At 59.3% G+C, this 57,671-nt stretch carries 43 protein-coding genes (2 of these 43 running past the window's edge); 20 read left to right on the top strand and 23 right to left on the bottom strand.

The features are described 5' to 3' along the window. The 11 genes from rfbB to gyrA form a co-directional block, all read right to left on the bottom strand. Nucleotides 1-415: the start of a dTDP-glucose 4,6-dehydratase gene (rfbB, locus tag PDR5_RS20430; protein WP_064598420.1), read on the bottom strand. 662 nt of this gene lie to the left of the window's left edge; 415 of the gene's 1,077 nt are visible here — the first part of the coding sequence; it begins with the start codon at nucleotides 413-415; its stop codon lies off the left edge, out of view. Between the two features lie 230 nt (nucleotides 416-645). Then, a complete protein-coding gene (locus PDR5_RS20435) occupies nucleotides 646-885 on the bottom strand; it encodes a LapA family protein (protein WP_064598422.1) in 240 nt (79 codons plus the stop codon). A gap of 27 nt (nucleotides 886-912) precedes the next feature. Beyond that, a complete protein-coding gene (gene ihfB / locus PDR5_RS20440) occupies nucleotides 913-1,209 on the bottom strand; it encodes an integration host factor subunit beta (RefSeq protein WP_003189779.1) in 297 nt (98 codons plus the stop codon). Between the two features lie 151 nt (nucleotides 1,210-1,360). After that, a complete protein-coding gene (locus tag PDR5_RS20445) occupies nucleotides 1,361-1,639 on the bottom strand; it encodes a hypothetical protein (RefSeq protein ID WP_064598424.1) in 279 nt (92 codons plus the stop codon). Nucleotides 1,640-1,842: 203 nt separating this feature from the next. Next, on the bottom strand, nucleotides 1,843-3,528 hold the full coding sequence (rpsA, locus tag PDR5_RS20450) for a 30S ribosomal protein S1 (RefSeq protein WP_064598426.1): 1,686 nt from the start codon (nucleotides 3,526-3,528) through the stop codon (nucleotides 1,843-1,845). A gap of 119 nt (nucleotides 3,529-3,647) precedes the next feature. Further along, nucleotides 3,648-4,337, bottom strand: coding sequence for a (d)CMP kinase (cmk, locus tag PDR5_RS20455; protein ID WP_064598429.1), 690 nt, complete (start codon nucleotides 4,335-4,337; stop codon nucleotides 3,648-3,650). Further along, the gene (locus PDR5_RS20460; RefSeq protein ID WP_064600913.1) at nucleotides 4,334-6,541 is read right to left on the bottom strand and encodes a bifunctional prephenate dehydrogenase/3-phosphoshikimate 1-carboxyvinyltransferase; all 2,208 of its coding nucleotides are present in this window, start codon (nucleotides 6,539-6,541) and stop codon (nucleotides 4,334-4,336) included. The genes cmk and PDR5_RS20460 overlap by 4 nt, the downstream gene beginning before the upstream one ends. 28 nt (nucleotides 6,542-6,569) lie before the next feature. Then, on the bottom strand, nucleotides 6,570-7,682 hold the full coding sequence (gene hisC / locus PDR5_RS20465) for a histidinol-phosphate transaminase (protein ID WP_064598431.1): 1,113 nt from the start codon (nucleotides 7,680-7,682) through the stop codon (nucleotides 6,570-6,572). A gap of 13 nt (nucleotides 7,683-7,695) precedes the next feature. After that, nucleotides 7,696-8,790, bottom strand: a complete 1,095-nt coding sequence (gene pheA, locus PDR5_RS20470) for a prephenate dehydratase (protein ID WP_007950913.1) — start codon at nucleotides 8,788-8,790, stop codon at nucleotides 7,696-7,698. Further along, nucleotides 8,790-9,875, bottom strand: coding sequence for a 3-phosphoserine/phosphohydroxythreonine transaminase (gene serC, locus PDR5_RS20475; protein ID WP_064598432.1), 1,086 nt, complete (start codon nucleotides 9,873-9,875; stop codon nucleotides 8,790-8,792). Before serC ends, pheA begins: the two co-directional genes overlap by 1 nt. Before the next feature lie 64 nt (nucleotides 9,876-9,939). Continuing rightward, nucleotides 9,940-12,603 carry a DNA gyrase subunit A gene (gene gyrA / locus PDR5_RS20480; protein WP_064598434.1) on the bottom strand — a complete coding sequence of 888 codons (2,664 nt, stop codon included), beginning with the start codon at nucleotides 12,601-12,603 and terminating at the stop codon, nucleotides 9,940-9,942. Between the two features lie 536 nt (nucleotides 12,604-13,139). Between gyrA and PDR5_RS20485 the strand changes: the two genes are divergently transcribed. Genes PDR5_RS20485 through PDR5_RS20515 form a run of 7 tightly spaced genes read left to right on the top strand, consistent with a single transcriptional unit; the run spans nucleotide 13,140 to nucleotide 21,212 of the window. Next, complete coding sequence (locus PDR5_RS20485) at nucleotides 13,140-14,570, top strand: UbiA family prenyltransferase (protein WP_064598436.1); 1,431 nt, start codon at nucleotides 13,140-13,142, stop codon at nucleotides 14,568-14,570. Next, nucleotides 14,567-15,877, top strand: coding sequence for an FAD-binding oxidoreductase (locus PDR5_RS20490; protein ID WP_064598438.1), 1,311 nt, complete (start codon nucleotides 14,567-14,569; stop codon nucleotides 15,875-15,877). The genes PDR5_RS20485 and PDR5_RS20490 overlap by 4 nt, the downstream gene beginning before the upstream one ends. Then, nucleotides 15,874-16,614 (top strand): SDR family oxidoreductase, encoded by a 741-nt coding sequence (locus PDR5_RS20495; protein ID WP_064598440.1) that lies wholly within the window; start codon nucleotides 15,874-15,876, stop codon nucleotides 16,612-16,614. Before PDR5_RS20490 ends, PDR5_RS20495 begins: the two co-directional genes overlap by 4 nt. A gap of 32 nt (nucleotides 16,615-16,646) precedes the next feature. Further along, a complete protein-coding gene (locus PDR5_RS20500) occupies nucleotides 16,647-18,575 on the top strand; it encodes a glycosyltransferase family 39 protein (protein WP_156669350.1) in 1,929 nt (642 codons plus the stop codon). After that, entirely contained in the window at nucleotides 18,575-19,525 is a 951-nt protein-coding gene (locus PDR5_RS20505) for an NAD-dependent epimerase/dehydratase family protein (RefSeq protein WP_064598444.1), read from the top strand. Before PDR5_RS20500 ends, PDR5_RS20505 begins: the two co-directional genes overlap by 1 nt. Nucleotides 19,526-19,527: 2 nt before the next feature. Beyond that, nucleotides 19,528-20,814 carry an NAD(P)/FAD-dependent oxidoreductase gene (locus tag PDR5_RS20510; RefSeq protein WP_064598446.1) on the top strand — a complete coding sequence of 429 codons (1,287 nt, stop codon included), beginning with the start codon at nucleotides 19,528-19,530 and terminating at the stop codon, nucleotides 20,812-20,814. Next, nucleotides 20,811-21,212 (top strand): GtrA family protein, encoded by a 402-nt coding sequence (locus tag PDR5_RS20515; protein WP_236189929.1) that lies wholly within the window; start codon nucleotides 20,811-20,813, stop codon nucleotides 21,210-21,212. Before PDR5_RS20510 ends, PDR5_RS20515 begins: the two co-directional genes overlap by 4 nt. 134 nt (nucleotides 21,213-21,346) lie before the next feature. Here PDR5_RS20515 and mtnA read toward each other — a convergent pair whose 3' ends face one another. After that, nucleotides 21,347-22,423, bottom strand: a complete 1,077-nt coding sequence (gene mtnA / locus PDR5_RS20520) for an S-methyl-5-thioribose-1-phosphate isomerase (protein WP_039770560.1) — start codon at nucleotides 22,421-22,423, stop codon at nucleotides 21,347-21,349. A gap of 108 nt (nucleotides 22,424-22,531) precedes the next feature. On the opposite strand from mtnA, the gene PDR5_RS20525 reads away from it, so the two are divergent. The 5 genes from PDR5_RS20525 to PDR5_RS20545 all read left to right on the top strand — a co-directional run bounded on the left by PDR5_RS20525 (nucleotide 22,532) and on the right by PDR5_RS20545 (nucleotide 27,403). Continuing rightward, nucleotides 22,532-23,866: a TRZ/ATZ family hydrolase gene (locus PDR5_RS20525; protein ID WP_064598449.1), complete on the top strand. Its 1,335-nt coding sequence runs from the start codon at nucleotides 22,532-22,534 to the stop codon at nucleotides 23,864-23,866. Between the two features lie 57 nt (nucleotides 23,867-23,923). Then, on the top strand, nucleotides 23,924-24,622 hold the full coding sequence (gene ubiG / locus PDR5_RS20530; protein WP_039770564.1) for a bifunctional 2-polyprenyl-6-hydroxyphenol methylase/3-demethylubiquinol 3-O-methyltransferase UbiG: 699 nt from the start codon (nucleotides 23,924-23,926) through the stop codon (nucleotides 24,620-24,622). Nucleotides 24,623-24,626: 4 nt separating this feature from the next. After that, nucleotides 24,627-25,298 carry an N-acetylmuramic acid 6-phosphate phosphatase MupP gene (mupP, locus tag PDR5_RS20535; protein ID WP_064598451.1) on the top strand — a complete coding sequence of 224 codons (672 nt, stop codon included), beginning with the start codon at nucleotides 24,627-24,629 and terminating at the stop codon, nucleotides 25,296-25,298. Nucleotides 25,299-25,373: 75 nt separating this feature from the next. Continuing rightward, nucleotides 25,374-26,114 (top strand): YciK family oxidoreductase, encoded by a 741-nt coding sequence (locus PDR5_RS20540; protein ID WP_039770568.1) that lies wholly within the window; start codon nucleotides 25,374-25,376, stop codon nucleotides 26,112-26,114. Nucleotides 26,115-26,476: 362 nt separating this feature from the next. Further along, entirely contained in the window at nucleotides 26,477-27,403 is a 927-nt protein-coding gene (locus tag PDR5_RS20545; RefSeq protein WP_064598454.1) for a GGDEF domain-containing protein, read from the top strand. 62 nt (nucleotides 27,404-27,465) lie between these two features. On the opposite strand, the gene PDR5_RS20550 is transcribed toward PDR5_RS20545, so the two are convergent. Next, complete coding sequence (locus tag PDR5_RS20550; RefSeq protein WP_064598456.1) at nucleotides 27,466-28,260, bottom strand: TenA family transcriptional regulator; 795 nt, start codon at nucleotides 28,258-28,260, stop codon at nucleotides 27,466-27,468. A 46-nt stretch (nucleotides 28,261-28,306) separates the two neighbouring features. Then, nucleotides 28,307-30,769 (bottom strand): EAL domain-containing protein, encoded by a 2,463-nt coding sequence (locus PDR5_RS20555; protein WP_064598459.1) that lies wholly within the window; start codon nucleotides 30,767-30,769, stop codon nucleotides 28,307-28,309. 219 nt (nucleotides 30,770-30,988) lie between these two features. Between PDR5_RS20555 and PDR5_RS20560 the strand changes: the two genes are divergently transcribed. Beyond that, the gene (locus PDR5_RS20560; RefSeq protein WP_064598461.1) at nucleotides 30,989-35,143 is read left to right on the top strand and encodes a hypothetical protein; all 4,155 of its coding nucleotides are present in this window, start codon (nucleotides 30,989-30,991) and stop codon (nucleotides 35,141-35,143) included. Nucleotide 35,144: 1 nt separating this feature from the next. Here the strand turns inward: PDR5_RS20560 and PDR5_RS20565 are convergent, their stop codons facing one another. The 5 genes from PDR5_RS20565 to PDR5_RS20585 form a co-directional block, all read right to left on the bottom strand. Beyond that, on the bottom strand, nucleotides 35,145-36,962 hold the full coding sequence (locus PDR5_RS20565; protein WP_064598463.1) for an ABC transporter ATP-binding protein: 1,818 nt from the start codon (nucleotides 36,960-36,962) through the stop codon (nucleotides 35,145-35,147). Continuing rightward, the gene (locus PDR5_RS20570) at nucleotides 36,955-37,557 is read right to left on the bottom strand and encodes a DsbA family protein (RefSeq protein ID WP_172829544.1); all 603 of its coding nucleotides are present in this window, start codon (nucleotides 37,555-37,557) and stop codon (nucleotides 36,955-36,957) included. The genes PDR5_RS20565 and PDR5_RS20570 overlap by 8 nt, the downstream gene beginning before the upstream one ends. 35 nt (nucleotides 37,558-37,592) lie before the next feature. Then, nucleotides 37,593-38,534 carry an oxygen-dependent tRNA uridine(34) hydroxylase TrhO gene (gene trhO, locus PDR5_RS20575; RefSeq protein ID WP_064383409.1) on the bottom strand — a complete coding sequence of 314 codons (942 nt, stop codon included), beginning with the start codon at nucleotides 38,532-38,534 and terminating at the stop codon, nucleotides 37,593-37,595. A 117-nt stretch (nucleotides 38,535-38,651) separates the two neighbouring features. Continuing rightward, a complete protein-coding gene (locus PDR5_RS20580; RefSeq protein WP_007950896.1) occupies nucleotides 38,652-38,951 on the bottom strand; it encodes a BolA family protein in 300 nt (99 codons plus the stop codon). Nucleotides 38,952-38,963: 12 nt separating this feature from the next. Then, complete coding sequence (locus tag PDR5_RS20585; RefSeq protein WP_007950895.1) at nucleotides 38,964-39,482, bottom strand: DUF2059 domain-containing protein; 519 nt, start codon at nucleotides 39,480-39,482, stop codon at nucleotides 38,964-38,966. Nucleotides 39,483-39,675: 193 nt separating this feature from the next. On the opposite strand from PDR5_RS20585, the gene PDR5_RS20590 reads away from it, so the two are divergent. Next, nucleotides 39,676-41,070 carry a class II fumarate hydratase gene (locus tag PDR5_RS20590; RefSeq protein ID WP_064598467.1) on the top strand — a complete coding sequence of 465 codons (1,395 nt, stop codon included), beginning with the start codon at nucleotides 39,676-39,678 and terminating at the stop codon, nucleotides 41,068-41,070. A gap of 36 nt (nucleotides 41,071-41,106) precedes the next feature. On the opposite strand, the gene PDR5_RS20595 is transcribed toward PDR5_RS20590, so the two are convergent. Further along, entirely contained in the window at nucleotides 41,107-42,066 is a 960-nt protein-coding gene (locus tag PDR5_RS20595) for a DMT family transporter (protein ID WP_039770584.1), read from the bottom strand. Between the two features lie 213 nt (nucleotides 42,067-42,279). Here PDR5_RS20595 and PDR5_RS20600 point away from each other — a divergent pair, with 213 nt between their 5' ends. Further along, nucleotides 42,280-42,474: a DUF6316 family protein gene (locus tag PDR5_RS20600; protein WP_064598468.1), complete on the top strand. Its 195-nt coding sequence runs from the start codon at nucleotides 42,280-42,282 to the stop codon at nucleotides 42,472-42,474. A gap of 137 nt (nucleotides 42,475-42,611) precedes the next feature. Here the strand turns inward: PDR5_RS20600 and PDR5_RS20605 are convergent, their stop codons facing one another. Further along, entirely contained in the window at nucleotides 42,612-43,796 is a 1,185-nt protein-coding gene (locus PDR5_RS20605) for a thiolase family protein (RefSeq protein ID WP_064598470.1), read from the bottom strand. Nucleotides 43,797-43,897: 101 nt separating this feature from the next. Continuing rightward, nucleotides 43,898-45,412 carry a polyphosphate:AMP phosphotransferase gene (gene pap, locus PDR5_RS20610; RefSeq protein ID WP_064598472.1) on the bottom strand — a complete coding sequence of 505 codons (1,515 nt, stop codon included), beginning with the start codon at nucleotides 45,410-45,412 and terminating at the stop codon, nucleotides 43,898-43,900. A gap of 172 nt (nucleotides 45,413-45,584) precedes the next feature. Here pap and mnmC point away from each other — a divergent pair, with 172 nt between their 5' ends. Then, complete coding sequence (gene mnmC, locus PDR5_RS20615; protein WP_064598475.1) at nucleotides 45,585-47,564, top strand: bifunctional tRNA (5-methylaminomethyl-2-thiouridine)(34)-methyltransferase MnmD/FAD-dependent 5-carboxymethylaminomethyl-2-thiouridine(34) oxidoreductase MnmC; 1,980 nt, start codon at nucleotides 45,585-45,587, stop codon at nucleotides 47,562-47,564. 18 nt (nucleotides 47,565-47,582) lie between these two features. Here mnmC and PDR5_RS20620 read toward each other — a convergent pair whose 3' ends face one another. Continuing rightward, entirely contained in the window at nucleotides 47,583-52,409 is a 4,827-nt protein-coding gene (locus PDR5_RS20620; RefSeq protein ID WP_064598477.1) for an NEL-type E3 ubiquitin ligase domain-containing protein, read from the bottom strand. A gap of 296 nt (nucleotides 52,410-52,705) precedes the next feature. On the opposite strand from PDR5_RS20620, the gene PDR5_RS20625 reads away from it, so the two are divergent. The 4 genes from PDR5_RS20625 to PDR5_RS20640 all read left to right on the top strand — a co-directional run. After that, the gene (locus tag PDR5_RS20625) at nucleotides 52,706-54,478 is read left to right on the top strand and encodes an N-acetylglutaminylglutamine amidotransferase (RefSeq protein WP_064598478.1); all 1,773 of its coding nucleotides are present in this window, start codon (nucleotides 52,706-52,708) and stop codon (nucleotides 54,476-54,478) included. A gap of 3 nt (nucleotides 54,479-54,481) precedes the next feature. After that, nucleotides 54,482-56,227, top strand: a complete 1,746-nt coding sequence (ngg, locus tag PDR5_RS20630; protein ID WP_064598480.1) for an N-acetylglutaminylglutamine synthetase — start codon at nucleotides 54,482-54,484, stop codon at nucleotides 56,225-56,227. A 61-nt stretch (nucleotides 56,228-56,288) separates the two neighbouring features. Continuing rightward, nucleotides 56,289-57,479: an osmoprotectant NAGGN system M42 family peptidase gene (locus tag PDR5_RS20635; RefSeq protein ID WP_007950879.1), complete on the top strand. Its 1,191-nt coding sequence runs from the start codon at nucleotides 56,289-56,291 to the stop codon at nucleotides 57,477-57,479. Nucleotides 57,480-57,538: 59 nt separating this feature from the next. Then, a protein-coding gene (locus PDR5_RS20640; RefSeq protein WP_003192759.1) for a YheU family protein crosses the window boundary here: on the top strand, nucleotides 57,539-57,671 show its 5' portion. It continues 95 nt past the right edge of the window; the window shows 133 of its 228 coding nt (coding positions 1-133); it begins with the start codon at nucleotides 57,539-57,541; its stop codon lies beyond the right edge, outside the window.

Here is a 57,671-nt window from a genome sequence, read left to right on the forward strand (position 1 = left end):
CACCGTAAACTTCATCCGTTGAAATATGGTGGAAGCGAAAAGCTGCCTTGCGGGCATCATCCAGCGCAGCCCAATAATGACGCGCAGCTTCCAGCAAAGTGTAAGTGCCGATGATGTTGGTCTGAACGAATTCGGAAGGACCGGAGATCGAGCGATCGACGTGGGACTCTGCGGCCAGGTGCATGATCGCATCCGGTTGGTGTTCACGCAGTACACGATCGATCTGCTCACGGTCGCAGATATCGACGCGCTCAAACGCATAACGCGAGCTTCCGCTGACTTCGGCCAACGACTCAAGGTTACCTGCATACGTCAACTTATCGACGTTGATCACTGCGTCGGTAGTATTGGAAATGATATGACGGATGACCGCCGAGCCGATAAACCCGGCGCCGCCGGTTACTAGAATTTTCACGCGAAACCATACCCTTGAGTTACTGACAGGGCCGCCAACCGAGCGCTGTCTAATCCATGAATGCAAAAGCCATCATTTCAGCCGTGGCTTCTGACGATGTCAGTCTGAACCGACGTGGGAATATGCCACTATCGGACGAGCGCAGCATTTTACAGCTTAATGAACGTTTTACTAATGGATATAGACAAGCTGTGGCTAAAGTTTAGTTCGCCTTTACTTCCATGTAGCAATCAGACCAGACGCTTGCGTGAAGCTCTGGACGAACGTCCCAGAAACCAGCCAAAAACCGGCCCTATCAGCATACCCGCGAGCAATGCACCCACAGTAATCACCGACACTGGAAGTTGCGGCCCCTCCCAACCAAGAAACAACAGGGAGACCGATTGCTGATTTTCGAGAACGAACGCAAGGATCGCCAACACAACCAATAGAATCAGAACGGAAAGCAGAATGCGCTTGAGATTATTCATGAGCAACTCCTTGCGTAACGGTGACCGTCAAACCCCCTCCTCCTCTTCTTCATTCACGCGATCGCGCAACTCCTTGCCAGGCTTGAAATGCGGAACGAATTTTCCATCAAGGCTGACGGACTGACCGGTCTTTGGATTACGACCGACACGCGGCGCACGATAGTGCAAGGAAAAGCTGCCAAAACCACGGATCTCGATACGATCCCCCGTGGCCAGACACTGGGACATTTGCTCAAGCATAGTCTTGATGGCCAACTCCACATCTTTGGATGAAAGCAGCCCTTGATGGGTGACAATTCGTTCGATCAACTCCGACTTCGTCATATTTTTCCCTTCTTTTTCAAGCAGCTAGGTCAGCGCTTGAAAGGTTTTAGCACGCCCGGAAGATTTTGAACAGCCCAGGGCTTGACATATCTTTCAACTCGCCAGAACGCCCATTTTCAGGGCATAGGATTGCAAGCCCATGAACGCTCACTCACCGACAAATCACCAGCATGGTTCGAGTGACGTAGCCAGCAGGATTGAAGCCGAAGGGAAACTCATCTTCATCCCGAGCATCATCAGAACGCGTGATCACCTTGTAACCTGCCCCCTTGCATTCCTTGGCGGCGCGTTTCTGACACCGTTCCCAGCCTGAACCCAAGCCGGAGCAGTCAACCTCGATGCCACTTACTCCGCGCACCGCATGGGTCTTGGCGCTGGTAGTGCACCCCGCCAACACCAACATGCCCACCAGAACTATAAACTTGTTCATTCACTTCCTTATGCCAGGCGCCAGCCCGACTACTGCGATCTTCAGCCTAAGCCTAGACGCGAATAGGCGATTGATCCGATTAAAGAAACAGACCGCCCGGCGAAGGGAATGGTTTCACTGATTGACCGGAAAGCAGCTCCCCACCAAATCGCAGGCACAAAAAAGGGCGACCGAAGTCGCCCTTTTTTATGATCAGACAGAACTCAGTTCTGTTTGGCCATTGCCTGGCGCAGCAGTGCCGCCATGGTGGTGTCGCCGGTAGCAGCTTCTGGAGTCTCTTTCAGGCTCTGGATAGCTTCTTTCTCTTCAGCATCGTCTTTCGATTTGATCGACAGCTGAATTACGCGGCTCTTACGATCAACGCTGATGATCTTGGCTTCTACTTGCTGGCCTTCTTTCAGAACGTTGCGCGCGTCTTCAACGCGGTCACGGCTGATTTCGGAGGCTTTCAGAGTCGCTTCGATATCGTCGGCCAGAACGATGATGGCGCCTTTGGCGTCAACTTCTTTCACGGTGCCAGTAACGATTGCGCCTTTGTCGTTAACCGAGACGTACTCGGAGAACGGATCGCTTTCCAGTTGCTTGATACCCAGGGAGATACGCTCACGCTCCGGGTCAACCGACAGGATAACGGTGTCCAGCTCGTCGCCCTTCTTGAAACGACGTACGGCTTCTTCGCCCACTTCGTTCCAGGAGATGTCGGACAGGTGAACCAGACCGTCGATGCCGCCGTCCAGACCAATGAAGATACCGAAATCGGTGATCGACTTGATGGTGCCGGAGATCTTGTCGCCCTTGTTGAACTGGCCAGAGAAGTCTTCCCATGGGTTCGACTTGCACTGCTTGATGCCCAGGGAGATACGACGACGCTCTTCGTCGATGTCCAGAACCATGACTTCCACTTCGTCGCCGACTTGTACGACTTTCGAAGGGTGGATGTTCTTGTTGGTCCAGTCCATTTCCGAAACGTGTACCAGACCTTCAACGCCTTCTTCCAGCTCAGCGAAGCAGCCGTAGTCGGTCAGGTTGGTTACACGAGCGGTAACGCGAGTGCCTTCTGGGTAACGGGCTTTGATAGCAACCCATGGATCTTCGCCCAGTTGTTTCAGGCCCAGGGAAACACGGTTGCGTTCGCGATCGTATTTCAGAACCTTGACGTCGATTTCGTCACCAACGTTGACGATCTCGGAAGGATGCTTGATGCGCTTCCAGGCCATGTCGGTGATGTGCAGCAGGCCGTCCACGCCACCCAGATCGACGAATGCGCCGTAATCGGTGAGGTTTTTGACGATACCTTTGACTTGCTGGCCTTCCTGCAGGGATTCCAGCAGAGCTTCACGCTCGGCGGAGTTCTCGGCTTCCAGGACGCTGCGACGGGAAACGACAACGTTGTTGCGCTTCTGGTCCAGCTTGATGACCTTGAATTCCAGCTCTTTGCCTTCCAGGTGCGTGGTGTCGCGCACTGGACGGACGTCAACCAGGGAACCTGGCAGGAACGCACGGATGCCGTTAACGTCGACAGTGAAGCCGCCTTTAACCTTACCGTTGATAACGCCCTTGACCACTTCCTCAGCTGCGAAGGCTGCTTCCAGAACGATCCAGCATTCAGCGCGCTTGGCTTTTTCACGGGACAGCTTGGTTTCACCGAAACCGTCTTCAACCGAGTCCAGCGCAACGTGAACTTCGTCACCGACGTTGATGTTCAGTTCGCCAGCGTCGTTGTAGAACTGCTCCAGAGGGATCAGTGCTTCGGACTTCAAGCCAGCGTGAACGGTTACCCAGCGAGCCTGGTAATCGATATCAACGATAACACCGGTGATGATGGAGCCTGCCTGAAGGTTCAGGGTCTTTAGGCTTTCTTCAAAGAGTTCCGCAAAGCTTTCGCTCATTTTAATTCCTGTTGATTAGGGCGAAAAATACGCCCATCTCCACATCCCAGACAATGTGGGTTAGTTTCATTTAAAAGAAGCGCCACAGGACTATGACTGGTCCCCTGCGGCCTTCTTGGTCACCCGGCGATATCGCGAATGGCGATCTCGCTCATGATGCGTTCCAGCACCTGATCGATGGACAACTCCGTGGAATCCAGCTGTATGGCGTCAGCCGCCGGCTTGAGCGGGGCCACCGCTCGCTGGGTATCACGCTCGTCGCGCGCACGGATCTCATCTAGCAGACTCGACAGACTAACACCCTCGACTTTGCCCTTCAACTGCAAATATCGGCGGCGCGCCCGCTCCTCGGCGCTGGCGGTCAGGAAAATCTTCAATGGCGCGTTCGGAAATACCACCGTACCCATGTCGCGACCGTCAGCCACCAGACCCGGAAATTCCTGGAAAGCACGCTGGCGCTGCAGCAGCGCCTCGCGCACGGCGGGCAACGCTGCCACCTGGGAAGCGCCGGATCCGACACTTTCAGTGCGGATGACATCGCTGACTTCGTCACCTTCCAGAATGATGCGCTGCAGCTGACCGTCAGTCGCCGCGATGAACTGCACATCCAGATGAGCCGCCAGTTTCTTCAGCAGCTCTTCATTGGTCAGGTCGACACCATGGTTGTGCGCAGCAAATGCCAGCAGGCGATACAGCGCACCGGAGTCCAGCAGGTTCCAGCCCAGACGCTTGGCCAGAATCCCGGCTACGGTGCCTTTGCCCGAGCCACTTGGCCCATCGATGGTGATGACCGGTGCAATGTTGTTCACGACTGAGCCTCTTGCGCCACACGAATGCCGACCTGCGCGCACAGCGCCAGGAAGTTCGGGAACGAAGTCGCGACGTTGGCGCAGTCATGGATGCGGATCGGTGCAGTGGCGCGCAGCGAGGCCACGCTGAAAGCCATCGCGATGCGGTGATCGCCATGACCATGCACTTCGCCGCCGCCGATCTGGCCGCCGTCGATGATGATGCCGTCCGGGGTCGGTTCGCACTTGACGCCCAGCGCCAGCAAACCGTCCGCCATGACCTGGATACGGTCCGATTCCTTGACCCGCAGCTCCTCGGCGCCGGTAAGCACGGTGCGCCCTTCGGCACAGGCCGCCGCCACGAACAGCACCGGGAATTCGTCGATGGCCAGCGGAACCAGCGCTTCCGGAATCTCGATACCCTTGAGTTTAGCTGCTCGCACACGCAGGTCGGCAACCGGCTCGCCACCCACTTCACGCTGGTTTTCCAGAGTGATGTCGGCGCCCATCAGACGCAGGATGTCGATCACGCCGGTGCGGGTCGGGTTGATGCCGACGTGCTCGAGCACTAGCTCCGAGCCTTCAGCGATCGATGCGGCCACCAGGAAGAACGCCGACGACGAGATGTCGCCAGGCACTTCGATGTGGGTCGCGGTCAGCTTGCCACCAGACTCAACCGATGCCGTGGCACCGTTGACGCTCACCGGATAGCCAAAGCCGCGCAGCATACGCTCGGTGTGATCGCGGGTCGGTGCCGGCTCGGTCACGGTGGTCTTGCCTTCGGCGTACAGACCCGCCAGCAGCAGGCAGGATTTAACCTGAGCACTGGCCATCGGCATGGTGTAGGTCAGGCCTTTAAGCTTGTGACCGCCACGAATGGTCATCGGTGGACGACCCTCGGCAGCGGTTTCGATCACGGCGCCCATTTCCCGCAGCGGGTTGGCGACGCGATTCATCGGGCGCTTGGACAACGAAGCGTCACCGGTCAGGGTGCTGTCGAAATCCTGCGCGGCCAGCAGGCCGGACAGCAGGCGCATCGAAGTGCCGGAGTTGCCCAGATAGATCGGGCCCGGCGCAGGCTTCAGGCCATGCAGGCCGACACCGTGGATGGTCACGCGGCCGTGATGCGGGCCTTCGATGACCACGCCCATGTCGCGGAACGCCTGCAAGGTCGCCAGGGCGTCTTCGCCCTCGAGGAAGCCTTCGACTTCGGTGACGCCTTCAGCCAGGGAACCGAGCATGATCGAACGGTGGGAAATCGATTTGTCACCCGGTACGCGAATCCGACCGGACAGGCGGCCACCAGGTTGAGCCAGGAAAATCAGATCGTTGGAATTCATAGCGTCCACATAGGCCCTGCGGGCCAGGATTTTACTGAAATGCTCGCGGGCAACCCGGGCGCGCGTGAAGACGCCCAACAATTGGTGCCCATCCCCTGCATCGACCGCGTCGCGCAAGGCGTCGAGGTCGCTGCGAAATGTATCGAGAGTGCGCAGGACAGCCTCGCGGTTGGCGAGAAAGATGTCATGCCACATGACCGGGTCGCTTCCGGCGATTCTTGTGAAATCACGGAAACCGCCCGCAGCGTAACGGAAGATCTCAAGGTTTTCATTGCGCTTGGCCAGCGAATCGACCAGACCGAAGGCCAGCAGGTGCGGCAAATGACTGGTCGCGGCCAGCACTTCATCGTGACGCTCGACCTGCATGTGCTCGACGTCGGCGCCCAGCTCGCGCCACAAGCGATCCACCACCGCCAGCGCATCCGGATCGGTCTGCTCCAGCGGGGTCAGAATCACTTTATGACGGCGGAACAGCTCTGAGTTGGAGGCTTCCACCCCGCTCTGCTCGGAGCCGGCAATCGGATGCCCCGGCACGAAACGCGCCGGCATGCCGCCGAACGCCTCGGTCGCAGCACGCACCACATTGCCCTTGGCGCTGCCGACATCCGTGAGAATCGCCTGCCCCAGGTCCATGCTGGCCAGACGGGCCAGCACTTTTTCCATGGCCAGGATCGGCACCGCCAACTGGATCACGTCCGCGCCCTGGCAAGCCTTGACCAGATCGTCTTCGCAGCGATCCACCACACCCAACTCGACCGCCAGCTTGCGCGATTGCGGGTCGAGGTCGACCCCGACCACTTCGCGGCACACGCCACTTTCACGCAAGCCTTTGGCAAACGAACCACCGATCAACCCCAGACCGACCACCACCAAGCGCCCGATCATAGGTGCAGCAGATTGCAGCGCAGTGACATCACCCACGAGCCAGAACCTTACGCAGCGCTTCGAGGAAGCGGCTGTTTTCCGCCGGCAGACCGATGGTCACCCGCAGATGGTTCGGCATGCCGTAGTTGGCCACCGGACGCACGATCACGCCTTCGCGCAGCAGGCCCTGAAATACAGGAGCCGCCACCTGACCGAGGTCGACGCAGATAAAGTTGCCCTTGGATGGAATCCAGCTCAGACCCAGCTCACGAAAACCTGCTTCCAGCTGTTGCATGCCGGACTCGTTGAGCTGCCGGCTCTGCGCCAGATATTCCTCGTCCTTCAGCGCCGCACACGCCGCCGCCAAGGCCAGGCTGTTGACGTTGAATGGCTGACGTACCCGGTTCAGCACGTCCGCCACCACCGGGGTAGACAGACCATAGCCAACGCGCAGCGCCGCCAGACCGTAAGCCTTGGAGAACGTGCGCGAGACCAGCAGATTCGGGTAAGCGGCGAGGAAATCCAGACCATCCGGCAGATCGCTGCCTTCGGCATATTCGATGTAGGCCTCGTCCAGCACCACCAGCACATGCTCCGGCACATCCTGCAGGAACTCGTCCAGCGCTTCGGCGCCGAACCAGGTACCGGTCGGGTTGTTCGGGTTGGCGATGAACACCACGCGAGTGTTGGCGTCGATCGCGGCCAGCATCGCCGGCAGGTCATGCCCCCAATCCTTGGCCGGAACAACCTTGGCCTGAGCGCCGACCGCCTGGGTCGCAATCGGGTAGACCGCGAACGCGTGCTCGCTGAACACCGCATTCAGGCCCGGCGCCAGATAGGCGCGCGCCACCAGCTCGAGAATGTCGTTGGAGCCATTGCCCAAAGTCACCTGGTTCAGCTCGACACGGCACTGCTCGGCCAGCAGGGATTTCAAGGCAAAACCGTTGCCGTCCGGATAACGGGTCAGCTCGTCCAGCGCTTCGCGGATTGCGGCCAGCGCTTTCGGACTCGCGCCCAACGGATTTTCGTTGCTCGCCAGTTTGATAATGCTCGCCGGATCCAGGTCCAGTTCGCGAGCCAGCTCGTCCACGGGCTTGCCCGGTACGTATGGCGAAAGTTGTTGCACGCCCGGCTGTGCCAGAGCGAGGAAGTTGCCACTCATTTGCTACCGCCCCTTAGAGAACTGCTTTCGGGTAGGAACCCAGCACCTTGAGTGCTACTGCTTCCTGACTGATCTTTTCCAGTACACCCTTGATCAGCGGATCACGGTGATGGCCGACGAAGTCGATGAAGAACACGTAGGTCCATTTACCACTGCGCGACGGACGGGTTTCGATCCGGGTCAGGTCGATCCCGTTGTCATGGAACGGCACCAGCAGCTCATGGAGCGCGCCGGGCTTGTTGCTCATGGACACGATGATCGAAGTTTTGTCGTCGCCAGTCGGCGGCACTTCCTGGTTACCGATCATCAGGAAGCGCGTGGAGTTGTCCGGACGATCTTCGATCTTCTCGGCCAGACGGGTCAGGCCGTACAGCCCGGCCGCCATGTCACCGGCGATCGCTGCCGAGTTCCACTCGCCCTTGACCCGCTTGGCCGCTTCGGCGTTGCTGGACACCGCCACGCGCTCGACATTCGGGTAATGGGCGTCCAGCCACTTGCGGCACTGCGCCAACGACTGGGCATGGGAATAGATGCGGCTGATGCTGTCGGTCTTGGTGTTTTCACCGACCAGCAGGTGGTGGTGAATCCGCAGCTCGACTTCGCCGCAGATCACCATGTCGTGCTCGAGGAAGCTGTCGAGGGTGTGGTTGACCGCGCCTTCGGTGGAGTTTTCCACCGGCACCACGCCAAAATTCACCGCACCGGCCGCCACTTCACGGAACACTTCGTCGATCGCCGCCATCGGCTTGCTGATCACTGCGTGCCCAAAGTGTTTCATGGCCGCCGCCTGGGTGAAGGTGCCTTCCGGACCGAGATAAGCCACTTTCAGCGGATTCTCGAGGGCCAGGCACGAAGACATGATTTCACGGAACAAGCGCGCCATCTCTTCGTTGCCCAGCGGTCCCTTGTTGCGCTCCATCACGCGTTTGAGGACCTGCGCCTCACGCTCGGGACGGTAGAACACCGGCTGCTCGCCTTCGGCCAGACTGGCCATCTTGACCCGGGCAACTTCTTCTGCGCAGCGCGCGCGATCACTGATCAGCTGGAGAATCTTCTCATCCAGATTATCGATGCGAACGCGCAGCGCCTTGAGCTCCTGCTCGGACATCAGGAATGCTCCTTCTCGAATTCGGCCATGTAGCCGACCAGCGCTTCGACGGCGTCCAGACCCAGGGCGTTGTAGATCGAGGCACGCATGCCGCCGACCGAACGATGGCCCTTGAGGTTGAGCAGGCCGCGGGCGTCGGCGCCGGCCAGGAACGCCTTGTCCAGACGCTCGTCAGCCAGGCGGAACGGCACGTTCATCCACGAGCGGGCGTTGGTGCTGATCGGGTTGGTATAGAAATCGCTGTTGTCGATGAAGCCGTACAGGCGATCTTTCTTTGCCTTGTTGCGCTGCTCCATCGCGGCGACGCCGCCCTGCTCCTTCAGCCACTCGAACACCAGGCCCGAGAGGTACCAGGAATAGGTGGCCGGGGTGTTGTACATCGAGCCGTTATCGGCGGAGATCTTGTAGTCGAGCATGGTCGGGCATGAACTGCGAGCGCGGCCCAGCAGGTCTTCACGGACGATCACGACAACCAGACCGCTCGGACCAATGTTCTTCTGCGCGCCGGCGTAGATCAGGCCGTACTGCGATACATCGATCGGACGCGAGAGGATATCGGAGGACATGTCGACCACCAGCGGAACGTCACCGGCCTCGGGAACCCAGTCGAACTGCAGGCCGCCGATGGTTTCGTTGGACGCGTAGTGCAGATACGCCGCACCCTGGGTCAGCTTCCACTCGTTCTGGCCAGGGATGGCCAGGTAGTCATAAGGCTTGGCGCTGGCGGCAACGTTGATATTGCCGAAGCGACGCGCTTCCTCGATGGCTTTCTTCGACCAGATGCCGGTTTCGACATAGTCGGCAGTACCGTTCTCGGGCAGCAGGTTCAGCGGAATCTCGGCGAACTGTTGGCTCGCACCGCCCTGCAGGAACAGCACTTTGTAATTGGAGGGGATGGACAGCAGGTCGCGCAGGTCTTGTTCGGCCTTCTCGGCGATGGCTACGTAGTCATCACTGCGATGGCTCATTTCCATGACCGACAGACCCTTGCCGTGCCAGTCGAGCATCTCGGACTGGGCACGCAACAGGACAGCTTCAGGCAGCGCAGCGGGACCTGCGCAGAAGTTATAGGCTCGTTTGCTCACATCCACTCTCGCTATGCAATCACGGTAGCGGACAGAGCAAACACTCTGCCCTGCTACGATTTGGTTAGTCTTGCGACTCTTCTTCGTCTGCGGCGTCCGCCTGCAGGTTGTCGACCGCATCGTCCGGTTCGGCGCCGATCACGCCTTCTTCCAGCTCAACACCTTTTTCGCCTTCAAGCTCGTCACCTTCCACTTCCGAAGGCTCCTGAACCCGCTCCAGACCGACCAGGGTTTCATCCTTGGCCAGCTTGATCAGGGTCACGCCCTGGGTGTTGCGACCCAGGCTGGAGACTTCGTCGACACGGGTACGCACCAGCGTGCCCTGGTCGGAAATCAGCATGATCTCCTCGCCGTCGAGCACCTGAACCGCACCGACCAGACGGCCGTTACGCTCGTTGCTGACCATGGCGATCACGCCCTGGCCACCACGCTTGTACTCAGGGAACTCGGTGATCGCGGTGCGCTTGCCATAACCACGCTCGGAAGCGGTGAGGATCTGGCTGCCTTCTTCCGGGATCAGCATCGAAATCAGCTTCTGCCCTTCCGGCAGACGCATGCCGCGCACACCGCGGGCGGTACGGCCCATCGCGCGAACGTCGGATTCCTTGAAGCGGGTCACCTTGCCGCCGTCGGAGAACAGCATCACTTCACGTTCGCCATCGGTGATGGCCGCGGAAATCAGCACGTCGCCTTCGTCCAGCTCCAGCGCGATCAGACCGACGCTGCGTTGACGGCTGAAGGATTCCAGCGGCGTCTTCTTCACGGTGCCGTTTGCGGTCGCCATGAAGATGTAGTGACCCTCGGTGTATTCCTCGACCGGCAGCATGGTGGTGATGTATTCACCGTCATCCAGCGGCAGCAGGTTGACCAGCGGACGACCACGGGCGGCGCGGGATGCTTCCGGGATTTCGTAGGTCTTCAGCCAGTACACCTTGCCCTTGCTGGAGAACAGCAGCAGCGTGGTGTGGCTGTTGGCGACCAGCAGGTGAGCGATGTAGTCCTCATCCTTCACGCCGGTCGCCGATTTGCCTTTACCGCCACGACGCTGGGCCTGGTACGCAGCCAGCGGCTGGGTCTTGGCATAGCCACCGTGGGAGATGGTCACAACGCGCTCTTCTTCCGGGATCATGTCGCCCAGGGTCAGGTCGAGACGGGCATCGAGAATTTCGGTGCGGCGCACGTCGCCGTATTCGGCGCGGATCACTTCCAGCTCTTCGCGGATCACTTCCATCAGGCGCACGGCGCTGTTGAGGATGCGGATCAGCTCGCCGATCTGGTTGAGGATCTCTTGATACTCGGCCAGCAGCTTTTCGTGCTCCAGACCGGTCAGACGGTGCAGACGCAGTTCCAGAATGGCTTGCGCCTGCTCTGGCGACAGGAAGTACTTGCCGTCGCGCAGACCATATTGCGGATCGAGGTTTTCCGGACGGCACGAATCGGCACCGGCACGCTCAACCATCGCCACCACGGCAGTGGATTCCCACGGCGTGCTGACCAGCGCTTCCTTGGCTTCCGACGGGGTCGGCGAAGCCTTGATCAGGGCGATGACCGGGTCGATGTTCGACAAGGCAACGGCCTGACCTTCGAGGATGTGACCACGCTCGCGCGCCTTGCGCAGTTCGAACACGGTACGGCGGGTAACCACTTCGCGGCGGTGACGGACGAAGGCTTCCAGCAGGTCCTTGAGGTTGAGGATCCGTGGACGGCCGTCGATCAGGGCAACGATGTTGATGCCGAATACCGATTGCAGCTGGGTCTGGGCGTAGAGGTTGTTGAGGATCACCTCTGGCACTTCGCCGCGACGCAGTTCGATCACGACGCGCATACCGTCCTTGTCGGACTCGTCGCGCAGTTCAGTGATGCCTTCGAGTTTCTTCTCTTTTACCAGCTCGGCGATCTTCTCGATCAGACGTGCCTTGTTCAACTGGTAAGGGAGTTCGGTGATGACGATCTGCTGACGGCCGCCGACCTTGTCGATGTCTTCGATGATCGAACGGGCGCGCATGTAAATGCGGCCACGGCCGGTGCGGTAGGCTTCGATGATGCCGGCGCGACCGTTGATGATCGCGGCAGTCGGGAAGTCCGGACCGGGAATGTATTGCATCAGCTCATCGACGGTCAGTTCGGGGTTGTCGATGAGCGCCAGGCAACCGTCGATGACTTCACCGAGGTTGTGCGGCGGAATGTTGGTCGCCATGCCCACGGCGATGCCGCTGGAACCGTTGACCAGCAGGTTCGGTACGCGGGTCGGCATGACCGCCGGGATCAGTTCGGTGCCGTCGTAGTTCGGCACCCAGTCCACGGTTTCCTTGTGCAGGTCGGCCAGCAGCTCGTGCGCCAGCTTGGTCATGCGCACTTCGGTGTATCGCATGGCCGCGGCGTTGTCGCCGTCCACCGAACCGAAGTTGCCCTGGCCGTCGACCAGCAGGTAACGCAGGGAGAATGGCTGCGCCATGCGGACGATGGTGTCGTACACCGCGGTATCACCGTGCGGGTGATACTTACCGATCACGTCACCGACGACACGGGCAGATTTCTTGTACGGCTTGTTGAAGTCGTTGCCCAGCTCGCTCATCGCGAACAGCACGCGACGGTGCACGGGCTTCAAGCCATCGCGCGCATCCGGCAGTGCACGGCCGACGATCACGCTCATCGCGTAGTCGAGATAGGACTGTTTCAGCTCGTCTTCGATATTGACCGGGAGGATTTCTTTGGCCAGTTCGCCCATGAGAAGCCTGATTCCTTTTTCTGGTGAAACTTCGCCATATCCATAGGGGACGCACGAAGCTCGTCGATGCAGGCCGAGTGCCATGCACCGACTTACGACAAATCGACAAGTTGACCCTGGATTTGCGCAGTGAAGACAACCCCGTGGGGCCGCCTCGGAAAACGCCGGATGTTATCACAAGAGCCGCCACGCACCTATCCCCGCATAGCCTGCTAACACCATTAATCTGACACAAAATCGCCTCAGAGCGCCTTCAGCGCCCGTTTCGAGCGCCCAACGGGTCATCCCCCCCTCAAAACTCACCTCGCCGTCACACTTCCAAGCCTCCAGCGGGAGGAATAAACGCTGACCGACTCTCCCACGAGTGTCACAACGCCATAAAAAGGTGTGACGGTGAGGTCTTTTTTTGCTCAAATGCGCAGCTCGATTTTATGCGCCGAAGAATATACCGAACCGAAAAGCCCACGCTGACGGTGTCGGCCTATTCGCCATACGGCAAAAAAAGCGCATGGTTTATTTCTTAGGGACAAGCTTTCGTGACATTCAATGCCCCCCCACTTGTTGTAGACCTCGACGGCACACTCCTTCGTTCGGATCTTTTGCTTGAGACGGGCATTGCTTTTGTTAGAAGCAATCCGCTTCAACTATTCATGCCTCTCACTTGGCTGTTCAAAGGGAAAGCCTCGCTGAAAGAGGGTCTGGCGAACGGAAGCCATATCGATGTAACGGTGCTGCCATACGACCCGACCGTGATCAAGCTTATTGAGCTGGAGCGAGCGAACGGACGCCATATCGTGCTTGCTACCGCAAGTCATGTCAGCCTGGCGCAGAAAATTGCCGACCATCTGCAACTTTTCGACACGGTAGAAGCTACCAATGGCAGCCTGAACCTCTCGTCACACCGCAAGCGCGACCTGCTGGTCGAGCACTATGGAAACGAAGGGTTCGATTACGTCGGCAACTCTCATGACGATATCGCCGTATGGGCCAGCGCGCGCAAAGCGTACGTGGTCAATCCAGAGCGCGGTGTAGAAAAGCGCGCAGCGGCTCATGGCAATGTCGAGGAGGTCATCCACTCCAACACCAGCTCTGCAAAGGACTGGGTAAAAGCCTTGCGCTTGCATCAATGGATGAAAAACATACTCATCTTCGTCCCCTTGCTGACCGCCCATCAACTGACAAACATGTCATTGGTGCTGCAGGGCCTGCTCGCGTTCTTGTTTTTTGGCTTGTGCGCTTCGAGTGTGTATCTGCTCAACGACTTGCTCGATCTCAATGACGATCGCCATCACAAGTCCAAACGCTTCCGACCGTTTGCGTCGGGCAGGCTCGGCATTCTGGCCGGATTGCTGGCGTTCCCGCTGTTATTGGGCATTGCCTTCGCAGGCTCGGCACTGCTTCTGCCCTGGGAGTTCACCGCTACCCTGGTTGGTTATTACATCTTGACCCTCGCTTATTCGCTCTCAATGAAGCGAAAAATGGTCGTGGATGTCATTTCCCTCGCACTGCTTTACACCATTCGCATCATTGCGGGTGCCTTCGCTCTGGGCCTGGATCTCACGTTCTGGATTCTCGCATTCTCGATGTTCATGTTCCTGAGTCTGGCACTGGTCAAACGTTATGCCGAACTGCGCGAAGCCAAGCACAGCGGGCGCACGGAAAAAACCCGGGGCCGCGGCTACTATCCTGACGATCTGGAAATGATTTCATCGCTGGGAGCCTCTTCCGGCTATTTGGCTGTAATGGTGCTGGCAATGTACATTCACGACCCTGCCACTACCCGCCTCTATGCCCACCCACAAATCATCTGGCTCGCCTGCCCGATTCTGCTGTTCTGGATTTCTCGAATCTGGATGCTGACCCATCGCGGGAAAATGCACGACGATCCGGTCATGTTCGCCGTCTCTGACCGCACCAGCATCGTCGCCGGGGCTCTGATGGGCGTTGTTTTCTGGGTGGCCGCGTGACTGCCAACCTGTTGTCTTGGGGACGATATCCCAATCTGCCGCAAACCGGACACAGCGCCAACTGGCGAACGGATTTGCCTGCCCTCGTGGAAAGCCTCAGCCAGACACATGGCAGCACACTTGCGTACGGCAACGGACGCAGCTACGGCGACAGCTGTCTGGCCGCCAGTGATCAAGTGCTGAACATGCGCGGGCTTGATCGCTTCATCGAAGTCGACTGGCAAAACGGCAGGATCACTGCCGAAGCAGGCGTGACACTGGCAGAAATCCTCGAGTTGTCCATTCCTAACGGCTGGTTCCTCGCAGTGACGCCAGGCACGCAATTCGTGACGCTGGGAGGCGCGATAGGCAACGATGTTCATGGCAAAAACCACCATGTACGCGGCACTTTCGGCAACCACGTTACCCAATTCGGTCTATTGCACAGAAACGAGCTGCTTATCTGCAGCCCTACACAAAACCAGGCACTGTTTCGTGCCACGATCGGCGGCCTGGGTCTCACCGGCGTAGTCAGCTGGGCGCAGATACAACTAATCCCGATTCAGTCGAGCCAGATCGATAGCACTCTCGTGCGCTTCAACAATCTTGGGGAGTTCTTCGAACTTTCCAGCCAGTTGGATGAACTGCACGAATACAGCGTGGCCTGGATCGATTGCCTTGCCAAAGGCGAGCAACTGGGACGCGGGATCTACATAGTCGGCGACCATGCGCCCTATGGCTCATTATCCCTGAACAAGCGAAACAAGCTTGTGGTGCCGCTGACACCTCCGGTTTCGCTCATCAACAATGTGTCTTTGCGCGGGTTCAACGAACTCTACTGGCGCAAGGGCCCGATCAAGCGAACTCGCGTTCGCAGCGAGTACGAGCCCTTCTTCTACCCACTGGACAGGGTGCTGTACTGGAATCGCATTTACGGCAACGCCGGCTTTCAGCAATTTCAATGCGTCATTCCCGACGCCAATGCTCAGGCTGCAATGGCGCAATTGCTCAAGACCATTGCCGACTCAGGGAACGGCTCCTTTTTGGCCGTACTCAAACGCTGCGGCGACTGTAACTCACCCGGCCTTCTTTCTTTTCCGCTGCCTGGCGCCTCTCTCGCACTAGATTTCCCGCAGTCAACAAGCCTGCATCAGCTGTTCTCGCGCCTGGACGTGATTGTTAGAGAGGCCGGCGGCAGGATCTACCCGGCCAAGGATGCACACATGAGCGGCAGCGACTTCCGTGCCGCGTATCCGGAGTGGGAGCAGGTTGAAGCCTTGCGTGACCCGTCTTTGAATTCCCGCTTTTGGAAAAGGGTAACTGAATGAAACGAGTTTTGATCATTGGCGCAACTTCGGCGATTGCCACGGCTTGCGCACGGCGCTGGGCTACGCAGGGTAGTGAGTTTTTCCTGGTGGGTCGAAACCTCGAAAAACTTCAGCAAACCGCTGCCGACCTGGAAGGACGCGGAGCCAAGGCAACAACCTTGCACGCCATGGATGCTACCGACACCGGCGCCCATGCCGCAATGCTCGAAAGCTGCGTTGGCGCCATGCGCCAGGTCGATATCGCCTTGATTGCACACGGCACACTGCCCGACCAACAGCAATGCGAACAAGACCCGGCAGTAGCACTCCAGGAGTTCAGCAACAACGGAACATCCGTGATTGCGTTGCTGACACTGTTGTCTAACCACTTCGAAACCCAGCGCTGTGGCACCCTTGCGGTGATCTCTTCAGTGGCCGGGGATCGCGGTCGCCCTTCAAACTACCTTTACGGTGCTGCCAAGGCGGCTGTTTCGACATTCTGCGAAGGATTGCGCGCCCGCATGTTCAAAGTCGGCGTCCATGTGATCACCATCAAACCTGGCTTTGTCGATACGCCGATGACTCAGGGTCTGAAATTGCCAAAAGCACTGGTCGCCCAACCCGAGCAGGTCGCGAAGAGAATTGCAGAGGGCATAGATCGCAAAAAAGACGTGCTCTACGCTCCCGGTTTCTGGTCGCTGATCATGTTGATCATCCGCTCCATACCAAGATCTGTATTCAAAAGAATAAATCTCTAAATTCAGTAAATATTTTTCGAATGGGGTGAACCTTGAAGTTTAATAAACTTTCAAGTCAGTACTTATCGCCGATGCGCGGCATACAAATAATTAGCCTGCTGACGCTTGTCTATGCATTTTACATAGCCCTGCATTACGCAGGCCAGCCGTTGATTGAGTTGTTCGGATTTCGCCAAACACAAACTGCACTGACCTCTTTCTGGTTTATCCAGGAAGGTTACAAACTTGCATATGAAACTCCGGTTTCCGGAGCGCCCTGGTCGATCCCTTTCGAATTCCCGCTGTACCAGGCGATCGTCGCGTTCATTTCTCAGCTTTTCCACAGCGACCTGGGTAAAACCGGAAGAATTGTATCTTTCGCATTCCTGGTGTTCTGCCTGTACCCCGCGAATGAAATCTGCAAGTCGCTCAAGCTGAGCCGAAGCAGTTTCTACCTCTTTGCAGGCCTGCTGTTTTCCAGCCCGGTGTACCTGTTCTGGGGCAGAACATTCATGATCGAAACAATGGCGCTATTCTTTGCCATTCTCGCGATCAAGTTCTTCCTGGACTTCCTGAATAACAAAGGTAAATGGGCTGCCGCAGGCTTTTTCGCGTCCATTTCGCTGGCCATTCTTCAGAAAGCAACAACCGGTCTTCCCGTGCTGGCAGTATTGGCCGTCGTCTTCTTGTTTCACGAAATCAACAGAAACAAGAGCATCGTCGGCGCAATCTCCATCAAAAACATCTTTTGGGCCATGACGCTGTTCGCACTGCCGATCGTCATCGGCTACGGCTGGACGCTATATACCGACATCATCAAATCCAAAAATGAATTCGGCATGAGCATCACGTCCCAGAGTCTGTCAGCCTGGAATTGGGGAACCCTGACCCAGCGACTGTCGCTGCCACTCTACACCGACGTTATCTGGTCGCGAATCATCAAGGGCAATCTGTCGGGTATCTTCGGCGTTGCAATCATCCTTGGCGCGATGCTGCTGACCAAAAGCAATAAACTGCGACTCATTATTGCTGCTGCCTGCGCATTGGGCATTTTGCCGCTGTTCATCTTCACCAATCTTCACCTGGTCCATACCTACTACCAGTCGGCCAATGTCATCTTCCTGATCTTCGCTCTGGCAGTCGCCGTCGGGGAAAGTCTGGACGGTGCCCGCCGGACAGCGATCTCGGTGATCGTTTTCCTAGCCCTGGTACTGAATAACTACGGCGCGTTTGCCAGTGACTACTTCCTCAAGGTGCGCGAAGACCTCAATATCGGTAACTCGCGGGACCTGATGGTTGGCGATGCGCTTAATATGAACATGTCCCGTGGCGAAGCGGTTGTGGTGTATGGCAATGACTGGAGTTCCTCTATCGCCTACTACGCCGAACATAAATCGTTCACCGTACCTGATCGATTCCGCAACCTGGACAAAGTCATCAACACCCCGGAGGCCTACCTCGGTGGTCTGCCTCTAGGCGCAATTGCCGCGTGCCCGGAGTCTCCAGTACCGACCGTACGCCAATTGGTTGACTGGAAGCACAATGGCAACCCATGGAAAGCTGCCGAAGTCTGGAACTGCATTGTCGCCTTCCCCGATAAATCCATCGGCCTGGATTTGCCGAAGGTGAAGACCGACTGCCAAGGCAATCTGGACTATGTAGGCGACACGACGAGCAAGACGCCCGGCACTGTCCAGTTCAAGGGCTGGACAACGGTTGATGGTGCGCAGAACACAATCCCGTCGCAAGTCTACATAACCCTGACCGACGCGACTGGCGCGGTGAGATATTACGGCGCTGTTCAATCCTACTATTACGGCGTGGGCGACTTGTTCAAACGGCCAGACATGGCCAGCGCAGGCTTTGGAAGAATCATCGACACGTCGACCCTTTCTGGAAAATACACCGTAGGTGTCGAACGGGTCGTCGGGCAAAGCATGCAGGTTTGCCAATTCAGCAAAGAACTACAGGTTAATAAATAATGGCCAGCATCAATCTCAAAGACCGCATAGTCCTTCCGGGCGGCGCCGGCCTCGTCGGCCAAAACCTGGTCGCACGCCTCAAGGCTAAAGGCTACGAAAACATCGTGGTCATCGACAAGCATTCCAAGAACCTGGAAATCCTCAAGCAGGTTCAACCTGATGTCACGACGGTGCTTGCCGACCTCTCCAAGCCAGGAGAGTGGCAACAGCATTTCGTTGGGGCAGACGTCGTAGTAATGCTCCAGGCGCAGATCGGCGGCAATGACTACAGCGAATTCGTCCACAACAACGTGGACGCCACGCGGCTGATCCTTGACGCGATCAAGCTCAATAATATTCAGTACCTGGTTCATATCAGTTCGTCGGTCGTCGAGTCGGTTGCTGATGATTTTTATACCAATACAAAGAAAGACCAAGAACAAATGGTCTTGGCCAGCGGCATTCCGTGTCCGATTCTGCGACCGACCCTGATGTTTGGCTGGTTTGACCGCAAGCACCTGGGCTGGCTGTCTCGCTTCATGAAAAAAGTGCCGGTATTTCCGATCCCGGGTCACGGCCGTTACATGCGTCAGCCGCTGTATGTAGGTGACTTCTGTAATGTAATCATCAGCTGCATAGAGCAGCGTATTCATGACGGTATCTTCAATATTTCCGGACATGAAAAAATTGACTACATCGACATCATTCGCGAAATAAAACGCACCACACACGCCAGGACCATCATCGCCAAAGTGCCTTACAGCATTTTCTATAGCCTGATCTGGACCTGGAGCCTGTTTGACAAAAACCCGCCATTCACCACTCAACAGCTGGCCTCCCTGAGTGCCAAGGACGAGTTCGAGGTCAATGATTGGCCCGGCACATTCAACGTTCCATATACGTCTTTCGCGGCAGCGGTGAACGAAACGTTCAACGACCCGAAATACAGCAAAGTTGTTTTGGAGTTTTAAGCATGACACAACGAATTGCTGTCTTAGGGGCCGGCCCGATGGGGCTGGCTGTGGCCTATCAACTGGCACGTGACGGACACACTCCGGTGATCTTCGAGGCCGATGATCGCGTGGGGGGCATGACTGCACCCTTCGATTTCTCGGGGTTGAGCATCGAGCGCTATTACCACTTCCACTGCATCTCCGACCATGCATTTCTGAAGATGCTGGACGAACTTGGCCTGGCTGAAGAAATGCGCTGGGTCGAGACCAAGATGGGTTACTGGTATCAGAACCGACTCCAGGCCTGGGGCAATCCGTTCGCGCTTCTAAAGTTCAAGGGACTGAGCCTGACCGCCAAATTCCGCTATGGCCTTCACGCCTTTCTTTCGACCAAGCGCAATGACTGGAAGCCGCTGGACAATGTCGAGGCGACTGGCTGGATCAAGCGCTGGGTAGGCGATGAAGCGTGGGAAGTGCTCTGGCGTCGCCTGTTTGACTACAAGTTCTACGACCACACCGGCAATCTGTCCGCCGCCTGGATCTGGAGCCGTATTCGGCGTATCGGCAGATCTCGGTACAACCTGTTCAAAGAAAAGCTGGGCTACCTGGAAGGTGGCTCGGAAACGCTGCTCAATGCGATGGCAGGGAGTATTCGTGAGCACGGTGGCGAGATCCGGTTGAAGGCTCCGGTTACTCGAGTATTGATTGAAGGCGGCGAGGTAAAAGGCGTGGAAGTTGATGGCAAGGTCGAGCAATTCGACAAAGTCATCAGCACCATTCCGCTACCTTACGTGCCAAAAGTGATGCCCGACCTTCCTGACGAGATCCTGCAGCGTTTCAAAGCGCTGAAGAACATCGCCGTCGTGTGTGTCATTGTAAAGTTGCGCAAGGCACTGACAGAGAACTTCTGGCTCAACACCAATGACCCGGAAATGGACATTCCAGGCCTGGTTGAATACAGCAACTTACGCCCAATGAAAGAGCACATTGTCTACGTGCCTTTCTATGTACCGGGCGAGCATCCAAAGTTTCAGGAGCCTAACGAGGTATTCCTCAACAAAGTTCGTCATTACCTGAAGAAAATCAACCCGGAACTGACGGATGACGACTTCATTGATATTTACGCCAGTCGTTATCGTTATGCCCAACCAATTTGCGATCCAGGCTATCTTGACCGGTTGCCACCTGTATCGCTGCCAGTCAAAGGCCTTTGGGTGGCCGACACTTCCTATTACTACCCCGAAGATCGAGGCATCTCTGAAAGCATCGATTTCGGACGAAAGATGGCGAAGGATGCTGCTGAGTGAAGGACACGATGATGAGCCGGCAGTTTTTGGCATTTCTACTGACCGGCGGCACAGCTGCCGCCGTCAACTTTTGCTCGAGACTGCTCTATAGCATTTGGTTCGACTTTTCCACGGCAGTCATTCTGGCTTACATCACCGGTATGGTAACGGCGTTTATACTGGCCAAGCTTTTTGTATTCACAGAAAGCAGCCAGTCAACGCACCGATCCGCATTTTTTTTCATACTGGTGAATCTGGTCGCGGTGGCTCAGACCTGGCTGATCAGCCTGGGGCTTGCACACTATGTGTTTCCGGCGATCGGCATCACGCTGTTTGCCAACGAGATGGCTCATGCCGTCGGCATCGTTGTCCCAGTGTTTACCAGTTATCTGGGGCACAAGCGCTGGTCGTTCAAATAGTCCGTTGACGGTTGCCACTACTGTCAGAGCCCACACCATCCAGCCTCGTTCGTGACTGTGCAGACTTCTACAGCGAAGTCCGCACTGTCATGACCGGGCTGCTACGCCCTGTCATCCAGCGCTTCTTGCGACTGTCAATGCAAGCGCTTGCGGCACATCAACTGCGCCATTTTCGCGGTGTCCGGGCGCTCGACGATGCCTTTTTCGGTGACGATCGCATCGATCAGGTCTGCCGGGGTCACGTCAAACACCGGGTTGAACGCCTCAACGTCAGCCCCGACACGTTTGCCGCCAACCTCCAGCAACTCGGCGCCGTCGCGTTCTTCGATCGGAATGTCATCACCGCTGGCCAGATTCATGTCGATGGTCGAGCTCGGCGCCACCACCATGAAACGCACGCCGTGGTGCATGGCGTTGACCGCCAGTTGATAGGTGCCGATCTTGTTCGCCACGTCGCCGTTGGCGGTGATCCGGTCAGCGCCGACGATCACCCAGGTCACGCCTTTGGTTTTCATGATGTGCGCAGCGGCGGAGTCAGCATTCAGGGTCACCGGAATGCCTTCGTTGGCCAGTTCCCACGCGGTCAGGCGCGAGCCTTGCAGCCACGGCCGGGTCTCGTCGGCGTAGACGCGCTCGACCATGCCTTCGATGAATGCGGCACGAATCACCCCGAGCGCCGTGCCGAAACCGCCGGTAGCCAAGGCGCCGGTGTTGCAGTGCGTCAGAATCGCCTGGGCATTGCCCTGATGCTTGCGGATCAGGTCGACGCCGAGCTGAGCCATGGTCAGGTTGGCCTCGCGATCGCTTTCATGAATGGCGATGGCCTCGGCTTCCAGCGCCACCAGTGGATCGGCGTTTTCCTTCAAACGGTCCAGCCGGTCATGCATGCGATTCAACGCCCAGAACAGGTTGACCGCTGTCGGCCGGGAATCGGCCAGCAGCATGAAATCCTCTTCCAGCGCCGCGTACCAGTCGCCCCCCTCGGCAATCCGGGCACGGGCCGCCAGTACGATGCCGTAGGCGGCACTGATGCCGATGGCCGGCGCACCGCGCACCACCATCGAACGAATCGCTTCGGCCACGCCGGCGGCGCTGGTGTAGGCGATCCAGTTTTCCTCGAACGGCAAAACGCGCTGATCCAGCAGGTGGAGCGCGCCATCACGCCAATCGATGGCCTTTACTTTCTCCGCAGCCAACAGTCGATCGCGCATCCCTCACCCCGCACTCATGAACAAAAGCCGCCGATTATAGCGATCCCCCCGCGAAGACGCTCGGGTATACTTCGCCATCCTTCACAAAAGCACTGGAACCGACCCTCGATGCCGAAACCTGCCATTGCGCTCGACTTATTATTGCTGCCGACCTGGCTGGTACCCGTCGAACCCGCAGGCGTTGTGCTCAAGGAGCACGGCCTGGGCATCCGCGACGGCCGCATCGTGTTCATCGGCCCGCGTGCCGAAGCGCTGAAGTGTAACGCCGCCGAAGTCCGCGAACTGCCGGACGTGCTGCTCAGCCCCGGCCTGATCAACGCCCACGGCCACGCCGCAATGACGCTGTTCCGTGGCCTGGCCGACGATTTGCCGCTGATGACCTGGCTGGAAAACCACATCTGGCCGGCCGAGGGCAAATGGGTCGATGAAGATTTTGTGCGTGACGGCACCGATCTGGCCATCGCCGAGCAGATAAAAGGTGGCATCACCTGTTTCTCGGACATGTACTTCTTCCCCAAGGTTGCCAGCGAGCGCGTGCACAACAGCGGAATCCGTGCGCAGATCGCGATTCCGATCCTCGACTTCCCGATTCCGGGTGCCGCCAGCGCCGATGAAGCCATTCGTCAGGGCGTCGAACTGTTCGGCGACCTGAAACATCACGAGCGCATCAAGATCACCTTCGGCCCTCATGCACCCTACACCGTGGGCGACGAGAACCTGGAAAAAATCCGCGTGATCGCCGAAGAACTGGACGCCTCGATCCACATGCACGTCCACGAAACCGCTTTCGAGGTGCAGCAAGCGCTCGAACAGCACGGCGAACGCCCGCTGGCCCGCCTCGGTCGTCTCGGCCTGCTCGGCCCGCGCTTCCAGGCCGTGCACATGACCCAGATCAGCGATGACGACCTGGCGTTGCTGGTAGAAAGCAACACCAGCGTGATCCATTGCCCGGAGTCGAACCTGAAACTGGCCAGCGGCTTCTGCCCGGTGGAGCGTCTGTGGCAGGCCGGGGTCAACGTCGCGGTCGGCACCGATGGCGCGGCGAGCAACAATGACCTGGACCTGCTGGGTGAAACCCGCACCGCCGCGCTGCTGGCCAAAGCTGTCGCCGGCTCGGCCACCGCGCTGGACGCCCACCGGGCCCTGCGCATGGCCACGTTGAACGGCGCGCGAGCCCTGGGAATCGAAGCCGAGACCGGCTCGCTGGAGCTCGGCAAGGCCGCAGACATCGTCGCTTTCGATCTGTCCGGCCTGGCGCAACAACCGGTCTATGACCCGGTCTCGCAACTGATATACGCCACCGGTCGCGACTGCGTGAAACACCTGTGGGTCGCCGGCAAGCAGTTGCTTGACGACCGGCGTCTGACCCGACTGGACGAACAACAGCTCGGCGAAACCGCCCGGGCCTGGGGCCGACGCATCAGCGGCCACACCGAATCGTAAACACCCCGGCGCAAACTTCGGGGCTACAGCCTTTTTCAAGTTTTAGAGGATTGAATCATGAGCAACGTCGACCACGCCGAAATCGCCAAATTCGAAGCCCTGGCCCATCGCTGGTGGGACCGCGAAAGCGAGTTCAAACCGCTGCACGACATCAACCCGCTGCGGGTCAACTGGATTGACGAGCGCGTCAACCTGGCCGGCAAGAAGGTCCTCGACGTCGGTTGCGGTGGCGGCATTCTCAGCGAAGCCATGGCCCAGCGCGGCGCGACCGTGACCGGCATCGACATGGGCGAAGCGCCGCTGGCAGTCGCGCAACTGCATCAGCTGGAATCCGGCGTGAACGTCGAATACCGCCAGATCACCGCCGAAGCCCTGGCCGAAGAAATGCCCGAGCAGTTCGACGTCGTCACCTGCCTGGAAATGCTCGAGCACGTACCGGATCCGTCCTCGGTGATCCGCGCCTGCTTCCGCATGGTCAAGCCCGGCGGCCAGGTGTTCTTCTCCACCATCAACCGCAACCCGAAGGCCTACCTGTTCGCCATCATCGGTGCCGAATACATCATGAAGCTGCTGCCGCGCGGCACTCACGATTTCAAGAAATTCATTCGCCCGTCCGAGCTCGGCGCCTGGAGCCGCATGGCCGGCCTGACCGTCAAGGACATCATCGGTCTGACGTACAACCCGCTGACCAAACACTACAAGCTGGCGGCGGACGTTGACGTCAACTACATGATCCAGACCCTGCGCGAGGAATAAGCCGATGGCCATCAGAGCAGTCCTTTTCGACATGGACGGCACGCTGCTCGACACCGCGCCGGACTTCATCGCCATTTGCCAGGCGATGCGTGCGGATCGCGGTTTGCCGCCTATGAACGACAAACACATCCGCGACGAAATTTCCGGCGGCGCCAAGGCCATGGTCGCGGTGACGTTCTCGATGGATCCGGAGTCGCCGGGCTTCGAGGAGTTGCGCCTGGAGTTCCTCGAGCGCTATCTGGTGGGCTGCGCCGTGCACAGCAAGCTGTTCGACGGCATGGGCGAATTGCTGGCCGACATCGAGAAAGCCAATCTGGTCTGGGGCGTGGTCACCAACAAGCCGCTGCGCTTCGCCGAGCCGATCATGCAGCAGCTGGGGCTGGCCGAGCGCTCGGCCCTGCTGATCTGCCCGGATCACGTGAAGAACAGCAAGCCGGATCCCGAGATGCTGACCCTGGCCTGCAAGATGCTAGATCTGGATCCGTCGACCGTCCTGTTCATCGGCGATGATTTGCGCGATATCGAATCCGGTCGTGACGCCGGTACCAGGACCGCTGCCGTGACCTACGGCTATATTCACCCCGACGACAACCCTCGTCACTGGGGCGCGGACGTGGTGGTGGATCATCCGCTGGAATTGCGCAAGGTGCTGGATAACGCACTCTGCAGCTGCTGAGACCTGACGCGGAGCGTCATTGGCTGCATTCCTTTGCTGCGCAGGGGAACGATCTGACTCTTGATGAGGTTTTTTATGTTTGATTACACCGCTCGCCCCGAATTGCTCAAGGATCGGGTCATTCTGGTCACCGGTGCCGGTCGTGGCATCGGTGCGGCGGCCGCCAGGACATACGCCGCCCACGGCGCGACCGTGCTGCTGCTGGGCAAGACCGAAGCCAACCTGACCCAGGTCTATGACGAGATCGAAGCGGCCGGTCATCCGCAACCGGCCGTGATCCCGTTTAACCTCGAAACCGCCTTGCCCCATCAATACGATGAGCTGGCGGCGATGATCGAGACCGAGTTCGGCCACCTCGACGGCCTGCTGCACAACGCCTCGATCATTGGCCCGCGCACGCCGATCGAGCAGTTGTCCGGTGAAAACTTCATGCGTGTCATGCAGGTCAACGTCAACGCGATGTTCATGCTGACCAGCACCCTGCTGCCGCTGCTCAAGCTTTCACAGGATGCTTCGGTGGTGTTCACCTCCAGCAGCGTCGGGCGCAAGGGCCGTGCTTACTGGGGCGCCTATGGCGTGTCGAAGTTCGCCACTGAAGGGCTGATGCAGACTCTGGCCGATGAAATCGACGGCGTGGCGCCGGTACGCTCAAACAGCATCAATCCGGGCGGCACCCGCACGAGCATGCGCGCACAGGCGTACCCCGGTGAGAACCCGCTGAACAACCCGACACCGGAAGAGATCATGCCGGTCTATTTGTACCTGATGGGCCCGGATAGCACGGGTATCAATGGCCAGGCCTTCAACGCCCAGTAATGCCATACGTCGCAATTGTTGCCGTGGCGGAATCCCGTCGCGGCATGCAATTGCCGCTTTGAGTAGCGCCAACTCAGTCAAATAACCACCACCCCGCTTTACTGAAAAATCTCAAGCTATTGATTCATAACAATTTTCAAAAAATATGAACCGTGTGGCACGACTTTCGCTCTACATGTCCTCAAAGCACGCCGTGTGAAAGCAGTCGGGCAAGGCCTGATTCGATAGCTGACTAATCGTCATTGGGCAGACTAAACTTACCCCAAATGTCCTACGGGACTGATGGACCAGTATGACGCGCAGCCCATAGCCGCTCTCACCCAGCCTGTAAGACAGACTTACTGCTTAGGGGCTCACGCCATATGAAATCACCCTCCCAGACCACTGCAATTGACTTCGACAGTGCCAAATTGCAACGCCTGGGCTTTGGTCAGCAGCCTCCCCTGCTGGCGCGACCTGTCAGCCTGGCGCAATTGCGCCAGCACATGAGCCTGCAACTGCAAACCAGCCTTGAGCCTCAACGCATCCTCGGTCTGTTTTTCCGCGAAGTTCAGCGCCTGGTGCCGCTGGACGCCCTGACCTACGTGCACGACGGCAGCGACTTGCGCCTGGAGTTCGGTGCTCGCGGGCACCATTCGGCGAGCTATAGCCTCAGCCACGAAGGCGAGCATATGGGTGAGTTGGTGTTCCGCCGCAACCAGCGCTTCAACGAACAGGAACTGGGTTATCTCGAGTCACTGCTGTCGGCCCTGCTGTACCCGATGCGCAATGCATTGCTTTACCGCGCCGCCACTCAGAGCGCCCTGCGTGATCCGTTGACCGGAGCCGGTAACCGCATTGCGATGGAGCAGACGTTGCTGCGAGAAATCGAAATGTCGCGCCGGCACCTGCAACCACTGTCGGTGCTGATGCTGGATATCGACCACTTCAAACAGGTCAACGACCTTCATGGTCACAGCGCCGGCGATGACGTCCTCAAAGCCGTGGCCGCGTCAATCAAGGGCCAGTTGCGCAATGTCGACATGGTGTTCCGTTATGGCGGGGAAGAATTTCTAATCCTGCTGTCCAACACCGGTCGCGATGCGGCCGCCATGGTCGGCGAGCGCCTGCGTCAGGCGGCGCAGGCCCAGGATTACTTCGCCAATAATCAATTGATCGAACTGACCGTGAGCCTCGGCTGCTCGACCCTGTTGCCGGGCGAATCCGCCGACAGCCTGTTGCGTCGCGCCGACAGCGCGCTCTATGTCGCCAAGCGCGAAGGCCGCAATCGCCTGACCATGGCAGGCTAGATTTTCTGCGCCAACAAAAAACGGGAGCCAAGGCTCCCGTTTTTTTATGGGTGTCGCCCAAATCAGCTCTCGACCAGCGCCCGACGCTCACGCCCGACCAACACCCGCTCCGACAGCTCAAGCTGCATGCAGCGCTCAAGGAACAGGTACATGTAGTCGTAACTCTTGCAGATGGCCTGTCGCAGTTCCGCCTGCAAGGCTTTGCTCGGGTTTAGCCCGGCGAGAGTGCAGATGATCTCCAGCGCTTCCCACGGGTGGGCGTCATCGTACTGGGCGTGCATCTTCAGCCACTTCATGGCCCGTTTGCGATCTTCTTCAGGGAAAGCGGCGGCATAGACCCCCGTCGAACACACCAGCGCCGACCACTCCCCGGTCGCGCCTTCGATGGCGTAGTTGGTGGCCGCGATGGCCACGATCAGCGAATCCGCCGAACTGGTGTGCCAGCACCAGTGGCTCAGGGCGTGCAATTCCGGTGGCACTTGCTGTGCCTGCAGATCTTCCAGGCTCACCCCATGGGCCCGGCTCCAGTGCAGCCAGTAATCGGCATGATTGAGTTCGACGCGAATGTTGCGCATCAACCAGCGCCGCGCCATGTCCTCGCCCGGGTGGCGGGCGAATTTGGTTTTGGTCAGGTTCTGCGCCATGTACAACGCGAATTGCTCAACGACGGGCCAGCCCCCGATCAGGTACTGGCGCATGGTTCTGGCGCTGAGCTTGTTATCACGCATGCGCAGATAAAGTTCATGTTCGACAACCCGGCGTTTGCTCTCGCTGCAATCCTGGATCAACTGTTGCGCCCAGGCGGGATAACTTGCAGCTTCCATGAGTGGTCCGGTTCGGTTGAATGTGTCGATCACTGTTCGGCTCCTTTTGATTTGTGATTGTAAGGATCGGCAAGAGACTTCAACGGAATGTGCCAGGCGCCTTGAACAACAACGGCTGCGGTCTGGCGGGCCGACTTTGCAAACTGTCACAGGTAAACAACTGCGGGCGTTCAATAACATAACCCTGAGCGTAATCCACGCCGATTTCAAGCAATGCCTGCTCGATCTGCGCTGTCTCGACAAACTCGGCAATTGTCTGCTTACCCATGACATGCCCGATGTGATTGATCACTTCGACCATAGCGCGGTTAATCGGGTCGTCCAGCATATCCTTTACGAAACTCCCGTCGATCTTCAGGAAGTCTACAGGCAAATGTTTCAGATAAGCGAATGAAGACATTCCGGCGCAAAAATCATCCAGAGAAAAGTAACAACCCAAGCCTTTGAGTTCATTGATAAATCTGATTGCACTACCCAGATTTGCAATGGCACTGGTTTCTGTAATTTCAAAACAAATCATTTCAGGCGGTATGCCGTAGTTATCAAACTGTTCCCGCAGAAAGTGCAAGAACGCGTCATCTCCGATAGTAATGCCTGAAAGATTAATCGCACACATTGCCAGAGGACCCTGACACTTATCGTTAATACATTGGGCAATAACCTTAAATACATTCTGCACAACCCAGCGATCCAGCGATGTCATCAATCCGTAACGCTCGGCCGCCGGTATGAAACTGTCCGGGAGAATCATCCGGCCCGCTTCGTCATGCAGACGCAGCAGAATCTCGATGTGTCCGCCCGTACCACCGGCAATCGAACTCAGCGGAGCAATCTCCTGGGCGTAAAGACAGAAACGGTTTTCTTCCAGGGCCATGTGCAGTCGCTGTACCCAGGCCATCTCGCCAAACCGCAGGGACAGCTCCGAGTCGTCGGCATGGTAGACCTGCACCCGGTTGCGGCCTTTTTCCTTGGCCATGTAGCAGGCCATGTCAGCGGCCCGCAGCGAGGCTTCGAGGGTGGTCGGCGTTTGCGCGACATGCACCAGGCCAATGCTCACCGTGGTCAGGAACGGCCGACCCTTCCAGACGAAATGCAGGTTCTGTACGGTCTGGCGCAAACTCTCTGCGATCTTCTCGGCGGCCTCCGGGGCACAGTTCTCCAGCAGGATGCCGAACTCGTCCCCCCCCAGCCGCGCCAGGGTGTCGCCCTCGCGCAAGCCGGATTGCAGCAACGCGCAGATATGCCGCAGCAATTCATCGCCGGCCGCGTGCCCGCAGGTGTCATTGACCAGTTTGAACTGGTCGAGGTCGAGGAACATCAGCGCATGGCGTCCAGCTTGCCGGGTCAGGTTATGCAGGGCCTGTTCGAGGCGGTATTCGAACTCGCGGCGGTTGGCCAGGCCGGTCAGTGCATCATGAGTGGCCTGCCACGACAGATTGGCGATGTATTGCCGCTCCTGGGTCATGTCATGCAGCACCAGCACGGTGCCGCTGACCTTGTCGGAATTACGAATCGGTGCCCCGACCAGGGTCACCGACACCGTACTGCCATCGAGCCGCTGGATCAGCTTGGAGTGTTCACTGCCTCCGCTGAGCTGGCCGCTGAGAATATGCTCGATCAGGGTCAGTCCTTCGGTCTGGGCGTTGTCGTCCAGCAGATTGAACAGTGCCGCGAGTGGCAACCCGGCCGCCTGCTCGGCTTTCCAGTGGGTCAGGGCTTCGGCGGCCGGGTTCATGTATTCGATGGCCCCGCTCACGTCGGTGGTGATCACCCCGTCGCCAATCGATTGCAACGTGATATGAGCCCGATCCTTTTCCAGCTGCAAGGCCTCGGCGAAGGCATGTCGCTGCTTGAGCAGTTTGCGGGTACGCAGCAATGCCAGCACGATCAGGCCCAGCGCCGTGGCGAGGTTGGTGAACAGCAACAGACGCAGGATCACCCGCGACCCTTCACCCAAGGCATCACTGAAGGCCTTGGCGGCGGGCGTCACGCCGTCGTTGATCGCAAAGATCCGGTCCTTCCAGCGCCGGATATCCGCCTCGGTGGCAGCATTGGCAATGATGGACCGATGCATCTCCCGGGCGACATCATCGAGTTCCACCAGATAGGCGTCACCCAGCGTCCAGCGGTCGATGGCGATTTCCAGATAACTGAAGTGACGAAAATTCAGGTACAGCCAGATCAGGCTGGAAACATCGTCCGGGTGGTTGCCGCCCTTGAGGATGCCCTCGCGCGCCGATTGCAGATCGGGCGGTTGTCTGTCCAGTGCCAGACGCAACTGATGACCGCCCTGAGGCACGGCGATTGCGTTCTGATATTTGAGGTAAATCGCCTCGTCACGACTATCGGCATACAAATTGAGGTAATAGATGGCGTCTTTCTGGCCCTTGGACCAGAGACTCTCGCCCGCCACATAACCACGAACGGCCGACAGGACATAGAGGCTCACCCCCCCCAGCAAGGCTTGAAACAATACGACGGCGATAAATGGCCAGACGATGCCCAGCAACCGAGGCGTTCCGAGAGTCCGCTTTTGCTTCATGGGATTCCTTGCGTGGTCACTGCCTGATTGTCCGTCTCTATCAGACCAACCTCCAAAGACTAGGAGGCGAACCCGTTTCCGGCAAGCGGCGGATCAGCCTCAGTGCAGTACAGGCTTGCTCTGCATATATATGTATAGCCAGCACGGTTTCAGGACTCGATTTAATGGCCACTTCAGGTTTCACGCTCTGAGCGTGGAAACTTACACAAGGAGTGCGATATGACATCGACATTTTTAGCTGCACCCGAAACTGAAGAACTGCGCGCCTGGCAAGCCCTGGGACTGGGAGAAAGCCCGGACATCGAAGCGTTGACTTCCCTACCGACCGCCCGGGATCGAAGACGGTTCAACTCACTTCTGCGCGCCAAGCCCGAACTTGCCCAATCCATGACCATCGACATGTACAAGGCAACGCGTGTCAACGATCGCATTTACGGCACCGTAAAGGACTTCTTGGGTGCCAGCTCAATGCTGATCCGTCGCCTGGCTGGCGACGTATTGCATGAGCCCACCATCGAGGAAGTACGCGCGACACCCTCAGTGTTTCTTCAACGAATACTCAATTCTGTCAACTCACAGGATCTGACAGTCCGCTTGCTGAAAAAGCTCAAGTGGTATGGCGCGCAGCCTGGCGAACAGACACCGGACAGCGTCCGACATCAACTGATGTGCAAAGCCATCTGTCTATACCTGAATGCTGCGCCTTCATCCGAAGCACCGGAAGAACTGGCCGGTTTCAGTTGGCGGGCTCCTGCCCTCTGGGGCAAAAGCTACCAGGCCCTGCGCCGTGATTTTGAACAGCACTTGCTGGACACTCGCCGGGTGGGCAGTACCAAAGAGGCGATAATACTGGCGCAAATCTTCCAGACCCGACTCTCGAAAGATTTCTCTGTGCCCGACATCCCTCCCGAGTTGCGTTACAAGAGCTCGGCCGTATGGGTCAATTTCATGCATGGTGTGCTACTGGCCGAAGCGCTTGACTTGAACCGGTCGCAATTGCTGTCTTTTCAACAGCTCGTCGACCTGCCTCTGGTACGGAGTGCCAGCGCCACTCCCGAGCAACTTGAGCAAATAACAAAACTGAGGATGGGTCCCGCGCTGGAGTGGGCGGTTTGCATGGGCATTGTCCAATCGCGAACGGAGTCCGACTACGACGAAGAGGACATCAAACGGGCAATGGCAGCGTTGGACAGCCAGAACGAGAGCCTGAACAAAGCGGTGATGAATCTGAACATCCCGCTTCCCGAACGGCTGAAAATGGCCCGAGAGTTCAAAAACATCGTACTTGGCAGTCATTTTTTCGAGCAGGACGGACGCAAGCTGCTGCCAGAGGACACACGTTATATAGGATCCCGATCCACACCGACATTGAAGCTGCCGGGACACGATTTCCTCGACCTCTATGCGGATGGTCAGATCAAAGAAGGAAAAAGATGGGTCGTCACCCAGTCCGATGGCAAGACACGAAGCGTTATAACGCTCAGGATTGACGATCGGCGAGTGCTCTATTCCGAACGCATGAATTCAGAAGGCGATTATCAACGGACCTCACACCACGCTCCCGAATGGGCGGGCGGGACACTACCCGACATCAACGCCAAATTCGAAACGGCCTTCAAGGACTACCTGACGATCATCAGGCAGGCTTTCGAAACCCTGATTGCCAGCATGCTGGCCTCTCTGACACTTCCTGAACGCCGGATTCTGGCCCAGGGTGACATTGACGTGCTGAGGTTACGCCAGCGCATCAAGCAAGGCGAAGAGTGGGCAGACCTCAAGGCTCGCAAGGGTTACGTTCTGAAGGTGACCCACGGCGATGACATCGTCTATTACGAACTCATCCCGAGCGCCGGCATCATTCGCCCCAGAACCACTCTGAGATTTTCGACGATCAACGGCGTTCGCGAAGAATACCCGCTACATGCCTCGATCCCCGGACAAACCTATTCACCCGAACGCGACATCAGTACCTCGTTGCTTCTCGACAGTACCGCCCATGTCCACGGCAGGGCACCCGCTGACAAGCAGTCCTGCATAGGAATCCTCGATACAGTGGGTCGGGTGAAAGCTGCGGTACTCCCCGACTCAACGCCCGCCAGTGAAGCGACAGACCTTGCAAGCAGACTGAAAGAAGTGGCTCACCTCATCGCAACCAATCATTTGTACGTCGATGAAAAAGAACTGCGCCTCCAGGCCCGGGGTATGACCGCGTTCGACAAAATCAGGGCCAAAATAGAGAAACGACTGGAGGTGCTTGAAAATATCGTCAAAGGATTCGTGCCTTTCTGGGGCAGCATCGACGATCTCATGTCGGGTGATATCACGAAAAAAATCATGGGCGGCGTAGGGCTCCTGGTGGATCTGGCATCCTTTCTCTTCCCTATGGGTAAATTTCTGTCCGGCTCGGTACGACTGGCCAGAGCCGCGAGCGGCGCTTCGAATATAGTCGTCAAGGCCAGCCTGCCTTCTTTCTCGGCACTGACCGGCAAGCTCCTGACCTCCTCAATAAAAAACCTGAACCCACTGGATGGCATACCGACGCTACTCAAAGGACTGTTGAGCGGCGCAGGGAAAGGATTGCTCGCCGGTGGTCGGGCAACGCTTGGAGGTATCAAAAAGTTGACGGGAAAGGCCGACGGCTATCAACTGGCCGACCAGTTGCCACAGGCTATCGACCCCGGGCGCTGGAAGCCGCTGACAAGTACTGACGAGCTGGCAACGGTCAACGGCATCGATGACGTACTCGTTCGCCCTGCAAGTCCTTCGGATCCGAAACGACTGCATCTGGTCGACCCGGTGACCTCGCTGCCCTATGGCCCGCGCCTGCGCAATGACAGCAGAAACCTCATCCAGGGCAGATCCAGTTACCAGTTGCTGCCGCCAACCGAATCCCATGCCCTGACGCAAGTGCCGGAGAACGCCCGTATCCATGAAATGCTAGAAGTCGATGGACGAACCACGCTGCTGATTGATGACATCCCTTATCGCCTGGACGGGGGTCATCTGCGACGCGCTGACCTGATCGATGATCAATCGATGTTCAAAACCATACCTTGCCGAGTGCGGCGCATGCCGGGTTCAGATGCATGCAAAACGAGCTATGTCACCCGCGATCCGGCGTCCACGCCAGCCAGCGGGACTTACGACACCGATAAAGACTGGGCACCCTGGTTCGGGGACTGCATTTATACCCCGGCCGTTCCGGATCGAGCGATGCTGCTCAAAACCCTGAAAAAGAAAAGCAGACTCCCGGCGACGATAGCGTTTCAAAAAGGGATTTACGGAAGAATCAGAGTGGATATTCCCGTCGGCACCCGGAATCGGTTCGACACCTTCGAGGCCGGCGCAATCATCGTCCCCGCCATCGACGACTCAAGGCACTATGTGTTCACCCGACTGGGCGCCGGAGCCTTCTACATTGCGGAATTACCCAAGGGACAAGGCATCTCCAGCTCTTTGACGCTGCGCAAGGCCACCAGCCTGCCTGCCGATCTGAAGGCTGAACTGATGAAGGTCTACACCGGATCGCTCCATGCCAACAACATGGCGAGAATCTACGGTATTTCAACCGTAGAACGCGCCCTCGCAACCATGAAGAATATTGCCATTCGCATTGGCGGCCATGAGAACCCGCCCGACACGCTCAAACTGCTTAAAGTCGATACCTCTCCCGCAGAGGCGGTGTTGTTCGATCATTCCACGCGCATGATCGTCAGCCGGCTTCCGGATGGTGCTGCATCCTGGTCACGCAGCCGAGACGCTTCGGATACGTTTCGCCAACGAGCCGCCGACATCTTCGATACGCTGTTTACCGAGAAAACCATCAATGTCCAACAGAGCGCCGACCTGAAAATCAATCGGACAATGGACAAGCTTCAAGCGATGCTCCCGCCTCATTTCCAGGGCCAGAACCCGCGCAACATCGCCTACGCCGACATCGTGACATCCACCGGCAAGCGGGAGGTGTATGTCAGCGTTTCCGGCGCGCAAGGACTGACTGGTGAACTGCCGCTGTTCAAGCCTCCATTCGCTCCGGATCAAATGATTGTCGGCGACACCACCTACTTCAACATCGACTTCGGCCAGACCTTCAACAGAACCTCGCTGGAAGTCTCAAGCGAAGGTCGATTGGTGGCGATCCCCCATACGATAAAGGACATCGACACCTACACGCCTGAATTGACCCGAAGGCCGACTTCTCTGGACAGCGAGGCCAAATTGATCAGTGTGCTTCGCCAGAAATATCCCGAAAACCACATGATCGCTTCGGTCGATGTGGCCACGACCATGCCCCCATGCACCAGTTGCTCGGTGATCGTCAAAGAGTTTGGCTACGACGGCACGGCCAACGCACTGGAAGTGCTATGGAATTGACCTACAGTCGCTGCAAATGCCCATACAGCTTGGCGTACAACCCACCATCGGCAATCAGTTGCTGATGGTCGCCATCCTCGGCTACCTGCCCGCCGTCGAACACCAGCACCCGGTCTGCCTGCTTCACTGCTGACAGGCGGTGGGCGATGATCAGCGTGGTGCGGCCATGGAGAAAACGCGCCATGGCCTGGTGCAGGTTGTATTCGGTGGCGGCGTCGAGGGCTGACGTCGCCTCGTCGAGGATTACCACTTTCGGCTCGGCGAGGATCATCCGCGCGATGGCCAGCCGTTGCCGCTGACCACCGGACAGGCGCACGCCGGAGCGGCCGACGATGCTGTCCAGGCCGTCCGGCAAGGCGCGGATGGTGGGTTCGAGCTGGGCAACTTCCAGCGCCTGCCAGCAGGCTTCGTCGCTGCGTGTGCGGCCCATGGTCAAATTGGCGCGTACGGTGTCGTTGAACAGCGCCGGATGCTGCAGCACCACCGCGACGTTCTCCCGAACCGTTTCCAGGCCGATTTCCTGCTGGGTCGATCCACCGAAACGAATTGTCCCGGCCAGTGGTGTGTACAGGCCCAGGAGCAATTGCACGAGGGTACTCTTGCCTCCGCCGCTGGCGCCGACAATCGCCACTTTCTCGCCCGGCGCGATGGACAGGTTCAACTGATCCAGCACCAGTTCGTCACCGTAACCGAAGCTCAAACCCTGCACCTGAATCCCTACGGTATCGCGGCCCTTGAACGGATCGACGCCGCCGGGGTATTGCGGTTCGTCGGCGCGGGCCAGCAGTTCGTTGATCCGCGACAGCGCACCGCCCGCCGCGTAATAGGCGTATTGCAGGTTCAGCAGCTGCTCGACCGGGCCGATCATGAACCACAGGTAGCTGAACACCGCGAGCATCTGACCGATCGACAAGTCGGAGAACAACACCGTCAACATGGCCGCTGCGCGGAAGATGTCGATACCGAACTGGAACAGCAGGCCACTGGCGCGGTTCGAAGCGTCAGTCTTCCACTGCGAATTGACCGCGTAGTTGCGCACTTCCTGCGCGCGCAATCCAAGGCGCCCAAGGAAGAAGCCCTGCCGGTTGCCAGCGCGCACTTCCTGGATCGCATCGAGGGTTTCGCTCAGCGCCTGAGTGAAGCGCGAGGTACTGTCGTTCTCCAGTTTCTTCAGATGCTTGACCCGTTTGCCCAACTGCACCGTGGCGTAGATCACCAGCGGGTTGAACAGCAGGATCAGCAGCGCCAGTTTCCAGTGCATCCACATCAGGATGCTGGCGGTGCCGACCAGGGTCAGCATCGCCACCAGAAAACGGCTGAGGGTTTCGCCGACAAACTTGTCGAGGGTGTCTAGGTCGGTGACCAGGTGCGTGGTAACGGTGCCGCTGCCCAGGCTTTCGTATTCGCCGAGGGAGATCCGTTTGAGTCGTTCAATCAAACGCACGCGAATGCGATAAACGATGTCCTTGGCCAGCCGCGCAAACAATCGCGCCTGCAACACGCCAAAACACAGGGCGCTGCAGCGCAGGGTCAGCGTCACCACCAGCATCAGGCCGATGTAGCCCGCCGCCTGCTGCCACATCGAGGGCAGCACATGGTTCATGACTTTCAATGCGGCATCGCCGTGGCCGAGCAGGACTTCGTCCACCAGCAACGGCAGCAGCAACGGAATCGGCACGCTGCACAGCGTCGCCAGTACGGCCACGCCGTTGGCAATCCACAGGGATTTTTTGTGATGAAGTGCCAGTCGCCGGACTTCAGCCCAGCTCAGCCGGTCGACACGCTTGACGGCTGGCGTGTCATCGGCCGGGTCAGACACAGGCCGCGCGCTCCAGCCATCGGCCGAGCAACGGTGACAGTTCACTGAGCGGCTGGTAGCCGTTGGTCAGCAACGCCAGTTGGCCGTTGCGCTCGGCGAGCAGGGTCGGGAATCCGGCGATGCCCAGATCCTGAACCCAACTGAAATCGGCCTGGGTCGCCTTGTGCTGATCGGCATGATCAAACAGGGCAGCAAACTCAATGCGCGGGACGCCGGCCTTCTCGGCCAGCTCCACCAGAACGCTGGCTTGAGTGACATCGCGACCTTCGGCGTAAAACGCGTGCTGGATCAACCCGACCAGTTTCCACGCGCAATCCGGCGCCAGGCTGCGCGCGGTGACGATGGCCCGGCAGGCAGGCTCGGTGTCGTAGACAAAACCGTCCGGCAATGCGCCTTCAAATTTGAACGGCTGGCCGGTGGCCTCGGTGACCGCCTGCCAGTGTTCAAGAATATAGCGCCGAGTGGTCGGCTCCAGCGCCGCACCGCTGCCGGTGCGTAACCCGCCGACCACCAGGTGCAATTCCACCCCGGCTGCCTGCGCCTGCTCCACCAATGCCTTGGCGACCGGGGCAAATCCCCAGCACCACGAACACATCGGATCCATCACATAGAGCAGGCGTGCAGACATGATTAAGCCTCGGTGGATGCTTGCTTATAGTTGTAGCCGATCGGGTGCGGCATGTTGCGCGCTTTTGCCAGTTCGATCTGTTTCTGGCGGTCGATGGCGCTGCGACGGGTCTTCTCACTCAGGGAGTTCCAGCAGTGCGGGCAACTGATGCCGGCCACGTAATGCTCGGAAGCGCGATCTTCAACGCTGACCGGGGTGCGGCAGGCGTGGCACTGATCGTAGTCGCCTTCGCTCAGGTCATGGCGCACGGTCACGCGGTTGTCGAAGACGAAGCAGTCGCCCTGCCATTTAGTTTCTTCCTGCGGCACCTCTTCGAGGTACTTCAGGATCCCGCCCTTGAGGTGGTAAACCTCTTCGAAGCCTTCGCCGAGCATGTAGCTCGACGCTTTCTCGCAGCGAATGCCACCGGTGCAGAACATCGCGACCTTCTTGTGCACGGCCGGATCGAAGTGTTCTTTGATGTAGTCGGGGAATTCGCGAAAACTGGTGGTTTTCGGATCGATGGCGCCTTCGAAGGTGCCGATCGAGACTTCGTAATCGTTGCGGGTGTCGATCAGCAGCACTTCCGGGTCGCTGATCAGCGCATTCCAGTCCTTGGGCTCGACGTAGGTGCCGACCTTCTTGTTCGGGTCGACGCCTTCGACACCCAGGGTCACGATCTCTTTCTTGAGCTTGACCTTGGTGCGATAGAACGGCTGCTCGTCGCAGTACGATTCCTTGTGATCGATATCGACCATGCGCGGATCGTTGCGCAGCCAGGCCAGCAGGCCGTCGATGCCTTCACGGCTGCCGGAAACCGTGCCGTTGATGCCTTCTTCGGCGATCAGCAGGGTGCCTTTGATGCCGTTGTCGACCATCGCTTGCAGCAGAGGCTCGCGCAGGTTGACGTAATCTTCGAGGGTGACGAACTTGTACAGTGCCGCCACGACAATCGGTTGTGTCATGGGTATTTCTCCAGGTGGCTACCCTCGTAAAGGGTGAACCGGATGCGAAAAAAAACGCGCCGGGTCAGCGGCGCGTTGCGGATTCTAGCAAAAAACCTCAGTTCATTGCTGCAAGGCTCAATGCTTGCTGCCGCCGGCACAGGTCGGCGACGCCGGAGCGACGCCTGTCTCTGCCCATTCCTGCGGGGTGTAGGTGTGCAGCGCCAACGCATGGAACTCGCCCATCAGCTCGCCGAGCGTGCCGTAGACTTTCTGGTGGCGCTTGACCCGGTTCAGGCCTTCGAACTGCGCACTGACCACCACTGCCTTGAAGTGGGTCTGCAACCCGCGACTGTGCATGTGGCTTTCGTCCAGCACTTGCAGATGCTCAGGCTGAAGCAGCGCCAGCGTCGATTCGATGCGTTGTTGCATGGTCATCACGAACTCCGCTTACTTCTTCTTGGCCGGAGCGGCGCCTTTCGGTGCCAGCTCGTTGGTCATGTCGTCCAGCAGCTTGTTGACCACCGGTACGGCGCTTTCCAGCTTGGCCTGGGTCATCTGGGCCGATTGCTGGGTCAGCTGCGGCATTTTCTCCAGGACTTTCTTGCCCAGTGGCGACTGGTAGAACGCAACCAGGTCTTTCAGCTCGGATTCGCTGAAGTTGCTGGTGTAGAGCTTGACCATGTCCGGTTTCAGCTTGTTCCAGCCAATGGCCTGATCCAGAGCAGCGTTGGCCTTGGCCTGGTAGGTATCCAGTACGGCTTTCTTGGATTCCGGCGCCTTGGTCTGTTCAAAACGCTGGGCGAACATCTGCTGAACCTGCATGTACACCGGAGTGCCCAGCTTGTCAGCGTGTGCCAGGGTCAGGAAAGCTTCGGCACTGGCGTTGTGGCTGGCGGTATCGGCAAGCACCTGGCCGCTGGCGCAGACCAGGGCAACCGCGGTACAGATGGCACGAAGACGAGTCATCGAGTTTCCTTTTCAGCTAGGCGAGGTAAAACCCCAAGGGCGACCATTCTGCGCCTGAATAACGCTGCGGCTCAACCCCCGGCCCTTGCCGCGCTTGATTGGCGGGGATTTGCCGGTCAACAATCGACCGGATGGAACCACCCGGGCCGACACCGGCCTAAACTGCGCAAACAGACCAACAGGAGTGTGCACGATGAGCCGTATCGAAACCGACAGCCTGGGCCAGATCGAGGTCCCGGACGACGCTTACTGGGGCGCTCAGACGCAACGCTCGCTGATCAACTTCGCCATCGGTCAGGAACGCATGCCATTGCCGGTACTGCACGCCCTGGCCCTGATCAAGAAAGCCGCGGCCCGGGTCAACGACCGCAACGGCGACCTGCCTGCCGACATCGCCCGCCTGATCGAACAGGCCGCCGACGAAGTGCTCGACGGCCAGCACGACGACCAGTTTCCGCTGGTGGTCTGGCAGACCGGCAGCGGCACGCAAAGCAACATGAACGCCAACGAAGTGATCGCCGGCCGCGCCAACGAACTGGCCGGCAACCCACGCGGCGGCAAGACGCCGGTGCACCCCAACGATCACGTCAACCGCTCGCAGAGCTCCAACGACTGCTTCCCCACGGCCATGAGCATCGCCACCGCGCAAGCGGTGCAGGGCCAACTGCTGCCGGCCATCGCCGAGCTGTCGGGCGGTCTGGCCGAGCTGTCGGCGCGGCACATGAAACTGGTCAAGACCGGCCGCACCCACATGATGGACGCCACGCCGATCACCTTCGGCCAGGAGCTCTCCGGCTTCATAGCGCAGCTGGATTACGCCGAACGGGCGATTCGCGCGGCGTTGCCGGCGGTCTGCGAACTGGCGCAGGGCGGCACTGCCGTCGGCACCGGACTCAACTCGCCCCACGGATTCGGCGAAGCGATTGCCGCTGAACTGGCGGCGTTGTCCGGCCTGCCGTTCGTCACCGCACCAAACAAATTCGCCGCCCTCGCCGGCCATGAGCCACTGACCACGCTGTCCGGTGCCCTGAAAACCCTCGCCGTGGCGCTGATGAAAATCGCCAACGACCTGCGCCTGCTGGGTTCCGGCCCACGCGCCGGTTTTGCCGAAGTGCGCCTGCCGGCCAACGAACCAGGCAGTTCGATCATGCCCGGCAAGGTCAACCCGACCCAGTGCGAGGCGTTGTCGATGCTGGCTTGTCAGGTGCTGGGCAACGACGTGGCGATCGGCATCGCCGCCAGCCAGGGTCACCTGCAACTGAACGTGTTCAAACCGGTGATCATCCACAACCTGCTGCAATCGATCCGCCTGCTGGCCGATGGTTGCAGCAACTTCCAGCAGCACTGCATTGCCGGCCTTGAGCCGGATGCCGAAGTCATGGCGAACCATCTGGAACGTGGCCTGATGCTGGTGACGGCGCTGAACCCGCACATCGGCTACGACAAGTCGGCGGAAATCGCCAAGAAGGCTTACAGCGAAGGCAAGACCCTGCGCGAAGCGGCGCTGGAGCTGGGCTATCTGACCGATGAGGAGTTCGATGCCTGGGTGCGGCCGGAGAACATGATCGAGGCCGGTGCCAAGGGCTGAGTCAACCCGATCCTTCCCGTGCCCGGCATGGGAAGGTCATCCGACCAACAGTTTCGCCCGCCGGGCCTTGAGCCCGGCAATCAGCGAAGGCCCCAGCGCTACCAGTGCCGACCCCAGCACCACCAGCACCGCCCCGCCATACCCCAGCAGATTGATTTGCTCGGCATGCACATACTCGGGCCACACCCCCGCCGCCACGGCCACCGCACCGAACGTCACCAACGGCGTGATCGCCAGCGTCGCGCTGACCCGCGAAGCTTCCCAATGCGCCAGCGCCTCGGCAAATGCGCCGTAGGCGATCAGCGTGTTCATGCAGCACGCCAGCAGCAGCCAGCCCTGCAACGGATTCAGCGACAGGGCTTCGAGCGGATGCACCCACGGCGTCAGCAACAAGGCGCAGAACAGGTAGATCACCATCATCACCTGTAAAGAATTCCACACCGTCAGCAATTGCTTCTGGCCCAGCGCATAGAAAGTCCAGACAGTCGATGCCAGCAGCACCAGCAACACACCGGCGGTGTAATCAGATAAAGAGGTGAGCAATTCCGCCAGACGCTGATTGAAGAACAACGCAAAACCGATCAACAGCACCGCCAGGCCAATGCCCTGACCGATGCTGAAGCGTTCCTTGAACACAAACAGACTGGCGATCAGCAACATGATCGGCCCCATCTGCACCACCAGTTGCGCAGTACCGGGGCTGAGCAGGTTCAGGCCCATGAGGTACAGCACGTAGTTGCCCACCAGCCCGAGCACCGCCATCAGCACCAGCCAGCCGCCCTTCGGCCCGAGCACCTTGCGGCTCGGCAAGCGTTTGGTCGCGGCCAGATAAATGAACAGACAGCCGCCGGACACCAGCAGGCGAAACCAGGTCACCGTGACCGGGTCCATTACCACCAGCACCTGCTTGAGCTTGATCGGCAGGATTCCCCAGAGAAACGCCGTCAATAACGCCAGGAACATGCCGTACACCCAACGACCCGATGAAACGTGCATGAGAACCCCAAGCGCCAGAGACAGGAGCGCTCATTCTAGGCGCACGGACCGGCCCTACACAGGGACAGTTGCGTTTCAGCCGCAAATGAAACTGTGCAGGTCGCAGCAGAAAATTGACGCTGGGCCGTTGATCGGCTGGCCGGGCGGGATAAGTGGTTCAGGCATAAGCTCATTGGATCCAGCCCGGGACATCATTCACCAAGGAGACCCGTCATGTTAGGCATGCGCGCCCAGGACACCGCCCCCGCCACGCACTTTCGCAGCGACCGCGTGTGTCGGGTCAACGGTGAACTGTATTTCAGCACCCGGGAAAACACCCTCGAAGGGCCGTTCGACAGCCACGAGAAAGCCGAGCAGGAAATAAAGGCCTACATCGCGCGGATGCAGTTGCTGGATTCCGGCAGATAAGCCGTGCTGAACCCAATCGCGGGCAAGCCCTCTCCCCCCAGGTTCCAGGTTGGCCACTGAATTGTGAGCACACTGGAACACTGTGGGAGCGGGCTTGCCCGCGATTACGATTTGCCGGTCAACGCATCGTTCAAGGCCTAGCGCACAGCCTCAAACAACCCGGTCGCCCCCATCCCCCCGCCCACGCACATGGTCACGATCCCGTAGCGCAGATTGCGCCGCTGCAACTCGCGCACCAGATGCCCGACCTGCCGTGACCCGGTCATGCCGAACGGGTGGCCGATGGAAATCGAGCCGCCGTTGACGTTGTACTTCTCGTTGTCGATTTCCAGACGATCACGGGCGTACAGGCACTGCGAGGCAAACGCTTCGTTCAATTCCCACAGATCGATATCCGCCACCTGCAGGCCCTTGGCCTTGAGCAGCTTTGGCACCGAAAACACCGGGCCGATGCCCATTTCGTCCGGCTCGCACCCGGCCACGGTGAACCCACGGAAAAACGCCTTCGGCTTGAGCCCCAGTTGCAGGGCTTTTTCCAGGCTCATCACCAGCGTCATCGAGGCGCCGTCTGACAACTGCGACGAGTTGCCGGCGGTCACCGAACCGTCCTCGGCGAACACCGGTTTCAACCCGGCAAGGCTTTCATAGGTGGTGTCCGGACGATTGCAGTCATCGCGGTCGACGATGCCGTCGAGGATCTGCACTTCACCGCTGTTCTTGTCTTCAACCCGGTACTTCACCGTCATCGGCACGATTTCATCGTTGAACAGCCCTGCTGCCTGCGCCTGAGCGGTGCGGATCTGACTTTGCAGCGAGTAGCGATCCTGCGCCTCGCGGCTGACGCCATAACGGCGCGCCACCACTTCCGCGGTCTGGCCCATGGTGTAGTAGATGCCCGGCGTCTGCTGCTTGAGCAACGGATTGATCAGGTGATCGGTGTTGACACTCTTCAGGGTCAGGCTGATCGACTCGACGCCGCCGGCGACGATGATGTCGCTGCAACCCGACGCGATCTGGTTGGCGGCAATCGCAATCGCCTGCAACCCCGAAGAACAGAAACGGTTGAGGGTCATGCCGGCGGTGCCGGTGCCCAATTGCGAGAGCACCGCCACGTTGCGGCCGATGTTGTAGCCCTGGGCGCCCTCGTTGGAGCCGGCGCCGACGATGCAATCCTCGACGCTGGCCGGGTCGATGTCGTTGCGCGAGAGCAACGCATTGACGCAATGGGCCGCCATGTCATCGGGACGGGTCTGGTTGAACTTGCCACGAAAGGACTTGGCCAGGCCGGTCCGTACGCTGTCGACGATCACCACTTCACGCATGGCATACCTCATTGTTGCAGTCGGTTGAGAGTGGACCGAGCATAAGTCCCCCCATCGCCGACAGCGACAATCATTCACCTCGCGTATGCGGGCCCATCGGTTCAGTCCTTGTGCTTTTTGGCTCGCTTGTCGGACTTCTCGAAAGCGTCTTCCAGCGCCCGGTTGATCGTGCGCAACACCTTGACCCGGGCCCAGCGCTTGTCATTGGCCTCGACCAGGGTCCACGGCGCGATTTCGGTGCTGGTGCGGTCGACCATGTCGCCCACGGCGGCACGATAGGCGTCCCACTTGTCACGGTTGCGCCAGTCGTCTTCGGTGATCTTGAAGCGCTTGAACGGGATTTCTTCGCGCTCCTGGAAGCGCTCCATCTGCGTGTCCTTGTCGATCGCCAGCCAGAACTTGACCACGATCACCCCGGCGTCGGCCAGTTGCTCCTCAAAATCATTGATCTCGCCATAAGCGCGCATCCAGTCGGCAGTGCTGCAAAAGCCCTCGACCCGCTCCACCAGCACCCGGCCGTACCACGAGCGGTCGAACACCGTGAATTTGCCCCGCGCCGGAATGTGCCGCCAGAACCGCCACAGATACGGCTGCGCCCGTTCCTCTTCGGTCGGCGCGGCAATCGGCACGATGCTGTATTGGCGCGGATCGAGTGCCGCCGCCACTCGACGAATCGAACCGCCCTTGCCCGCGGCATCGTTGCCTTCGAACACCGCCACCAGCGCATGCCGGCGCATGCGTTTGTCACGCATCAAACCCGACAGCCGCGCCTGCTCGGTAATCAATTGTTCTTCGTAGTCTTTCTTGTCCAGACGCTGGGTCAGATCGAGGCTGTCGAGCAGGTTCAACTGGTCGACGGAAGTCCCCAGCGGTGCAGCGTTGACCTCATGGGGATGCACATCGGGACGCTTCAAGGCATTTTGCAGGCCTTCGAGCAGGATCTTGCCGACCGTCAGGCTGCGGTAGTGCGGGTCGACACCCTCGATGACATGCCACGGCGCGTAATCGCGACTGGTGCGGCGCAACACGCGTTCGCCGTATTTGACGAACTTGTCGTAGGTCTGCGATTGCTGCCAGTCCAGCGGGCTGATGCGCCAGCTGTGCAGCGGGTCGTCGGCCAACGCCTTGAGCCGCGCCTTCATCTGTTTCTTGGACAGGTGGAACCAGAACTTGAAGATCAGCGCGCCTTCATCGCAGAACATCTTTTCCATGCGCTCGGCGCCGGCAATCGCCTGATCCAGTCGCGGATCCTTGAACAAACCATGCACCCGGCCCTGCAGCATCTGGCTGTACCAGTTGCCGAAGAAAATCCCCATCCGCCCCTTGGCCGGCAGCATCCGCCAGTAGCGCCAGGCCGGTGGCCGCGCCAGCTCTTCATCGGTCTGCTGGTCGAAAGTGCGCACTTCGATCAGGCGCGGATCCATCCACTCGTTGAGCAACTTGACCGTCTCGCCCTTGCCGGCGCCTTCGATGCCGTTGATCAAAATGATCACCGGGAAACGCTTCTGCTGCTGCAACTCGAACTGGGCTTCGAGCAAGGCTTCACGCAGGGCGGGCACGGCGGCTTCGTAGGTGTCTTTGTCGATGGCGTGACCGATTTCAGCGGATTCGAACATGGGACGGCTCCTTCCAGGATTCAGCAAGACTAGCGGATTGGGCTCTGACGCGGCACAGAAATTCCCGCCGGCGGCGGATTGTCCTTGAGTGATCGTCGGCAAGGCTTGCCATGGATCAAGCGCCGCCTGCGTGATCGGCTAGAATGGCCGCCTTGCCGTTGCCGAGCCTGCCATGAAACCTGTAATGCCCCACGCCCAACTCGACTGGGATGACCAGGGACGCCCGCGTTCGCGAGTGTTCGACGATGTGTATTTTTCCGACCAGTCGGGGCTGGATGAAACCCGCTACGTGTTCCTCGAACAGAACCGTTTGGCCGAGCGCTTCGCCGCACTGCCGGCGGGTGGGCGACTGGTGATCGGTGAAACCGGCTTCGGCACCGGGCTTAATTTTCTCTGTGCCTGGCAGTTGTTCGAACAGCACGCGGTGCCCGGTGCGCGGCTGCATTTCGTCAGTGTCGAGAAATTTCCGTTGAGCCCTGCCGACCTGCAGCGGGCGCTGGCGTTGTGGCCCGACTTGAAGCAATTCGCCGATCAGTTGCTCAAGCATTACGTGGCAATCCATCAGGGTTTCCAGCGCATTGTTCTGGATAACGGTCGCGTGACCCTGACGCTGCTGATCGGCGATGCGCTGGAGCAATTGCCGCAATTGGACGGGCAGATCGACGCATGGTTTCTCGACGGTTTCGCCCCCGCGAAAAACCCGGAGATGTGGACCGCCGAACTGTTCGCCGAACTGGCGCGACTGGCGGCGCCCGGCTCGACCATCAGCACGTTCACCAGCACCGGTTGGGTTCGACGCCTGCTCAACGCCGCCGGTTTCAAGATGAAGCGCACGCCGGGCATCGGCCACAAATGGGAGATCCTGCGCGGCGAATTTCTCGGCTGGCCGCAGGACGTTCCTTTACCCGTGGCGGACAAACCGTGGTTCGCCCGCCCGGCGCCTTTCAATGGAGAGCGTCGTGCGCTGGTGATCGGTGCCGGCCTGGCCGGCTGTGCCACGGCGGCCAGCCTCGCGGCAAGGGGCTGGCAGGTCAGTCTGCTGGAACGACATGACGCGGTGGCGCAGGAAGCCTCGGGCAATCCGCAAGGCGTGCTGTACCTGAAACTGTCCGCCCACGGCACCGCACTGTCGCAGTTGATCGTCAGCGGTTTCGGCTACACCCGACGTTTGCTGGAAACCCTGCAACGCGGCACCGACTGGGATGACTGCGGCGTGCTGCAACTGGCGTTCAATGAAAAGGAACGCGAGCGTCAGGCGCAACTGGCGGCCGCGTTTCCCGAAGACCTTCTGCAATGGCTCGATCAACCCGAAGCGCAGGCCCGTGCCGGGATCGGTCTGGCCCATGGCGGTTTGTATTATCCCGAGGGCGGCTGGGTGCATCCGCCGGCGTTGTGTCAGGCGCAATCGACACAACCGGGCGTCACGCTGCTGCCCCATCAGGAAGCCGTGGAGTTGCGCAAGGTCGACGGTCAGTGGCAAGCCTTCGACGGTGAACGGTTGATCGCAACAGCGCCTGTCGTGGTGCTGGCCGGCGCCGCCGACATCAAGCGTTTCCCCCAGAGCGCCGACCTGCCCCTCAAGCGCATTCGCGGGCAGATCACCCGCCTCGCGCACACCACGCAAAGCCATGCGCTGACCAGCGTCGTGTGCGCCGAAGGTTACGTCGCACCGGCACGCCTGGGCGAGCACACCCTCGGCGCCAGTTTCGATTTCAACAGCGACGACCTGACCCCGACCACCGCCGAACATCTGGGCAATCTGGCGATGCTCGAAGAGATCTCCACCGATCTGGTCGCGCGCCTGCACGTCAGCGAGCTCGACGCCGAAAGTCTTCAGGGCCGGGCAGCCTTCCGTTGCACCAGCCCCGATTACCTGCCGATCGTCGGCCCGCTCGCCGATCGCGAAGCCTTCACCGAGGCCTATCGCGCCTTGAGCAAGGATGCCCGGCAAGTGCCGGACATTGCCTGCCCATGGCTGGACGGTCTGTACGTCAACAGTGGCCACGGTTCCCGGGGGCTGATCACCGCGCCACTGTCCGGTGAACTGCTGGCAGCCTGGCTGGACAACGAACCGCTGCCCCTGCCCAGAGGTGTCGCAGAGGCGTGTCATCCGAACCGGTTTGCCTTGCGGTGGCTGATCCGGGGCAAATGAGCGAATCCGGGATTGGAATCAACCACCGGGCAACAGGCAGATATTGCCCTCGACCAGTCGTAGCACTTGCTCGGTCAACCGCTCGAGCAAAGCGCTTTCCGTCTGTTCCTGCCGGGCGGCACACAGGTTCATTTCGCTGAGATAGTCGGCCGAGCTGAGTTCTTCGGCTTTCTCGAACAACGCCAGGGCTTCTTCCTGGTGAGGCGCGCGCGCATCGTCGAACTGTTGGGCAAAACTGCTTTTCATGTATTCGTTCCACCAAGGCTGGCGAACCAGAAACGCCAGCCACTCGGGAGACAATTCGGCAGTCTGGATTCGATTGATAGCCTCCACCAGATCCGCCCCTGTCACCTCCGCGAGTGAGGCGTAATGCATGTGCGAAGGTTGCCCGGGCAATTCGAGTGCCTGCGCCAGACCGGAGCGGTAGGCAAGGGTCACTTCCAGCGGGTCAGGTGCCGCATGGACCTGCGCGTGTTCCGCGGCGATCCGGTCAATCTGCTCCAGCCGAAACAGTCCTCTCGCCAGCCTCATCAACGCCTTCGTCGAAGGGCGTTGCCCCCTGGGACCACGGGTCACATGGTGGACGTGCACTGCAACTTCCAGGTGGCTGAAGTTCAACGCCGCGTTGTCCGTGCAATTGATCGGGTTGGCCGCCAGATCGAAAATCTGCTCCCGCAATTCGGCATCGGCCTGCGTAGCATCCAGAACCGTCCAGACCCGCCGGTGCATATCCTCGCGCACGTTGGCGGACTCGGCAGAATTGCCCAGCTCCGCCAGCAGTGCGAACAGGCCTTCGGCCCTTGGGTCATCCTTGAGTGCGTTCCACATCTGCAGATGCCGGGAGCCCTCGCTTCCTCCCGTCTCGGTCAGCCAGATCGAACGTGCCTGGTTTTCGTCCAGTCGCGCGATATCGTTATCCAGGTAACCCATGCCGACGCCGACCGTCGTGCGGTAGTTTTCAAGGTAAGTTCTGCTGACATCGGAAATCGGGTTACGCCGCAAATTGATCGCTTCACTGAAGCGCCTGGACGTTTCAAAAAGCCAGGCAGGCAGATCACGGATTTCGTTATCCCGCAGATCCACCCGATCCAGATTGGGTAGAAACTGCAAGCCTTTTGGCAGCTCCGTGGCGCGGGTATTGCGCAAGGAGAGGTAAGTCAGATCGAACAGGTTGCGGACATCCACCGTGGCGCCGAGGGGGTTCCCGCTCAGATTCAGACTTTGCAAGGTGCGCAACCCGGCCAGCTTCGCCAGGGCGTGCTCGGTCAGTTGAAGCCGATTGCCGGCCAGGCTCAGCCGCCTGAGGTTCGGCATATGCGAAATGATCTCGGGCAACCGGGTGATCTGATTGCGATCCAGTTCAAGGGACTCGACGTTCGTGAACGCTTTGAGGAAATAAGCGGCATCGTCGTCCAGCAACATGTCTTGCAGAGACAATTGCCTGACATGATCAAACGTCAAACCGACCGGCAAGGTCGGAAACTTGCCGAAGCGCATGCCATCGAGCTTCAAACCATAGACGAGACGCCCGGCGTCATCGGGCAGGGAGATCAAACGGCGAAAACAGTCTTCGATTTCGAACGCAACGATTTGCCGGCATTCGCGAATTTCGTTCAGATCACCGCCCAGGACCTTCATGGCTGCTTCATCTCGGACCCAGGTGTCCATCACATCCCGCAGTCGGCCCAGATCCTTTCGCAACTGCCGAACCCGGATCGCCCTGGTCAGATGGTCGCTGCCCAACTGGTCAAGAAACTCATTGGCTTGAACGTCAGAAAACAAGGGATAGAGCTTTTTCACCTGCCGCAATAAACGACGCGAATGAGTGTTCGACCCTGCGGGAGAGTCGGCAGGCGTGCACACGGGCTCGGCGGTCGCCGCTTGCCACTGACCGCCTGCCAACACCCGGGCGCATGCCTCACGTTCATCCAGAGCGCTCTCCAACAGTTTGCCGCGCAGGCGCCCGCCATTTTCCGGCGTCGGTTGCACAAATCCGATGGCCTTGCGCTGCTGCGCTGAAAGACCTTTGAGAATCGCCTGATAGAGATCTTCCGGCCCGGCCGCGATCCTGCCGAGTGACTTCCTGTCGCTGCCAAACACCTCGTAACCATTGTCGAGTCTGACCAGCGTGCATGAACTCGACGTAACCAGCGGTTTTTCGCCCAGCGTTTCCAGGAGCTGACCGCTCAAGGATTTCGCCCGCAGTTCAAGATAGAACTCGGGATCCCAGCCTGCGAGACGGGGTAGCAACCGGATCGCCAGTTTCCTTGTATCGGCATTGGCGATGTCGGCCAGGTAAAAACCTGCCAATGCCCGATCCACTCGCCCATCGCTCAAAGCCTGACGCGCCCGTTGTGCCAACCCCATGGGCACCCGCCCGGTGCTGCGCAGGCGCATCCGTTCAATGCTCGGCGTCCGTTTGAGCAGCTCCCGGGCGGAGAGCACCGGCAAATCGGGAAAGGCCCTGCGCAACTTGAGCAATTCTCCGGCAACGTCTTGATCGTATCGGCTGTAGAGATGGTCGAAAGTTGACCTTCGATCGGCCTTGATCGCCGCCCCGATCACTTTCGCCAACTGCTGACTGGTGTCGGCCGGGGCCACGTCAGCCCCCACCAAGGCCTCCACTTCTTTGGGAGGCAGAACATCGACGACCGCTTGCAGCAACTCGCCCTTCTCCAGTTGCGCATGCTTCACAATGACGCTCACGGTATCGTCGTCGATCGATCCGGGCGGGTAGGTCGCGGTGATCCGCCCTTGTTCATCCACGACTTTGATGTAGCGATCGGCCGGCCAGTTCGCAAGCCGGGGTAAAGCATGCAGCTGTTCGTTGACGTAACGCGGATCGCTCGCCTCGCCACGCTCCATGGCAGCGATGTATTCGCGCACTCTGCGCTCGATTCCAAAACGTTCGATCATGTCCAGCAAGCGGGAAGGCAGCGGCCGGTTGTCGTCGCTCAGGCGATGCAGCTCATCGATCCGGGTGTCGGTCAACCGACGTGCCATCTCCAGACGACTGTCTTCCCAGCCCTCAAGACTAGGATCAGTGCGTTTGAGCGTGTACGCTCCGCTCCATCGCTCGGTCTGTTCGAAGTCATGACGCCAGCCTCCGCGATCATTGCGCTTCAATACCGGCTGATAAGCCTGTGCACGCACAGGGTGTTGGACTTCCCAGGTATTGGATGCAGGCTCCAGCGCTACCTCGTAAGCCCGATTGTCGAAATGGGCAAACTGCTTGCCGTTCGCCCGGAACAAGCCTGCAGTATCAGGTTCGGCACCTGTCGGAAGCGGCTGTTCATAACCGAGTAGCTGCGGTTTCCACAATCGAGGCTGACCGTCACGGTCCAATATGGCCGTGAACGGCTGGAAGAAATCCGGATGCTTGCGCACCGTTTTGACGACCAGCGTTTTCAGCCCCTTGATACCGGCCCCCACGCTGACCATCAGCACTACGCTTTCAGCAACGCTGAGCAGGTGCGAAAACGCCTCCTCACGATCTCCCCGCGACCAGTCCTCAACGCCCTCATAAACTTCCGCAAGCATTTGCCCCACGGCAACCCCCATCATCAGTTGCCCTACGACCGGCACGAAAATCCCGGCCACATTGGCGACCGTCAGACCAATTTCCAGATATTCGAGCAGGCGCTTCTTGCGCGCCTCTTCATCCACATCGGCAGTCGGTACGGCGAGCGCGCGGGCATCGATCTGCAGTTTGCCGATATGGCTCTGGTGCATGAAGTCGAGCAACGACACGGTTATCGGCAAATATTTGGCACGACCCAGGCTGCGAGCGTCCGCGAAGTTTTTGAAGAAATCCGCCTTGTCCACCTCGCCGATGCAATGAGTGAAGTAGCTCCTGTAACTGGCCGTCCCCAATTGGTATTCCAGGTACACGAGAAACGCCGAGAAACTCGCATACTCGTACAACGGTTGAGAGGGCGAGCCGGGCATGTAAACCAGGCACCATTGATCCGGCTCCGACTCGACCGAGCGCTCGGAAAACACCACGATGCCCCAGATGCAACAATCGAACAGTTCGATGCCTTGCATGAGCAGCGGCCGGCCCTGGTAATTCAGGCTTTTGGCATCAGCGATACCACCGGCCTCGAGCAGGCGCTCCAGGCTGTCGTATGCGCCCTGGCTGATGTGTGCATTCAACAGTGCCAGATGCAGATCCAGTCGCATCAACTGTTTTTTCAGGTCGATGATGTTGCGGATCATGGAACCGGTGGCAACCGGTTTGCCATCAACCTGGGTGATACCGAATACCTCTTGAAAATGCTGTTGGTATTTCTGCCCCAGATCGAGCTCGCGACAGAGTCCGGCGAACGCGGTGGGTGTCAGGCCCGCAATCCCTGCAGGATGGCCAGAGATGCGCACGACACTGCCAGCGGGGAAAAAATCGTCCTGTGCCTCCCGCTCCGTGAAGTTTTGCATCGCCGCTTCCAGAAGCGTCGGCGTTGCCGGCGGCGTGACCGGCGATCCTCCGCCGGGCGGGGTGACGGGCTCGCAACCACAGTACTCCCCAGGCAGCTCCAGATAGTCTTTTTCGACATCGAACTGCACTGGCCAGCGAGCTTTCAGGGCGCTGGTCAACAGCGCGGCGCAAAAGCTGTTCAAAGGTTGCAAGCGGCCAAGATCGGCTTCGACCTTCGCCTGAGCGGCGTGTAACTCACGCGCGGTCTGGTCCAGCGCGGCGAGTGCAGAGCTGGAACCTTTCAGAAGGCTGGGGGGCAGGATTTTCTGCAAGGCCTGGGCAGTATCCAGATCGCCGGTGGCTTCCAGCAAAAAAACCAGTATCTGTTCCTGGGTCAGCGGTGTCGCAGTATCCGACTGCGTATTCGACATGGGCAATATTCCTTTATCGCACTTTGGAACCATTACCTTAACGATCCTGCCTGCGTAAAAAAAACACGAAAAACTACGTGATCAGGCCGGCAAACAAGCAAACATCCGCATGTTTTCACTATTTATCTACTACCCATAAACCCAAGCGGAAAGCTAAAGGCCCATCGGTCAGGCCAATGCACTTATAACTGATCGTTCTAAAACTCCCACATCCCAGCCGGGTCAGTTTCTGAGTACCGGCCATTTCGGCGCGGTGCAGTGACACCTTCCCCAACGGAAAAACCGGTAAGGACCTTATGTGCGGATTAGCTGGCGAGTTACGTTTTGATCAACAACCTGCAGACCTTGCAGCCATCGAGCGAATCACCCATCACCTGGCGCCTCGCGGCCCCGACGCGTGGGGTTTTCATGCCCAGGGGCCGATTGCCCTGGGCCATCGACGCCTGAAAATCATGGACCTGTCGGACGGCTCGGCGCAGCCGATGATCGACAGCCAATTGGGCCTGTCCCTGGCCTTCAACGGCGCGATCTACAACTTCCCTGAATTGCGTGCCGAACTCGAAGCGCTCGGTTATGCGTTCTACTCCGGCGGCGACACCGAGGTGCTGCTCAAGGGTTATCACGCCTGGGGCGAAGCGCTGCTGCCGAAACTCAATGGCATGTTCGCCTTCGCCATCTGGGAGCGTGATGCCCAACGCCTGTTCATCGCCCGCGACCGTCTCGGCGTCAAGCCGCTGTACCTGTCGCGCACCGGCCAGCGCCTGCGATTTGCCTCGGCCCTGCCGGCCTTGCTCAAGGGCGGTGACATCAACCCGATCCTCGATCCGGTGGCGCTCAACCATTACCTGAATTTCCACGCCGTGGTACCTGCGCCGCGCACCTTGCTGTCCGGTATCGAAAAGCTGCCGCCAGCCAGCTGGATGCGCATTGAAGCAGACGGCACCACCGAGCAGAAAATCTGGTGGACCCTGCCCTACGGACCACACGACGACGAAAAAAACCTGACCCTGGAAGACTGGCGTGACCGCGTGCTCGACAGCACCCGCGAAGCCGTGGCGATCCGCCAACGGGCAGCGGTGGATGTCGGCGTGCTGCTTTCCGGCGGTGTCGATTCGAGCATGCTGGTGGGCCTGTTGCGCGAAGTCGGCGTGGAGAACCTGTCGACCTTTTCCATCGGTTTTCAGGATGCCGGGGGCGAGCGCGGTGACGAGTTTCAGTACTCAGACCTGATCGCCAAGCACTACGGCACCCAGCACCATCAACTGCGCATCGACGAAAAAGAGATCATCGAGCAATTGCCCGCCGCGTTCCGCGCCATGAGCGAGCCGATGGTCAGCCACGATTGCATCGCCTTCTATCTGCTGTCCCGCGAAGTGGCCAAGCACTGCAAGGTTGTGCAAAGCGGCCAGGGAGCCGACGAGTTGTTCGCCGGTTATCACTGGTATCCGCAAGTCGACGGCGCGGCCGATCCGTATGCGGCTTATCGCGAAGCGTTTTTCGACCGCAGCTACGACGACTACGCCGCCACGGTGCAGCCGAAATGGCTGACGGCCAATGACGCCGCCGGCGACTTCGTGAAGGAACATTTCGCACAGCCCGGCGCCGATGCGGCGGTCGATAAGGCTCTGCGCCTGGACAGCACGGTGATGCTGGTGGACGACCCGGTCAAACGCGTCGACAACATGACCATGGCCTGGGGCCTGGAGGCGCGCACGCCGTTTCTCGACTATCGACTGGTGGAATTGTCGGCCCGCGTTCCGGGTAAATTCAAACTCCCGGACGGCGGCAAGCAGGTGTTGAAAGAAGCCGCGCGACTGGTCATCCCGAGTGAAGTGATTGACCGCAAGAAAGGTTACTTCCCGGTGCCGGGACTCAAGCATTTGCAGGGCGACACTCTGAACTGGGTGCGTGAACTGCTGCTCGACCCGAGTCAGGATCGCGGCCTGTTCAACCCGGTGATGCTCGACAAGCTACTCACTGATCCACAAGGTCAACTCACGCCTCTGCGCGGTTCCAAACTGTGGCAACTGGCAGCCCTGAACCTGTGGCTCAGCGAACAAGGAATCTGATCGATGAAACCTCACGCCACGGCTTACAGCCAACGCCTGCTGCGCGGTCAGACGCCGTCCTACGAACGCTTGCAGGCGCGCCTGGCCGAAGATGGCAGCGAGCCTGCCGCCGAACCGATCGCGGTGCATTGCGGCTGGGGCCGATTGCTCATCGGTCACACCTTCCCCGATCCGGCAAGCCTTGCCCGGGAACTGCTCAACGAGCAGACGGGCGAGCGCGACATTGCTTTGTACGTTGCCGCGCCGCAGCAGATTCTCGGGCTGGAACCGACTCAATTGTTTCTCGACCCGTCCGATACCCTGCGCTTGTGGTTCAGCGATTATCGTCAGGCCACCCGCGTGTTTCGCGGCTTCCGCATCCGTCGTGCGCAAAGTGACGCGGACTGGCAGGGGATCAATCAGCTGTATCAGGCGCGCGGCATGCTGCCGATCGACGCCACCCTGCTCACCCCGCACCATCAGGGCGGCCCGGTGTACTGGCTGGCGGAAGACGACGACAGCGGCGCGGTGATCGGCAGCGTCATGGGCCTCAATCACCAGAAGGCTTACAACGACCCGGAAAACGGCAGCAGCCTGTGGTGCCTGGCGGTCGATCCGCAGTGTTCGCGCCCCGGGGTCGGCGAAGTGCTGGTGCGTCATCTGATCGAACACTTTATGAGCCGGGGTTTGAGCTATCTTGATCTGTCGGTGCTGCACGATAACCGCCAGGCGAAAAACCTCTACGCCAAACTCGGTTTTCGCAACCTGCCGACGTTCGCCATCAAACGCAAGAACGGCATCAATCAGCCGCTGTTTCTCGGCCCTGGGCCAGAGGCGCAGTTCAACCCTTACGCGCGGATCATCGTCGAGGAAGCCCATCGACGCGGCATCGACGTGCAAGTGGATGACGCCGATGCCGGGCTGTTCACCCTCAGTCACGGCGGGCGCCGGGTGCGTTGCCGCGAATCACTGAGCGACCTGACCAGCGCCATCAGCATGAACCTGTGCCAGGACAAGAGCCTGACCCACAAAGTGTTGAAAGCCGCCGGGTTGAATGTGCCGTCGCAGCAGCTGGCAGGAAACGCGGACGACAATCTGGCGTTCCTCGATGAACACCAGCGAGTGGTGGTCAAACCGCTGGATGGCGAACAGGGCCAAGGCGTGGCGGTGGATCTGCAGACCATCGAGGAAGTGCAGCAGGCCATCGAAGCGGCCAGACAGTTCGACACTCGCGTATTGCTCGAAAGCTTCCATGAAGGCTTCGACCTGCGGATTCTGGTGATCGGTTTCGAGGTGGTTGCAGCGGCGATCCGCCGGCCGGCGGAAGTGGTCGGCGACGGCCATCATTCCATCGGCGCCCTGATCGAAGCCCAGAGTCGGCGCCGGCAAGCGGCGACCAGCGGGGAAAGCAAGATTCCGCTGGATCACGAAACCCAGCGCACCCTGCACGCAGCCGGTTACGACTACAGCAGCATCCTGCCGGCCGGTGAGCATCTGTTCGTACGGCGCACGGCGAATCTGCACACTGGCGGCACGCTGGAAGACGTCACGGCGATTCTGCATCCGACCTTGGCCGAGGCCGCCGTGCGTGCGGCCCGCGCCCTGGAAATACCCATGGTCGGACTCGACCTGATGGTGCCGGCGGCGGATCAACCACAGTACGTGTTCATCGAAGCCAACGAGCGGGCAGGTCTTGCCAACCATGAGCCGCAACCGACGGCGGAGCGGTTTGTCGATCTGTTGTTTCCGCACAGTCAACCGGCCGTTTGATCTCTCTTCAGCGTCATTCCCGCGTTCAACGCGCGAATGACGCCCCGCAACAGGAGTTTCCATGACCACCCAAATTCCCGAACCGGATCTGAACTACCTGCAGAAAGTCCTGCTGGAAATGCTCGCGATTCCCAGTCCCACCGGGTTTACCGACACGATCGTGCGTTACGTCGCCGAGCGTCTGGAAGAACTTGGCATTCCCTTCGAGATGACCCGTCGCGGCACGATCCGCGCCACCCTCAAGGGCAAGAAAAACAGCCCCGACCGTGCGGTCTCGGCGCACCTGGACACCATCGGTGCCGCCGTGCGCGCGGTGAAAGACAACGGGCGTCTGACCTTGGCGCCGGTGGGCTGCTGGTCGAGCCGGTTCGCCGAGGGCAGCCGCGTCAGCCTGTTCACCGACAACGGTGTGATTCGCGGCAGCGTGTTGCCATTGATGGCTTCCGGGCATGCCTTCAACACGGCCGTGGACGAGATGCCGATCAGTTGGGATCACGTCGAGCTGCGTCTGGACGCCTACTGCGCGACCCGCGCCGATTGTGATTCGCTGGGCATCAGCGTTGGCGATGTGGTGGCCTTCGATCCTTTGCCCGAGTTCACCGAAAGCGGCCACATCAGCGCCCGCCATCTGGACGACAAGGCCGGTGTCGCCGCGCTGCTGGCAGCGTTGAAAGCCATCGTCGACAGCGGCCAGGAGCTGATGATCGACTGCCATCCGCTGTTCACCATCACCGAGGAAACCGGCAGCGGCGCGGCGGCAGCCTTGCCGTGGGACGTCAGCGAATTCGTCGGCATCGACATCGCCCCGGTCGCGCCGGGCCAGCACTCCAGTGAACATGCGGTGAGCGTAGCGATGCAGGATTCCGGCGGGCCGTACGACTATCACCTGTCGCGGCACCTGTTGCGTCTTGCCGGCGAGCACGAACTGCCGGTGCGCCGCGACCTGTTCCGCTATTACTTCAGCGATGCCCATTCGGCAGTGACTGCCGGCCACGACATCCGCACCGCCCTGCTTGCCTTCGGCTGCGACGCAACCCACGGCTACGAACGCACGCACATCGACAGCCTTGCGGCGCTCAGTCGCTTGTTGGGGGCGTACATTCTGAGTCCGCCGGTGTTCGCCAGCGATGCGCAACCGGCCACCGGGTCTCTGGATCGCTTCAGTCATCAGATCGAGCACGAGACGCAGATGGAGAGCGACACCCGTGTGCCGTCGGTGGACAGCCTGGTGGGGCAGCGTTCGGACAGTTGAGTCTGGCCCTCGGCGATCATTCGCCGTAGCATCCCGACATTGATTTAGCCGAGGTGCCCATGCTGATTCCCTACGACGCGCTCGAAGTCGACACCCTCACCCGCCTGATCGAGGATTTCGTCACCCGCGACGGTACCGACAACGGTGACGACACGCCGCTGGAAACCCGCGTATTGCGGGTTCGCCAAGCGC

The organism is Pseudomonas sp. DR 5-09 (assembly GCF_001655595.1).
Taxonomy (GTDB): domain Bacteria; phylum Pseudomonadota; class Gammaproteobacteria; order Pseudomonadales; family Pseudomonadaceae; genus Aquipseudomonas; species Aquipseudomonas pharyngis.

Coding starts and splice junctions, on each gene's coding strand:
- PDR5_RS20580 (WP_007950896.1), bottom strand. CDS start 38,951: ATGACCATGCAACAACGCATCGAATCGACGCTGGCGCTGCTTCAGCCT.
- ubiG (WP_039770564.1), top strand. CDS start 23,924: ATGAGCAACGTCGACCACGCCGAAATCGCCAAATTCGAAGCCCTGGCC.
- mnmC (WP_064598475.1), top strand. CDS start 45,585: ATGAAACCTGTAATGCCCCACGCCCAACTCGACTGGGATGACCAGGGA.
- PDR5_RS20605 (WP_064598470.1), bottom strand. CDS start 43,796: ATGCGTGAAGTGGTGATCGTCGACAGCGTACGGACCGGCCTGGCCAAG.
- trhO (WP_064383409.1), bottom strand. CDS start 38,534: ATGACACAACCGATTGTCGTGGCGGCACTGTACAAGTTCGTCACCCTC.
- PDR5_RS20620 (WP_064598477.1), bottom strand. CDS start 52,409: ATGTCGAATACGCAGTCGGATACTGCGACACCGCTGACCCAGGAACAG.
- PDR5_RS20635 (WP_007950879.1), top strand. CDS start 56,289: ATGACCACCCAAATTCCCGAACCGGATCTGAACTACCTGCAGAAAGTC.
- PDR5_RS20590 (WP_064598467.1), top strand. CDS start 39,676: ATGAGCCGTATCGAAACCGACAGCCTGGGCCAGATCGAGGTCCCGGAC.
- PDR5_RS20570 (WP_172829544.1), bottom strand. CDS start 37,557: ATGTGTTCGTGGTGCTGGGGATTTGCCCCGGTCGCCAAGGCATTGGTG.
- mtnA (WP_039770560.1), bottom strand. CDS start 22,423: ATGCGCGATCGACTGTTGGCTGCGGAGAAAGTAAAGGCCATCGATTGG.
- PDR5_RS20460 (WP_064600913.1), bottom strand. CDS start 6,541: ATGATCGGGCGCTTGGTGGTGGTCGGTCTGGGGTTGATCGGTGGTTCG.
- gyrA (WP_064598434.1), bottom strand. CDS start 12,603: ATGGGCGAACTGGCCAAAGAAATCCTCCCGGTCAATATCGAAGACGAG.
- PDR5_RS20600 (WP_064598468.1), top strand. CDS start 42,280: ATGTTAGGCATGCGCGCCCAGGACACCGCCCCCGCCACGCACTTTCGC.
- PDR5_RS20525 (WP_064598449.1), top strand. CDS start 22,532: ATGCCGAAACCTGCCATTGCGCTCGACTTATTATTGCTGCCGACCTGG.
- PDR5_RS20435 (WP_064598422.1), bottom strand. CDS start 885: ATGAATAATCTCAAGCGCATTCTGCTTTCCGTTCTGATTCTATTGGTT.
- PDR5_RS20540 (WP_039770568.1), top strand. CDS start 25,374: ATGTTTGATTACACCGCTCGCCCCGAATTGCTCAAGGATCGGGTCATT.
- PDR5_RS20495 (WP_064598440.1), top strand. CDS start 15,874: ATGAAACGAGTTTTGATCATTGGCGCAACTTCGGCGATTGCCACGGCT.
- ihfB (WP_003189779.1), bottom strand. CDS start 1,209: ATGACGAAGTCGGAGTTGATCGAACGAATTGTCACCCATCAAGGGCTG.
- PDR5_RS20505 (WP_064598444.1), top strand. CDS start 18,575: ATGGCCAGCATCAATCTCAAAGACCGCATAGTCCTTCCGGGCGGCGCC.
- PDR5_RS20560 (WP_064598461.1), top strand. CDS start 30,989: ATGACATCGACATTTTTAGCTGCACCCGAAACTGAAGAACTGCGCGCC.
- PDR5_RS20545 (WP_064598454.1), top strand. CDS start 26,477: ATGAAATCACCCTCCCAGACCACTGCAATTGACTTCGACAGTGCCAAA.
- PDR5_RS20625 (WP_064598478.1), top strand. CDS start 52,706: ATGTGCGGATTAGCTGGCGAGTTACGTTTTGATCAACAACCTGCAGAC.
- hisC (WP_064598431.1), bottom strand. CDS start 7,682: ATGAGTGGCAACTTCCTCGCTCTGGCACAGCCGGGCGTGCAACAACTT.
- PDR5_RS20595 (WP_039770584.1), bottom strand. CDS start 42,066: ATGCACGTTTCATCGGGTCGTTGGGTGTACGGCATGTTCCTGGCGTTA.
- PDR5_RS20555 (WP_064598459.1), bottom strand. CDS start 30,769: ATGAAGCAAAAGCGGACTCTCGGAACGCCTCGGTTGCTGGGCATCGTC.
- pap (WP_064598472.1), bottom strand. CDS start 45,412: ATGTTCGAATCCGCTGAAATCGGTCACGCCATCGACAAAGACACCTAC.
- PDR5_RS20585 (WP_007950895.1), bottom strand. CDS start 39,482: ATGACTCGTCTTCGTGCCATCTGTACCGCGGTTGCCCTGGTCTGCGCC.
- PDR5_RS20510 (WP_064598446.1), top strand. CDS start 19,528: ATGACACAACGAATTGCTGTCTTAGGGGCCGGCCCGATGGGGCTGGCT.
- PDR5_RS20445 (WP_064598424.1), bottom strand. CDS start 1,639: ATGAACAAGTTTATAGTTCTGGTGGGCATGTTGGTGTTGGCGGGGTGC.
- mupP (WP_064598451.1), top strand. CDS start 24,627: ATGGCCATCAGAGCAGTCCTTTTCGACATGGACGGCACGCTGCTCGAC.
- ngg (WP_064598480.1), top strand. CDS start 54,482: ATGAAACCTCACGCCACGGCTTACAGCCAACGCCTGCTGCGCGGTCAG.
- pheA (WP_007950913.1), bottom strand. CDS start 8,790: ATGTCCGAGCAGGAGCTCAAGGCGCTGCGCGTTCGCATCGATAATCTG.
- rpsA (WP_064598426.1), bottom strand. CDS start 3,528: ATGAGCGAAAGCTTTGCGGAACTCTTTGAAGAAAGCCTAAAGACCCTG.